Genomic DNA, 53,977 nt, shown 5'->3' on the forward strand with positions numbered 1-53,977 from the left:
CGCCTTCACACAACACCGAACCGGAAACGCCAGTGGAAACGCCTCCCAACGTCGTGCCGTTCCGTCCAGCCGGCGATGCCAGATCACCCGGTGATCTGAGATCGCCGACGCTGACACCGGTCGAGAACAGCGCCTTCAACGAGCTCGCCCGGCAATTGTCCGAGCGGCTCGAACGCGAGCGCGGGACGATCGCCTCTGTTACGGACGAGCCGCCGGCGATGGAGAGCGCGCCCGAACCGCCGACGCCGGAGCCCGAAGCGCCGCACGCCCCGGCCGAATGGCTGACAGAGCCCGCGCCGCCCGCACACGGCCACAGCGCGCGCGACCGCGCGCTGCTCGACCTCGTGCCGACGGGCATGTTGATCTATCGCCTCGACCGCCTGCTCTACGCCAACCCCGCTTTCCTCGCGCGCATGGGCTATGCCAGCCTCGGCGCGTTGGAGGATGCCGGCGGGCTCGATGCGCTCTATGTCGAGCCGGGCGTGTCGTCAGCCAGCAGCACCTCGCAGGCCGGCACGCCGGTGACGATCAGTGCGACGCTTGCCAATGGCGAAGCGCCGCTGCCGACGACCGAGGCGCATCTGCACACGATCGACTGGGACGGCGAGAGCGCGCATGCGCTGATCTGCGCGCTGCCGCAAGCGGCACCTGTTGTGGCGGCACCTGTCATTGCCGCGCCGCCCGTGGTCGTCGAGCCCGTGGTCCCGGAGTCCTTCCCGTTCGCGCCTGAGCTCGAGCTCGAATCCCAGGCCGGCGATGCGGACGCGGAGGATCTCGCCGCGATCCTCGACACCACGGCCGAGGGCATCGTGATGTTCGATGCCGAAGGCAACATCCACGCCTGCAACCGCAGCGCCGAAGCGCTGTTCGGTTACGACGGCGAAGCGCTGATGCAGCAGAATCTGGTGACGCTGTTCGCGCCGGAGAGCCAGCATGTCGTCGTCGACTATCTGGAAAACCTCAAGAGCCAGGACATTGCGAGCCTGCTCGACCATGGCCGCGAGGTGCTGGGGCGCGAGAAGAAGGGCGGCGTCATTCCGCTCGCGATGATCATGGGCCGCACACGGCCCGACGGCCCGAACTTCTTCGCCGTGTTCCGCGATCTCTCCCAGAGCAAGAAGGGCGAGAGCGAGCTGAAGAGCGCACGACGTCTCGCCGACGGCGCGGCCAACGCCAAGGCCGACATGCTGGCGCGGATCAGCCACGAGATCCGCACGCCGCTCAACGCCATCATCGGTTTTGCCGAGGTGATGATCTCCGAACGCTTCGGCACGCTCGGCAACGAGCGCTACGGCGAATACATGAAGGACATCCGCGCCTCCGGCGAGCGCGTCATCGCCATCATCGACGATCTGCTGGAGCTGTCGCGGATCGAGACCGGCAAGCTCGACCTCAACTTCGCCAACCTCAACCTCAACGATCTGGTCGAGGCCTGCGTCGTGGTGATGCAGCCGCAGGCCAACCGCGAGCGCATCATCATCCGCACCTCGCTCGCCCATGCGCTGCCGCAGGTGACGGTGGACGCGCGCGCGATGCGGCAGATCACCATGAATCTGATCTCGAACTCGATCCGGCTGGCCAGCGCCGGCGGCCAGGTCATCGTCTCGACCGCGCTGTCCGACCGCGGCGAGATTGCGCTGCGCATCCGCGACACCGGCCATGGCCTCAGCGAACGCGAGGTCGCCGCGGCGATGGAGCCGTTCCGCACCCCGCCGCCCGGCGACGCCTCGGACAATTCGGCGCTCAGCCTGTCGCTGACCAAAGCCCTGGTCGAAGCCAACCGCGCGCGGTTCAACATCAAGAGCGCAGCGAATTCCGGCACGTTGATCGAAGTGGTGTTCGCACCGATGGTGGCGGGGGCATGAGGCGGCGCGAACGATCCTCCGTCATTGCGAGCGAAGCGAAGCAATCCAGACTGCCGCCGCGGTGAGACTCTGGATTGCTTCGCTTCGCTCGCAATGACGATGTGATGCAGCTCGAACAAAAAGGGCACGGCTCGCGCCGTGCCCTTTCGCATTCATGGTGCGTGATCTCAGCTGTAGATCTCGAACAGGCCGGCGCCGCCCTGGCCGCCGCCGATGCACATCGTCACCACGCCCCACTTGGCCTTGCGGCGCGCGCCTTCCTGGAGCAGGTGGCCGGTGAGACGGGCGCCGGTCATGCCGAAGGGATGGCCGATCGCGATCGAGCCGCCGTTGACGTTGTACTTGGCGGGATCGATGCCGAGCTTGTCGCGCGAATAGAGGCACTGGCTGGCGAAGGCCTCGTTGAGCTCCCACAGATCGATATCGTCGATCTTGAGGCCGGTGCGCTTCAAGAGCTTCGGGATCGCGAACACCGGACCGATGCCCATCTCGTCGGGCTCGCAGCCGGCGGTCGCCCAGGCGACGAAACGGCCGAGCGGCTTGAGGCCGCGCTTCTCGGCGTCCTTGGCTTCCATCAGCACCACGGCGGCGGCGCCGTCGGAGAGCTGGCTGGCATTGCCGGCGGTGACGAACTTGCCGGGGCCCTTCACCGGCTCGAGTTTTGCCAACCCTTCCAGCGTGGTCTCGGGACGGTTGCACTCGTCGCGGTCGACGACGTAGTCGACGATCGACTCGGCCTTGGTCGCCTTGTCGACGACCTTCATCTTCGTCTTCATCGGGACGATCTCGTCCTTGTACTTGCCCGCCTGCTGCGACGCCGCCATGCGGCGCTGCGATTCCAGCGAGAACTCGTCCTGGTATTCGCGGCTGAGCTTGTAGCGCTCGGCGACGATGTCGGCGGTGTCGATCATCGCCATGAAGATGTCGGGCGCGACCTTGAGCAGCTCAGGATCGATCGATTCCTTCGGCGTGCCGCCGCCCGGCATGGAGATGCTCTCGACGCCGCCGGCGACGATGCAGTCGGCACCGTCGGAGCGGATCGAGTTGGCGGCCATCGCGATGGTCTGGAGCCCCGAGGAGCAGAAGCGGTTCACCGAGACGCCCGCCGTGGTCTTCGGCAGGCCCGCGAGCAGCGCAGCCTGACGGCCGATGTTCGGCGCGCCATGGGCGCAATTGCCGAGATAGCAGTCCTCGACATAGTCCTTCTCGACGCCGGAGCGCTCGACCGCGTGCTTGATCGCGTGCGCGGCCAGCGACATCGGCGGGGTGATGTTGAATCCACCGCGGCCGGACTTGGCCAGGCCCGTGCGCGCATAGGAAACGATGACGGCTTCACGCATTGTTTTCTCCCTTTCGAACATTGGTACAGATGCGTCTGTCGAGGTCTTCTCGGCGCCATTGGTACACAAAGTTGGCAGCGCGCGGGAGAAATAAAAACGCCGCCTCCGGTGATGGAGGCGGCGTAGTTCCGCGGGTCGGAATATGGAATATGATGAGCGTCATTCCGGGGCGGCTCGCAGAGCCGAACCCGGGATCTCGAGATTCCGGGTTCTCGCTTCGCGAGCCCCGGAATGACGGTGTACTAGAACGTCAGGGCCTTGACCTGCTTGACCTGCGGCAGGGCCTGCACCTTGGCGAGCAGATCCGCCGGCACCGCGCCGTCGACCTCGATCAGCGCGATGGCATCGGAGCCCGGTGCGACGCGGCCGAGATGGAAGGTGGCGATGTTGATCTTGGCGTCGCCGAGCAGGCTGGCGAACTTGCCGATGAAGCCCGGCTTGTCCTCGTTGGTCACGTAGATCATCGACTTGCCGAACTCGGCATCGACGCGGATGCCCTTGATGTCGACGAGGCGCGGCTTGCCGTCGGCATAGACCGTGCCCGAGACCGACCGCTCCTGCCGCTCGGTGGTGACGGTGACGGTGATCAGGCTCTCATAGTCGCTCTGGGCGGCGCGCACGATCTCGTCCACCACCATGCCGCGCTCCTTGGCGACGACGGGCGCGGACACCACGTTGACCTCGCCGAGCATCGGCCGCAGCAGGCCCGACAGCACCGCGGAGGTGATCGCCTTGATCTTCATCTCGGCGACATGTCCCTCATAGGTGATCTCGACCTTGAGGATCCCGCTTTCCGTGAGCTGGCCGGCGAACGAGCCGAGCTTCTCGGCGAGCGCGATGAAGGGCTTGAGCTTCGGCGCTTCTTCGGCCGTGATCGAAGGGAAGTTGACCGCGTTCGAGATCGCGCCGGTGAGGAGGTAATCCGACATTTGTTCTGCGACCTGAAGCGCGACGTTCTCCTGCGCTTCCGTGGTGGAGGCACCGAGATGCGGCGTGCAGATCACGTTGGGATGGCCGAACAGCACGTTCGAAGTGGCGGGCTCCTCGACGAAAACGTCGAAGGCGGCGCCCGCGATGTGCTTGGCGTTGAGCGCATCGACCACCGCCTGCTCGTCGACGAGACCACCGCGGGCGCAATTGATCAGGCGCACGCCCTTCTTCATCTTGGCGATCGCGGCCGCGTCGATGATGTTCCTGGTCTTCTCGGTGAGCGGGGTGTGCAGCGTGATGAAATCGGCGCGCTTGAGCAGATCATCGAGATCGACCTTCTCGACGCCGATATCCCTGGCGCGCTCCGGCGACAGGAACGGATCGAACGCGACCACCTTCATGCGCAGGCCAAGCGCGCGGTCGGCGACGATCGAGCCGATATTGCCGCAGCCGACGACGCCAAGCACCTTGCCGGTGATCTCGACACCCATGAAGCGGTTCTTCTCCCACTTGCCGGCCTGGGTCGAGGCGTCGGCCTGCGGGATCTCGCGGGCCAGCGCCAGCATCAGGGTGATGGCGTGCTCGGCGGTCGTGATCGAATTGCCGAACGGCGTGTTCATCACGATGATGCCCTTGGCCGTGGCGGCGGGGATCTCGACATTGTCGACGCCGATGCCGGCGCGGCCGATCACCTTGAGGTTGGTCGCCTTCTCCAGGATCTTTGCGGTCGCCTTGGTCGCGGAGCGGATCGCAAGCCCGTCGTAATTGCCGATGATCTCGGCAAGCTTGTCCTTGTCCTTGCCGAGGTTCGGCTGGAAGTCGACCTCGACGCCGCGGTCCTTGAAGATCTGCACGGCGGCGGGAGAGAGCGCGTCGGAAATGAGAACTTTGGGCTTGGTCATGGATGTGTCCTTCACCGTCCCTAAAGGGAGATCGGCCCGAGGGCCGGAATGGGTAATTGCTCGGAAGCTCTTTGCTCTCTCCCCGTTCTTACGGGGAGAGAGGCAGCCACAGGCAAAGTGCTCGTGGAGAGAGTCCCTCACCCGGATCGCTGCGCGACCCGGCCTCTCCCCGTAAGAACGGGGAGAGGCGAAGAAAAGAACTAGGCCGCCTTGGCCAGCGTGGCCTTGGTCTCGGCAAAAGCCCAGTCGATCCACTGCGTCAGCAGCTCGACGTCCTTGGCCTCGACAGTCGCACCGCACCAGATGCGCAGGCCGGCCGGAGCGTCGCGGTAATACGCGAAGTCGTAGCCGGCGCCTTCCTTCTCGACCAGCGCGACCAGCTTCTTGGAGAAGTCGGCTTGCGCGTCGTCAGAGAGCGAGGTGAGCGCGGGATCGGTGAACTTCAGGCACACCGAGGTGTTGGAGCGGATCGAAGCGTCCTTGGCCAGGAAATCGATCCAGGGCGTCTTCGCCTTCCAGTCGGCCAGCACCTTGGTGTTGGCATCGGCGCGCGCGATCAGCGCCTTGAGGCCGCCGATCGACTTGGCCCAGTTCAGCGCATCGAGATAGTCCTCGACGCACAGCATCGACGGCGTGTTGATGGTCTCGCCGACGAAGATGCCTTCGTTGATCTTGCCGCCCTTGGTCATGCGGAAGATCTTCGGCAGCGGCCAGGCCGGCTTGTAGGTCTCGAGCCGCTCCACTGCGCGAGGGCTGAGGATCAGCATGCCGTGCGCGGCTTCGCCGCCGAGCGCCTTCTGCCAGGAGAAGGTGACGACGTCGAGCTTGGCCCAGTCGAGGGCTTGCGCGAACGCTGCGGACGTCGCGTCGCAAATGGTCAGGCCTTCGCGGGTAGCGCTGATCCAGTCGGCGTTCGGCACGCGCACGCCTGAGGTGGTGCCGTTCCAGGTGAAGACGACGTCGCTCTTGGGATCGACCTTGGAGAGGTCGGGGATCTCACCATAGGCTGCGTTGAGCTTGGTGACGTCCTTGAGCTTCAATTCCTTGACGATGTCACTGACCCAGCCCTCGCCGAAGGATTCCCAGGCGAGCGTGGTGACGGGCCGCGCACCGAGCAGCGACCACAGCGCCATCTCGACCGCACCGGTATCCGACGCCGGCACGATGCCGATGCGATAATCGGCGGGCACTTCAAGCACTTCGCGCGTCAGATCGATCGCGAGCTTGAGCTTGGTCTTGCCGACCTTCGCGCGATGCGAACGGCCGAGCGCTGCGTCCTTGAGATTTTGGGCGTTCCAGCCGGGGCGCTTGGCGCAGGGGCCGGAGGAGAAATGCGGCACGTTGGGCCGCGAAGCGGGCTTCGCTACAGTCATATTCTACCCTTCCAGATAGTAAGCCTCCCGTTGGGGGGAGGTGTCCCGCCGCGGCTGATACGGGAAACGGGTAGAGTCGTCAAGGAAGTTCCGGGGCCTCACGCGCGAGTGATGGCGCCTCCGGCGCGACATCGGGGGATTCGACCACGGCAAGCGCGTTCAGCAAGTCCGTGGCATCGCTGATCAATTGCGCCGCACGACGGCGGCTGCCGACTTTCAAAATGCATTTGTCATTGGCCTGCACAACGTAATCGTTGCCGACCTTGATCATCGAATAGCTTTTCATCGAAATCCCCGAACCGACCGAGCCCGGTTTCAGACGCCTGCGTAGCACCGTTCGTTCCTGGTTCCACGTGAACGACGGAGGGGTAGTTTACCCACTCTTAATATGAACGAACGCGCGATCCGATTTCGCTGATGACGCAACGCGCGCGAGATGCTGCATCAAAAGCGGACAGTCATACCGACGTGACTCGCTGTGAATCCGAGTCGCTTGTAGAAGCGTTGCGCATCGACGCGCGTCTGATGCGTCAGCAATTCGACCAGATTGCAGCCGCGCGCTTTCGCTTCCGTCATCGCCCATTGCACCAATTGCTCGCCGATGCCGCGGCTGCGACAATCGGAAGCAACGCGCACGTCTTCAAGCAGGCCGCGGATGCCGCCTTGCGAGCTGATGCCTGACAGCACTGCCAGTTGCAGGCAGCCGACCACCCTGCCCTCGCTCTCGGCAACGACGAGCGTGAGATTCGGATCGCGCTCGACCCGCGCGAATGCCTCGTAATAGGACGCAGGCAACGGATCCTCCACACGTTCGCGGGCACGCCCGAGATGATCGTCGGCGAGCATTGCGATCATCGCAGGGACGTCCTCGCGGCGCGCGGGACGAATGAAGACGGATTTGGCATTCATGGAAGAAACTCCGGGCTCAGCGCGCCGGCGGCAGGCCGAGACAGGCCTCGGCCTCGCCGATCCAGCGGCGAATGGCCGCGTAACGGCCGAGATCGAAGCCACCTTCATGCGCCACACGCGTATAGGCAAGCAGCGAGACGTCGGCGAGCGAAACCGCATCGCCCGCGAAAAAGCGGCTGGCCGCCAGATGCTGCTCCATGCGGTCGAGCGCCGCATAGCCGCGCTTGACCTTTTCGGGGTCGAGCTCGGATGCGTCCTTGCCGAGATAGACCAGCTGGAAGCGGCACACCGCGACATAAGGCTCGTGGCTGTACTGCTCCCAGAACAGCCATTCGTCCATCTTGGCCGCGGCAAACGCGTCGTGCGGAATCAGCGCGCTGTCGCGGGCGAGATAGCGGATGATGGCATTGGACTGCGCCAGCGTGCGGCCGTCGTCGAAGGCGACGGTCGGCACCTGTCCCGCGCCGTTCATCGCGAGAAATTGCGGCGTGCGCGTCTCGCCCTTGCGGGGGTCGATCTCGATCCAGTGATAGGGCAACGCGAGCTTGTCGCAGACCCACTTCACCTTGAGACAATTTCCGGAATTGGTGTCGCCGTAGATCTTCATCGCTGCCGCCCCGCATTCGGGCGACAGAGCATCAGGACGACGAGAACCTGTCAACAGGCAGCGAGGCGCGGCGGCGTCAGAACTTGTAGCCGAGGCCGAGGCGCGCGTTGTTCAGCGTCACCTGCGTGTTCATGACCGGAGAGAACCGCACATACTCGTATTCCACGCGCGCGAACAGGCCGCCCCACAGGCAATATTCCAGTCCGATGCCGGCGGTCCAGCCGACCACGAAATTGTTGGTTCGGTGCTGGGTCTGCGTCTGCGACTGCGCCGGCACCGCCACCGGCGTTCCGGTGATGGTGATGACGTTGCCGAGTGCGTCCGTCACGGTCGCATCCTGGCGCAGCTTCACATCGCTGGTCACCGTGCGCGAGACGTCCATGCGGCCGATGGCGGCGCCGGCGAACATGTAAGGCATGAAATCGCCGCCGTCCCAACCGACGCGCCCGCGGAGCGAGACCATGTCCTTGACCGTCGCCGCGGCGGTGCCGGTCAAGGTCGTGAGATAATGGTTGGTCACGCCGGCGGGCTGGACGTCTCCGGGCGGGTTGACGATGTCGAGCGAGTTGGAGCCTGATGTCGACGTGGAAATCTTGTTGAAATAATTGTAGGTGCCCTCGAGGCCGAGAACGGCATCGTACCACTGCCAGTTGCGGCCGACGAAGCCGCCGAAATTCACGCCTTGCGTGGTGGTCTTGTTCATCAGCGACCAGGTCGAGGTCGGCTCCTGAAGCACACTGTCGCGGAAGATGTAATTGGTCAGGCCGACGACGCTCTGGCTGAAGTCGACCGCTGCGGTGGAATATCCGGCGGAGCCACCGGCATAGAAGCCGTCCCAGTTGTGAGACGTCTTGGACAGGCCGTCGGTGATGCCGCCGCGCAGGATGGGCAGATCCGGCATGTCGGCCGCTTGCGCGGCAGACACCGTCCCCAACATCGCCGCCGCCAACAAAAGCCTACGCATCGCAACGCTCCATCGAACTCGAACTTTCGCTGGTGATCATGGCTCGTTAACCTTAACCAATGGTTGCGCCGGAGCCTTTCGTCGCCGCTCGCCATGAAAAATACGCAATGCAAAACGGCGCGGGATGATCCCGCGCCGTTAAGGTATCTTAAGCGATGAGGCTGACGATCAGCCCTTGGTGACGAGCGGCGGCATGTAGGCCGGCTGCGGGCTGTTGAGCTCCCAGCGCACGCCGAGCTTCAGGTCGTGCGAGGTGAGATCCTTGATCTTGATCGAGGTCGGGCCGGAAGAGCTGTTGTCGAACGCACGGAAGTTGCCGGGCGCGGCGTCGCCGAGGTTCATGTAGCTGTAGGCCAATTCGACGGTGAAGCCGGGATTGACCTTGTAGGCGAGACCGGCGTGTGCGGCCCAGGCGAAGTTCCACTTTCCATTGTCGGCGAAGTAAGTGACGCTGTTGCTCGGGACCCCGGCCGGCACCCCCGCTGCGCCGTATATCACACCATCGTCGCGGAAGCCGCTGATCTTGTTGTAGGAGCCGCCGACGCCGGCGCCGACGAACGGGGTGATGCACCACCAGGTGCCGAGATCGACATAGGCATTGGCCATGACGACCCACTCGGACTTGCTGCCGGTATAGTTGTTGGTCTCAGCGTAACCGGGCAGAACGAGATTGTTTGCGCCGTGCAGATTAGCCCTGCCACGGTACTGGCCGATCACGTCCGCACGGAACCAGTTGTTGAAGCGATAGCCGACGCCAAGGTCAAACAGCGCCGACGAGTCGAAACCAAGGCCTTCGGTCGTGAACGGCAGTGCAGCCGCCGGCGCGCTTTCGATGCTCTTGGCGCGCTGATTGGTCATGCCGACGTCGCCGCGGAGATACCAGCCGCCGAAATCGGCGGGCGGGGCCGGCGGCGCGTACATGGGAGGGGGCGCCGCGATCGGCATATCGGCGGCAAACGCCATCGACGAGATCAGGGTTGCCGCACCCGCGGCAAGGAGAGACTTAACGCTACGCATTGGCTTCGTCCTTTTGGCCGGTGAGGCAAATACACAGGCCCCACGTTCTGGAAACTCACGGCCGGACGATCGCACCAAATGTTTAAGCGCCACTTAACCCTAATTTTTAAGGTTGATTTTTTCTCACCCCACACGCGGATGCGGCACAAGCGTTGCAAAAATGCGGCAGGCGCGCGCCGCAATTGCTAACGATGTATGAAGCTGCAATGCAGCGAAGGGAGATTTGTTAACGCGTGTGCCGCGGCAGTTTTGGCAGGAACACCGCAAGCAGCCCGATCGCCGGCAGATAGGCGCAGACCTGATAGACGAACTCGATCGAGGTGTGGTCGGCGAGCTTGCCAAGCACGGCCGCGCCGAGGCCCCCGATGCCGAAGGCGACGCCGAAGAACACACCGGAGATCATGCCGAAGCGATGCGGCACCAGTTCCTGCGCGAAAACGATGATCGACGACGTCGTCGAGGAGATGATCAGGCCGATGATGACCGACAGAACCGCGCTCGCATAGAGCCCGGCATAAGGCAGCGCCAGCGTGAACGGCAGCGCGCCCAGGATCGAGATCCAGATCACGATCTTGCGGCCGAAGCGATCCCCGAGCGGTCCGCCGAGAAACGCGCCGACCGCGTTCGCCGCAAGGAAGATGAAGAGGTACATCTGCGCGGTCTGCGTCGACACGCCGAAACGGTCGATCAGATAGAAGATGTAATAGCTCGACAGGCTCGAGACGTAGAGCTGCTTCGAGAACAGCAGCGCCACCAGCACGAGGAGTGCAACGGCAACGCGGCGCGAGCTCGGCGCGTCAGGATAAGCCTGGACAGCTGCCGCCTTCTTCGCCCTGATCTGCGGCTCGTACCAGCGGCCGATGCGCCAGAGGATGAGAATCGCGAGGAACGCGATCGACGAGAACCAGGCGATGCTGCCCTGCCCGAACGGCACCACGATCAGCGCCGCGAGCACCGGCCCCATCGAGGTGCCGAAACTGCCGCCGAGCTGGAACACCGATTGCGCAAAGCCGTAGCGACCGCCGGAAGCGAGCCGCGCGATGCGCGCGGACTCCGGATGGAACACCGCCGAGCCAAGACCGACCAGCGCGGCCGCGACGAGGATGATCAGATATTGGTGCGCGACGCTGAGCAGCAGCAGCCCGAAGAAGGTCGAGGCCATGCCGATCGACAGCGAGTAGGGCTGCGCCTTCTTGTCGGTGTAGTGCCCGACCACCGGCTGGAGCAGCGAGGCCGTGAACTGGAAGGCCAGTGTGATCATGCCGATCTGCGCGAAGTCGAGCGCGTAGGTGTCCTTCAGGATCGGATACACCGAAGCGATCAGCGACTGCATGGTGTCGTTGAGGAAGTGCGAGAAGCTGATGCCCGCGAGCACGATATAGGCCGGCCCCGCGGCCTTGGCGGCAGCAGGCGCCACGTCGCTGACGACGACGGGCTCGGTCAGCGTTTCCTCTGAGACGACGACTGGCTTGTTCAATGGAGCGATCCCGCAGGCGCGGCGAACCGCCGCATCTGCCTACCTACGATGTGGGGGGCGGCGGAACCACTCCCAATCGTCGATAGCTGGAATGCGCGGGTGCTCTCTTCCAGGGACTTCGTAGCCCGGATGGAGCGAAGCGTAATCCGGGGCCTTTATCGCCTGCTGCACGAATCCCGGATTTCGCTGCGCTCCATCCGGGCTACGATCGCACTTGCTTACGCCGCGGCCTGGCCCAGCGCGGAGACAATCGTGTCGACGACGTCCTCGACCAGGATGCGGTCCTCGCCCTCGCCCATGACGCGGATCACGGGCTCGGTGCCGGAGGAGCGGATCAGCAGGCGGCCGTGGCCGTTGAGGCGCTTCTCGCCGTCGGAGATCGCCGACTTGACGTCGGAATCGTCGAGCGGCTTGCCACCCTTGTGGCGGACGTTCTTGAGGATCTGCGGCAGCGGATCGAACCGATGGCAGACTTCCGACACCGGCCGGCGCGACTTCTGCACCACGGCCAGCACCTGCAACGCGGCCACGAAGCCGTCGCCCGTGGTGGCGTAGTCGGACAGGATGATGTGGCCGGACTGCTCGCCGCCGAGATTGTAGCCGCCGCTCAGCATCTGCTCGAGCACGTAGCGATCGCCGACCGGCGTGCGCACGAGATCGAGCCCCTGCCCTTTCAGGAAACGTTCGAGGCCGAGATTGGACATCACGGTGGCGACGATGCCCGGCCGCGACAGCCGGCCGTCTTCCTTCCAGCTCTGCGCGATCACCGCCAGCAACTGGTCGCCATCGACGACGTGGCCGCGCTCGTCGACCAGGATGACGCGGTCGGCGTCGCCGTCGAGGGCGATGCCGATATCGGCACGCATTTCCCGGACCTTTCTCGACAATGCTTCCGGCGAGGTCGAGCCGCAATCCTTGTTGATGTTGAAGCCGTCGGGCTCGACGCCGATCGGCACGACGTCGGCACCCAGTTCCCACAGCGCTTCCGGCACCACCTTGTAGGCCGCGCCATTGGCGCAATCGATCACGACGCGCAGGCCGTCGAGCGAGAGATCGCGCGGCAGCGTGCGCTTGGCGAATTCGATGTAGCGGTCATGCACGCCGTCGATGCGGCGGGCACGGCCCAGGCTTGCGCTCTGTGCAAGGCGCTTGTCGATGGGCTCGTCGAGCAGCTGCTCGATCTGCTTCTCGACGTCGTCGGAGAGCTTGAAGCCCTGCGGACCGAACAGCTTGATGCCGTTGTCCTCGAACAGATTGTGCGAGGCCGAGATCATCACGCCGAGATCGGCGCGCATCGACTTGGTCAGCATCGCGACCGCCGGCGTCGGCATCGGGCCGACCAGCAGCACGTCCATACCGACGGAGGTGAAGCCCGCGACCATCGCGTATTCGATCATGTAGCCGGACAAGCGGGTGTCCTTGCCGATCACGACCCGGTGGCGGTGGTCACCGCGCTGAAACGCAAGGCCTGCGGCCTGGCCGACCTTGAGCGCGAGCTCCGGCGTGATCAGTCCGTTGGCGCGGCCCCGAATCCCGTCCGTCCCGAAATATTTGCGGCTCATATCGTCCCCCACGCAACAACCAGGAATCCCCAACACAACCTGCGGCTGCCCCGACGGGCCCCGCATCCCTGATTTGCTGAGGTCTTATAAAGCCTGTGCGGCTAACTTGGCTTCAAAAAATATGATGAATCATTACGGAACCGGGGCCGCCATCGCCCCAGCAACTTATTGTTAACATTATATTTCCGGCTCGGACGCCGGAATGAAGCGGAACCGCCGCTAGTTCGAGCGCTTCACATGGCCGTCGCCGCGGCTCGGCGCCGGCTGGGTGACGTTGACCGGATCGGAGCCCGGAAAGGTCTCTTCCAGGCCCTCCTCCAGCGCGTCCTCGAGGTCCTGCTTCTCCTTGATCTCTTCCGGCGTCGGCTGTCCGTGCGGTTTGCTCATGGCACCCTTCTCTCAAACGATTTGGCTGTGCATCCAACCATGCTAGATGACCCCTCAATCTTCCGATGCAAGACTCTTGTCCGACGAGCTTCTTGCAAGACTTCCGAGACAAGACGGGCCGGGGAACGTTCATGAAGCACATCACCTGTATCGACGATCTTCGCGCGCTGCATCAGCGCCGCGTGCCGAAGGCGTTCTTCGACTATTGCGACCGCGGCTCCTATGCCGAGGAAACGCTGCGCGCCAACCGCGACGACATGCAGAACATCAAGTTCCGCCAGCGCATCCTGGTCGACGTCTCCAAGCGCGACACCTCCACCACGATCCTGGGCGAGCCCTCGACCATGCCGCTGATGCTGGCACCGGTGGGACTCCTCGGCATGCAGCATGGCGACGGCGAGATCCACGCCTGCCGCGCCGCGCAGGCCGCCGGCATCCCGTTCACGCAATCGACGATGTCGATCTGCTCGATCGAGGACATCGCCGCCAATGTCGAGAAGCCGTTCTGGTTCCAGCTCTACGTCATGAAGGACCGCGGCTTCATCAAGGAATTGATCCAGCGCGCGATGGCGGCCAAGTGCAGCGCGCTCGTGCTCACCGTGGATCTCCAGGTGATCGGACAGCGACACCAGGACATCAAGAACGGCATGACGGTGCCACCGGAATGGTCGCTGTCGAAGCTGATCGATTTCGCCACCAAGCCGGCCTGGGTGTCGGGCGTGCTGCAAGGCAAGCGCCGCACCTTCGGCAATCTCGCCGGTCATCTGAAGGTCAGCGACGACATCACCTCGCTGTCGACCTGGATCAACTCGCAGTTCGACACCTCGCTGAACTGGAACGACATCGACTGGATCCGCAGCATCTGGCCGGGCAAGCTGATCCTCAAGGGCATTCTCGACGTCGAGGACGCCGAGCTCGCCGCAAAGACCGGTGCGCAGGCAATCGTGGTCTCCAACCATGGCGGCCGTCAGCTCGACGGCGCACCGTCCTCGATCGAGGTGCTGCCCGAGATCGTCGACGCCATCGGCGGCAGAATGGAGATCATGTTCGACGGCGGCATCCGCTCCGGCCAGGACGTGATGCGCGCGCTCGCGCTCGGCGCAAAGTCCTGCATGATCGGCCGCGCTTATGCCTATGGCCTGGGTGCCGGCGGCCAGGCCGGCGTCGCCAAGGCGATCGACATCATCCAGAAGGAGCTGCTCACCACCATGGGCCTGTGCGGCGTCAACAGGATCGACGAGATCGACGATCAGATCATCGCGGTGTGAGGTGGTTCCCAACCTCTCCCCACTCTTCTGCGGGGAGAGGTCGGATCGCGAAGCGATCCGGGTGAGGGGCGAGGCACACTGCCGGCGCAAACAGAGATCCATCCGACTCGCGTGACGGGTCACGATGCAAATCGAACTCGCGGAGAGAACTCCTCACCCCACCCTCTCCCCGTAAGAACGGGGCGAGGGAGCGAGAGAGCGGTACGTCCCTTACAGGCCCCTCACATCGGCGGCGTGATGCCATCGCGGCCGACATTGACGCGGTTGGCCTCCAGCGAGCCGTCTTCCTTCTTCGCCGCACCGAAAATGATCAGCTTGGCGCCCGGCTTGATCTCGGACTTGTCGCTGGCGACGAAGGTGACGATCGGCGTGTCCGGCGGCACCACGACTTTCTTCTCGCCGTCCTTGTATTTCACCGTGATGTTCTGGCCGTCGGTGCCCTTCACCGTCTGCGCCACGGTGGCGTTGGTCATGGTCGAATTGGCGCGGGCATCCCAGGGTCGAAAGCCTTCGGCGGCGCCGCGCTGGTTCTCGGGGAAAATATGCACGGCGATCGCCTTCTGCGTGCCGTCGGGCTCGGGCATGCCGGTGACGCCGATATAGGAGCCGTCCTTGATCTCCGACAGCGAGGTCTTGACCACGGCGAACACCGCGACATTGTCAGTCATGTTCACCTTCACGTCGGTGCCCTCGCGGGTCTTGATGGCGAGCGTGTTGCCGTCGACGCTCTCGATGGTGCCGCGGATGCGGACCGTCGGCGCCTGCTGCGCCGAGGCGATCGAAGCAAGGGCGACGGCGAACAGCGCCGCAAGCAAAGGCGATTTCGACATTGTGTTTCTCCGGGGAAGTTGGCTGCGCAGGAACAAACACCGAGCCTGACCGCGTATTCCGGCAGTCCGTGGCCCGGATGGAGCGCAGCGCAATCCGGGAAGGTACCGCGCAAAAAGCCCCCCGGATTTCGCTGCGCTCCATCCGGGCTACGAAGTATGATCACATCGGCGGCGTGAGGCCATCCCGGCCGACGCTGACGCGGTTGGTCTCGAACGAGCCGTCCGGCAGCTGCTTCATGAAGGCGATGACCTTGGCGCCGGCCTTCAGGTCGGTCTTATCGCCGGGCACGTAGGTGACGACCGGCGTATCGGCAGAGACGAACACCTTCTTCTCGCCGTCCTTGTACTTGACCAGCAGCGTATGGCCGTCATTGCCGACCACGCTCTCCGACACGGTGGCATTGGTCATGCTGGAGTTCGGCTTGAGGTCATAGGGCCGCGAGCCCTCGCCGGTGCCGCGCATGTTTTCCGGAAACACATGGACCTCGACGGCGTTGTCGCCGCCGTCAGGTCCCGGCACGGTGGTGGCGCCGACGAAAGAGCCGACCTTGATGTCGGCGAGTGAAATTTTGGTAATGCCGGCGACCCGCACGTCGGACGCGATGTGCAGTTTGACGTCCTCGCCGCTGCGCGACTTGACCTGCATGGTGTCGCCGTCGATGCTCTCGATCGTGCCGCGCACCCGCGTCGGCACCGGCGCCTTTTGCGCGACGGCATAGAGGGTGGAAGCGGCCACCATCGCGACAGCGATGAGCGGGCGTGTGAAAGTTACGCGTTGAATGGTCATGACGGTCTCCGATTGTCCCACGGAGATAGAACTCCGCAAACCGCGCACTATTCGCTCAAGTCTTTGTGAGATCGGCCTCGACCAGCGCGCGCAGCTCGGCCGTGACCTCGGGTCTGCGACCGAACCACAGCTCGAAGCCGCGCACCGCCTGGTGCAGCAGCATGCCGAGCCCGTCGGCGGTCTTCAGGCCGCGCGCGGTTGCTGCCGCAAGCAGCGGCGTCACCAGGGGGACGTAGACGAGATCGGCGACGACGGCCGCCTCTGGCAGGCGCGCAACGTCAACCTCGAGCGGAGGCTGGCCGTGCATGCCGAGCGAGGTCGTGTTCACGAGAAGTTTTGCGCGCGGCAGGACGTCGTCGATCCCGTCCCAGGGAAGCGGATGCACGTTCGGCCCGAACTGCTTCGCCAGCGTCTCGGCCCGCGCGATGGTGCGATTGGCGAGATGGATGCGCTTGATGCCGCGCTCGCGCAGGCCGAACACGACCGCGCGCGAGGAGCCGCCGGCGCCGAGCACCAGCGCCTCTTCCGCCTTGTCCCAACCGGGCGCGCTGGCGTCGAGATTGCCGACAAAACCCTCGACGTCGGTATTGGTCGAGCGCAGCTCGCCATCTTCGAACCACAGCGTGTTGGCGGCGCCGACGGCCTTGGCGCGCGCATCGGGCGTCGACAGCGCCAGCACACCCTCCTTGTGCGGAATGGTGACGTTGGCGCCGACGAAGCCGCGCAGCGACAGCCGCAGCACGAAATCGCGCAAATCATCAGGCGGGACCGCCTCGATGAGGTAGCCGCCCTCGATGCCGAGCGTGCGCAGCCAGTAATGATGGATCAGCGGCGAGCGCGAATGCGCGGCCGGCCATCCGATCAGACAGGCTGCGGGAGCCTTGGTCACGGTCATCGTCTCCTTGGGTTTTATCGGAGGCGATCCATTTCGCGTCCCGCCGGCTCTGTCAAGCGTGCGGGCGCCGCATCATTGCTGTGACGATTGCGGCCATTGCCAGCGCTGCGCCGGCGGCGAACCAGATCGCGGCAAGGTTGATCCAGGCATAGGCGAGCGCGCCGGTTGCCGAGCCCGCAACCAGCGCCGCCCACAGCAGGAGGTTCGGCGCCCAGCCCCAGCGCGGCCCGCCGGTGAGGCCGACGGCGAGGAGCTGGCCGACCTTGACGAGCGCGCCGGTGACATAGGTGAGGCCGAGGCCCGCGCCGCCGTCGATCTGGAACACGGCGTTCTCCAGCCCCATCGCGAGCACGATCGCGGCGATGGCGAGGTTCGGCAGGCCGTAGGCATGGCAGAGCGCGGCAACGGCGAGCAGCGCGGCTTCGATCAGCAGCAGCCAAGGCTGCCGCTCGGCACCACCGCCCAGCACGACAAGGCTGCCCGCCGCAGCACCGGCGACGAACAGCGCGATCAGGCCGAGGGCGCCGGCGGCCTGCCACCATTGGGCCTCAGCAAGGCTGACGCCGAGGCGGGTGGAATTGCCGCTCATGAAGGAGACGAACAGGCCGCCGAGATGCAGGAAACCGATGCCGTCGACATAGCCCGCGAGCATGCTGAGCGCGCAGGCCAGCGCAATATTACGCCTCGAATTCAGCATTCCAATCCGATCCACCACCGCCGTGATGCGGCAGTGTCGGTCAAATCCGCCGGCTTGAGAAGTGCGTGCCCTTAGGTCGCGGCCATGTCGTCGGCCGCAGGCTTTGCTGCGCCACCCTTGATGTCGGCGACCGCGCGCTCGATCGTCTCGCGATAGCGGGCGCGCGGCGGCGTCACGCCGTGAGTCAGCAGCGCACGGCGGACGGCGGGCGATGCGCCGGTGATGAACAGCCTTATGCCCTGGCGGTGCGCCTTGGCGGCGACGCGGCCGAGCACGTTCGCCGCGGTCGAATCCAGGAACGGCACCGCGGCAAAATCGACGACGAAGCCTTTGCGCTTGTCGGCGATACCATCGAGCACGCTTCCAATTGCGGAGGCGGCGCCGAAGAAGAACGCGCCGGTGATGCGATAGACCAGCACGTCGCGATCGACCGCGAGCGCGGGATCGTAAGGCACCCGCTCGCCATTGCCGTCATCGGGGCGGTCGGCCGCCACCAGCGGCGTACGCTCCTCGATACCCGTCATCTCCGACATGCGGTGGATGAACAGCACCGCGCCGAGCGCGAAGCCGACCAGGATGCCCTCGGTCAGATCGCGGAAGATCGTGAGCAGGAAGGTTGCAAGCAGCACGACGGCATCGCCCCATGACGAGCGCAGCAGCGTTGCGAATTCGTGCTTCTCCGCCATGGTCCAGGCCACCACGACGAGCACCGCGGCGAGCGCGGCGAGCGGAATGTAGCTCGCGAGCGGCGCCGCGATCAGCATGAACAGCAGCAGAAAGACCGAATGCAGCATGCCCGCGAGCGGGCCGCGCGCGCCGGCGCGGATGTTGGTCGCAGTGCGCGCGATCAGACCGGTGACGCAGATGCCGCCGAACAGCGCCGAGCCGACATTGGCCGCGCCTTGCGCCACCAGTTCGCAATTGGAGCGGTGTCGGCGCCCGGTCATGCCGTCGGCCACCACCGCGGACAGCAGAGATTCGATCGCGGCGAGCAGCGCGAACGAGATCGCGTCCGGCAGCACCGCCTGCGCCTTCGCCAGCGAGAACGAGGGGAGCGCCGGCGAGGGCAATTCGCGCGGGATGCCGCCGAAGCGCGAGCCGATGGTTTCCACCGGTAGCGCGAACACCGCACACACGACGGCCGCGAGCACGACCGCGATCAGGATGCCGGGCCAGGACGGCCGCCAACGCCGCAACGCGCCGATGATGGCAATGCTGACGATCGCAACCGCAAGCGCTGCCGGATTGACGGAGTGCAGGCCTCCGGCCAGCGCTGCGAGTTTCGGGACGAATTCGCTGGGCTCCTTGCCTGCCAGCGTGATGCCTGAGAGATCGCGCAACTGGCTTGCGAAGATGATCACAGCGATGCCGGCGGTGAAGCCGACCGTGACCGGATAGGGAATGAACTTGATGTAGGTCCCGACACGCAGGAATCCGGCGGCGATCAGGAAAAGTCCCGCCATCAGGGTGGCGAGGATGACGCCGTCAACGCCATGACGATCGGCCGTCGCCGCAACCAGCACAATGAAGGCGCCGGCGGGACCGCCGATCTGGAACCGGCTGCCGCCGAGCAGCGACGCGATGAAGCCGCCGACGACCGCGGTGTAAAGCCCGCGGTCCGGCGTCACGCCCGAGGCGATCGCGATCGCCATCGACAGCGGCAGCGCGACGATCGCGACCGTGAGGCCCGCGAACACGTCGGCGCGGAAATCGGCAAGGCCATAACCCTCGCGCCAGACGGTGACGAGCTTCGGCAGATAGAGTTCGGCAAAGGTCGGCTGACGAAGCTGGTGCAGCTTGCCTGCGTGTTCGCCCGTGATGCTCATTTCAGCAAACTGCTCCGCTGCCCACAACGCTCCGATGCATCGTGCGGCCGCGTGCTTCGGCGCGACGGTGCGTTAATTCAACCTGCTCCGAGCATGATCATCGCGGGATCACGCTCCCACCCGGCGCGGTGGCCCCGGCTCTTTCAGCCGAACACCGCGTCCGCCGCTGTCGCTGCGCGCCTGTTCGCCGATCAGCTCGACGCCGGCCCGCTCGAACGCCTCGACCACCCTCATCAGGGTTTCGACCACGCCACGAACATTGCCGGTGGAGGCCTCCATCCGCTGGATGGTCGGCAGCGAAACGCCGGCGAGCTCGGCCAGGGTTCTCTGGTCAATGCCGAGCAGCGCACGGGCTGCCCGCATCTGGAATGACGTGATCACCTTGGCCTCACGTATCAGAGCTTATAAATGATATCTGATGCATATACAATGATGTAAAATACATCATCGCGAGGCGAACGCAAGCGCTGAATGGGTTGGCCTTGAAGCGAGTCTGCATCCCCGGTCATTGCGAGCGCAGCGAAGCAATCCTGACTGTCTCTGTGGAAACAGTCTGGATTGCTTCGTCGCTTCGCGCCTCGCAATGACGGTGGGGAGGAAGCTGCGTGCGTCCAACTCTCGCCGTGCGCCGGGGATCCAGCCCCTCACTCCCTCTCCCGTAAGAACGGGGAGAGGGAGTGAGAGAGCGATGCGCCCGTTACCGCGCGAAGCCGATCACGCCGCGTGCTGATGCGCGGCGATGATCTGGTCGGCGGCGCGGCCGGTGACTTCGGCCATGTGGTCGAACGTGCGGGTGAAGCTGCCGGCGCCGGCCGTGGCCGAGCGCAGCTCGACGATCAGCTCGCCGATCTCGGCTTCCGGCATCATGGCACGGACGCAGTCCCAGCCGCTCCAGCCGTCGCGGGTGTCGAAGCCGAGGATCTGGCCGCGCCGCGCCGACAGGATCGCGTTGATCTTGGCGGTGGCATCGGTCGGACAGACGATCTCGACCACGTGGATCGGCTCCAGCAACACCGACTGGCATTGCGGCAGGCCTTCGTTGAGTCCGACCCGCGCCGCCGTGCGGAAGGCGAGGTCGGAGGAATCGACGCTGTGGTAGGAGCCGTCGGTCAGCGTCACCTGCAAATCGGTGACGGGGAAGCCGAGCGGGCCGCGCGCCAATCCGTCGACGACGCCCTCTTCCACCGCGCCGATGTAGTTGCGCGGCACAGCGCCGCCGACCACCTTTTCGGCGAACTTGAACCCCTCGCCGCGCGGCAGCGGCTTGATGTCGAGCACGACGTCGCCGAACTGGCCGTGGCCACCGGACTGCTTCTTGTGGCGGCCGCGCTGGACGATCGGCTTGCGGATGGTCTCCTGGTAGCCGATCGCGGGTGGGTGCGAGGCGATCTTGACACCGAAGCGGTCGCGCAGCCGCTCGCTTGCGACGCGCAAGTGCATCTCGCCCTGCCCCCACAGCACGGTGTCGTGGGTCTGGGCGTTCATCACGATGACGAGGGAGGGATCCTCTTCGTGCAGCCGCGTCAGCGCCTGGCCGAGCTTGACGTCGTCCTTGCGGTCGGTGGCCGCAACCGAGATCGCGAGCACCGGCGGCGTGGGTTCTGCGGCAGCCAGCGCGGCCGGCTGGGTCTTGCCGTTCGAGACCGTGTCGCCGGTCTTGACCGAATCGAGCTTGGCCAGCGCCACCGTGTCGCCGGCCTCCGCCGCGGCACGCTTGGTGTCGTAGGCGCCGGTGACGGCGAGGATGCCGGAGATGCGGCTGATCCCGCCGGAGGAGGATTGCAGCGTGGCACCGTCATCAAGATGGCCCGTCAGCAGCCGCGTCAGCGACAGTTTTCCGCCGTGCTGCGAATGCAGCGTCTTGAAGACGAAGCCGAGCGCGTCCTTGCTCTCGGGAACGCCAAGACGTTTGGCGGTCTCCGCAACACCGGGCGCCTCGTGACGCAGCGCCTTCATCAAACGCAGGACGCCGTTTTCGCGCGCGGCCGCGCCCAGCAGCACCGGGCAGATCTGTCCTTCGCGCAATTCGCGGGCGAGGTCGTCGAACACGGCGTCACGCGGCGGCTGGATGTCTTCGAGCAGTTGTTCCATCAGCGCGTCGTCGTGGTCGGCGAGCTTCTCCAGCATCGAGAAACGCGCCTCCTTCTCACGATCGAGATTGCCGCCTTCGAGCGTGATCACTTCGGAGGCCTTGTGCTCGCGATAGATGAAGGCGCGCTCCAGCGCGAGATCGACAAAGCCCTCGATCATCTCGTCCTTCCAGATCGGGATCTGGCGCAGCACCAGCGGCACGCGCGAGGCGGGCTGGAGCGTTGCGAGCGTCTCGCGGATGCGCTTGTTGGCACGGTCGATCTTGTTGAGGAACAGGAAGCGCGGGATCTTCAGCTCCTCCAGCTCGCGCAGGATGATCTGAAGCTGCGGCAGCTTCTTCTCGTCGGCCTCGCAGACCACGATTGCGGCGTCGACCGCAGGAAGTGCGGCGCGCATGTCGTGGGCGAACTCGACGGAACCCGGACAATCCAGGAAAGTGTAGCTGTCGCCCATGAAACTCGTGGTGGCGGCAGTCAGGCCGACGGTCATCTTGTGATGACGGGCCTCGGCACTGGCGTCTCCGACGGACGTGCCGGCGTCGACGCTGCCGGCGCGGGGGATTGCGCCCGTGCGCGCCAGTATTGCCTCGAGAAGTGTGGTTTTACCGCTTTGGAATGGGCCCACCAGCGCAATGCACCGTGGACCTCGGGGACTTCTGACGTCTTGTCCCATTCGCCGCCTCCTTGGTGTGGAGCTCGGCCCATGATTGGGTCGGCAAACGCAGATGCTCTGCCCGTCCCCGAGATTTGGCAAGCGTCAAACGTCGCTGCGGTGCGTCGTTGTGATCGCGCCGGCGGAACGGCGCGATCACACCCGCAATCGTTAACGACCCGGACGAAGTTCCAGGCTTTCGAGGCCGGCGGCGACGTTGAGGCCGACCTGGCCCTGCACGCTGAGCGGCTGGAGCGCGATCGAATTGTTGGAGCCACCGACCAGCGCGTTGCCGCCGACACCGACGCCGATCGAGGCGCTGCCCTGCGCGCCCGCGTAGTTGCCCGAGAGATCGCCGGGGCCGAGCCGGTCGACCGGCGCGAACACGCCCCAGGCCAGCGTGGTCTCCTGGGTGATGCCGATGTCGAGGCCCACTTTACGGATGGTCGCGACGTAGCGATCCTCCGGCAAACCGTCGGCGCGCAGGACGCAGCCGAGATTGGTCACCGATCCCACGATAAAGCCGACGCTGGCGCCGCCGCGGCATTCAAGCACGCCGACCCGCACCATCCGCTGCTGCTGCGCGCTGCTGTCGGCGACGGAAACAACGAGGCTGGCCGCGGCGAGCCCGGCGAAGATGAACGAACGGCGCATGAATGTCTCCGGCGATGAATGTGATGCGAGCAGAGAAGGCAGCCTGCAAGCGGCGCGATGGTCTATGCCACAAGAGTGATGACGGTGCCAGATCCTCCGTCATTGCGAGCGTAGCGAAGCAATCCAGAGTCTTTCCGCGGAGGGATTCTGGATTGCTTCGCTACGCTCGCAATGACGGGGATAGAGCAGTGCGCCTCTTGCCCTGGACAAATCTTCACCTACCAGAGCAAAAAAGGCCCGCACGAAGCGGGCCCTTTCAATTCGCGCTGCCGCGACAGGCTTACCGGAGATTACCGCAGAAGCGCTGGATGCGCTTGCAGGCGTCTTCGAGGTCCGAGGTCTTGGTCGCGTAGGAGATGCGGAAGGCAGGTCCAAGGCCGAAGGCCGAACCCTGCACCACGGCGACGCCTTCGGTCTCCAGCAGCTCGGTGACGAAGGTCTCGTCATTGTCGATCACCTTGCCCGACGGCGCGGTCTTGCCGATCGTGCCGGCGCAAGACGGATAGACGTAGAACGCACCTTCCGGACGCGGGCACTCGATGCCCTTGGCCTGGTTGAGCATGGAGACGACGAGGTCGCGGCGCTCCTTGAACACCTTGTTGTTGGCGGGGATGAAGTCCTGCGGACCGTTCAGCGCTTCCACCGCCGCCCATTGCGCAATCGACGACGGGTTCGAGGTCGACTGCGACTGGATCGTCGACATCGCCTTGATGAGTTGAACCGGGCCGCCGGCGTAACCGATGCGCCAGCCGGTCATGCAATAGGCTTTCGACACGCCGTTCACGGTGAGCGTGCGATCGTAGAGTTTCGGCTCGACCTGCGCGACCGTGGTGAACTGGAAGTCGTCATAGACGAGGTGCTCGTACATGTCGTCGGTCATCACCCACACATGCGGATGCTTGACCAGCACATCGGTGAGCGCCTTCAGCTCGGCCCTGGTGTAGGCCGCACCGGTCGGGTTCGACGGCGAGCACAGGATGACCCATTTGGTCTTCGGCGTGATCGCGCGCTCGAGCGCCTCGGGCTGGAGCTTGAAGCCGGCCGCGGCGGTGCAGACCACCGGCACCGGCTCGCCGCCGGCGAGCGCCACCATCTCGGGATAGCTCACCCAATAGGGCGCGGGGATGATCACCTCATCGCCCGGATTGATGGTCGCCATCAGCGCGTTGTAGAGCACCTGCTTGCCGCCGGTGCCGACGATGATCTGGTTCGGCTTGTAGACGACGCCGTTCTCGCGCTGAAACTTGCCGATGATGGCTTCCTTCAACTCGGGAATGCCGTCGACCGCGGTGTACTTGGTCTTGCCGGCTTCGATGGCGTGGATCGCCGCCAGCTTGATGTTGGCGGGCGTGTCGAAGTCGGGCTCGCCGGCACCGAGGCCGATGACGTTGCGGCCCGCCGCTTTCAGCGCGCGTGCTTTATCCGTGACCGCGATGGTCGCGGACGGCTTCACACGGTCGAGCGCAGCAGCAAGGAAGGCCATCGTCATCTCCTGACAAGCGTCGTGAACCCTGTGGCCTCACGACTCCGATTGTGGGAATGCAGCCACCCTAAAACGTGTGCCGCTGCACCGCAAGAAACTTCGGCCCGATCTCGAGAAAGTTTACGAATTTCGGCGTTTCGAGCCGCGTTTTCCCGCAATTTTCTGTAACTTTGTCGCGCAAACCCCTCATATCCGGCAAGGCTTGTCCTCGGAGCAATTTTGAACCGTTCGAAGGCCCCGAACCGACCACGAGACTGACGCCAGGCTGACGCGCGAGAGGATGCACGAGACCCCGCCGCTGGTCGTCAGCGCCAGGCGTGACCACCACCGTTCAATGATCTCACACCAATGCGCGGCGCGATGCGGCCACGTTGACGCAAGCGTGAACTGAGTTGCATGGCCGCACCGAAATGATCTTCTGCCGCATTGCAATGCGGTAGGGTTTTCGAGTTTTTCTATTGGCTGGCCCTTGCGGCGGATTCGCATCGGCATCATTCTTTATCCGCGCTGCGGGGCAACATGTGCCGCGCTTCCCGTCCTCGGTTTAGAACTCCCGGAATGTACAAGCTCTATTCGATGCAACGCTCGGGCAATAGCTACAAGGTCCGCCTTGCGCTGGCGCTGTTGAACTTGCCTTACGAAGCGGTCGAGGTGGACATTCTGCGCGGCGAAAGCCGCACGCCGGATTTTCTGTCGAAGAATCCTTCCGGCCAGGTGCCGCTGCTCGAGGTCGGCGACAACCGCTTCCTCGCCGAGTCCAACGCCATCCTCTGGTACGTCGCCGTCGGCACGCCGCTCGCGCCGGAGAACCGCATCGATCGCGCCGAAGCGCTGCAATGGATGTTCTTCGAGCAGCACGCGCTCGAGCCAAACATCGGCGCCGCCTATTTCTGGCTGTCGCTGGTCAAGGGCGGCCGCGATCTCCAGACTCATGCGCTGGAGGACTGGATGGAGCGCGGCTATGGCGCGCTCCAAGTGATGGAGAACCATCTCAAGACCAATTCCTATTTCGCCGCCCGCCAGCTCACGGTCGCCGACATCGCACTGTACGGCTATACCCATCTCGCCGACCGCTGCGACTTCGACCTGGCGCCCTTCCCGGCGATCCGGGACTGGCTAAAGCGCGTGGAGGCCGCGCCCGGCTTCGTGGCGATGGACTGGCGTCCGGCCGACGTCGACGACCCCGCCAGCATCGCCGCGGGCGCCTGATGGCGCCGGCGCGCTCTGGCGAATAGCGGGCATAAGGGTCGCTTCTGCCGTATTCTCGCCATTTTGGGCGCGGCCACCGCCCCAATATTGCCGGTTAAAACATTGAAATTGTTCGACGTCGCGGGTGATTCGCCCGCGCGTTGAAGGATTTAGACCCATGATTCGGGCGTCCGGCACGGCAGGCTTTCAGGGCCAACCCGATACCGTTTCGTCTTCCCGGCTGACCAACGCGGTCGCGGCTTCGCTCGCCGTCGCGGCGCTGTCGCTGTGCCTGATCGTCACCCTCACGGTGCTGTCGACCAAAGCGACCATGGCGATGGGCCTGCCGGTCTGACTCCCGTTTCATCCTGGATCAGCCGTCAAGGCGCCGCGTGGCCCGCGTCGACCGATATCGCAACAGGATTTCGATGAAATCACCTGTGGTCGTCGTTGCAATTACCCTGACTGCGGCCATCCTGGTCGCGGCGTCGCTGTTGATTTTCACCGGCGTGCGCAAGAGCTCGGGGACCTCGACGTTGAATGCGCCCGCGTTCCAGCAACGCCTCAGGCACGTGCACGTGGTGTAGATTCTTGTTTTGACGCGTTTTCTCTCCGCGAACCGGTACCCCACTTCGCTCGAAAACGCTCTAAATCATCCGAAAGCTTTGCGCGCCGTCGCAAGCCGCCCTTAAGCGCTCTGCACGATTTCGCACTGCGTCATCGCAACAATCAGTCAGTGTTGCGGCCTTACCTCGTTCAGGGAGGAACGAGACAGGCCCATGCGGTTCGGATGGCGTGCGATCTCCGGTCCCGTGCTGACGGTAGCGATGACGCTGCTGGCGATCATGCTTGATCGCGCCGTTCACATTCCTTCGCCTGCGCCCCTGTTCGTCTGCGTCGTCGCGCTTGCCGGTGCGCTGTCGGGTTTCGCCTCCGCCATGACCAGCGCGGCCCTCGCCGTCCTTGGCGCGGCGCTGTTCTTCGCCGGCCATCGCACCCTCCATGCCAGTGCTGATCTGATCGGCCTGCTCGCGGTGACCGCGTTCGGCACCGCAGGCATCACCGGCCTGATGCGCGAGCGGCTGCTCGCCGCCTTTGCCACTGAGCGCCAGAGCCACGCCATCGCCGCGCGGCTGTCAGCCGCGCTCAACCAGGTCGATATCGGCATCGTGCTGCTCGATACCGAGACGCGTGCCGAATTCATCAACCGCGCTTTCCGCGATTATTTTGCGCTGCCGGACGAAATGGCCGACGGCAAGCCGCCTTTCATCGCGCTGATGTATCACGGCCGCGACACCGGCGCGTTCGAGCTGCCCGAGGACGAGCTCGGCACCTTCATCGCGCAGCGCATGGAGATGGTGCGGATCGGCGATGCCACGCCGATCAACATCAACTTGCGCAGTGGCGAGGTGCTGCGCTTCGTCTGCGCCGCGCTGCCCGACGGCGGGCGCATGCTGAGCTATACGCCGGTCACCGATCTCGTGCGCCACACCGATACGCCCTCACGCGCCGACTACTACCGCTCGCTGCGCGATCCCGCGAACCGCAAGCTGATCCGGTATCTGCGCGTCGCGGAGTGATGCAACGCCGCGATTGATCGCCATGCCCTTCATCACGTATGAAGGGCACTTCATCGCTCGCGGAATTCCAAGATGTCACTCACCATTCGCCCCGTCACGCGGCAGGACTACGATCAATGGCTGCCGCTGTGGGACGGCTACAACGCCTTCTACGGCCGCTCCGGCCCGACCGCGCTCGCGCCGGAAATCACGGCCGTGACGTGGCGGCGTTTCTTCGACGCCTATGAGCCGGTGCACGGCCTGGTCGCCGAGAGCGACGGCAAGCTGCTCGGCATGACGAACTATCTGTTCCATCGCAGCACCACCGCGATCGAGCCGTCCTGCTATTTGCAGGATCTGTTCACGCTGGAGGCCGCGCGCGGCAAGGGTGTCGCCTCGGCGCTGATCCATGGCGTGTACGAGCGGGCGAAACTGGCGGGATCGCCGCGGGTCTACTGGCAGACGCACGAGACCAACGTCACGGCGCAGCGCCTGTACGACAAGGTCGCGGAACGCTCCGGATTCATCGTCTATCGCAAGCTGTTCTGATCCGCGGACGCTGCCTGTGGATAAGTTCGCCTGTCACCCGCGCGTAACATAGCGGGACTAGGCTCCCGCTTGCGTCTGATCAGGCCCCCCGTCACCGATCAAGCGCTCCAAAGCGGTCCCCGTCAGTCGCCGCGTCTGACTGGGGCCGCATTTTTTTGCCCTCAGTTCCCGGCAGCATGGCAGCAACGCAAGGCGGCGCCTTGCCGCTGGCGGGCACCGCGGCCACAATGGCCTGCTTTCTCCTGACAGGACCTCCCATGGAAATTCGTAATCTCGGCGCCTCCGGCCTTCGCGTGTCTGCGGTCGGGCTCGGCTGCAACAATTTTGGCCAGCGGATCGACCTCGAGGCCTCGCGCAAGGTGATCCATCGCGCGCTCGACCTCGGCATCACGCTGTTCGACACCGCCGACATCTATTCGGCCATGGGCGGCTCGGAAACCGTGCTCGGCGCCGTGCTGGGCGATCGCCGCAAGGACATCGTGCTGGCGACGAAATACTCCAAGCCGATGGCTGAGGACGGCACCAAGCAGGGCGCCTCGCGCCGCTACATCGTGGCTGCCGTGGAAGCGAGCCTGAAGCGGCTGAAGACCGATTACATCGATCTCTACCAGCAGCACGACTACGACCCGCTGACGCCGATCGAGGAGAGTCTTCGCGCACTGGACGACCTCGTCCGCCAGGGCAAGGTCCGCTACATCGGCAATTCGAACTTTCCGGCCTGGCGCATCGCCGAAGCGGAGTACGTCGCACGCGCGATGAATGTCACGCGCTTCGTTTCGTGCCAGGACGAATATTCGCTGGTGGTGCGCGACATCGAGAAGGACCTGCTGCCAGCGGCGCAGGAATACAAGCTCGGCCTGTTGCCGTTCTTCCCGCTCGCCAGCGGACTTCTGACCGGCAAGTACAAAAAGGGCGAGGCCGCGCCCGGCGACACCCGCTTCGGCCAAACTCCGCGGTTGCGCGACCGCTATGTCACGCCGCGCAACGAGGCCATCGTCGAGAAACTACAGGCTTTCGCGACGGCGCGTGGGCACTCGATGCTCGAGCTCGCCTTCTCCTGGCTCGCCGCGCGCCCGCAGGTCTCGAGCGTGATCGCCGGCGCGACCCGCGCCGAGCAGATCGAGCAGAACGTGAAGGCGATCGCGTGGAAGCTCAGCGCCGAGGAGATGGCGGAGATCGACAAGATCACGCAGGGCTGACATTTCCAGCGCGGCGCTATTTGGCGCCGCGCCCGACCGTCTGCATCACCTCGAAACCCTCGAACTGGGGATGACCGAGATAGGTCGGCTTGGTGTCGCCGGCCCGCGCATGCGCTGCGCGAAATGCTTCCGACTTGGTCCAGGCCTCGAACGCGGCGTGGTTCGCCCAGATCGTATGCGAAGCGTAGAGCGTGTGGTCCTCGGCTTCCGGCCCGCGCAGCAGATGAAATTCGACGAAGCCCGGCACTTTGTCCAGATGCGTGTCGCGCGTGAGCCAGACCTGCTCGAAAGCGGCCTCGGAGCCCTTGGCGACGCGGAAGCGGTTCATGGCGATGTACATGGGTGGTCTCCTGTTGTTCAGGCAATCATGTCGTCATTCCGGGATGCGCCGCAAGGCGCAGGCCCGGAATCCATAACCCCCATCGGGCGTATGGATTCCGGGCTCGCGCTACGCGCGCCCCGGAATGACGGCGTTTGTGGATTAGGCAATCAATCCCTTCATGGGTCGTGCTCCCGCGCTGTCCGGAAACACCGTCTCGGCCAGCACGCGGTCCGACAGGCCGAACTGGCCTTGCAGCACGCCCTTGATCACGGAACGTAGATCGGTCGTCGGCTTGAGGTCGCGCCCCTCATAGAGGTTGGCGAGCTTGAGGCCGGGCCAGTCGGAGATGACGCGGCCGCCCTTCACGGCGCCGCCGGCAAGCAGCGCGATCGTTCCAGTGCCGTGATCGGTGCCGTCGGTGCCATTGATGCGCGCGGTGCGGCCGAATTCGGTGGCGACGACGACGACGGTGTCGCGCCAGCGCCCACCGAGCCCGCTTTCGAATTCGGCGAGCGCGCCGTCGAGACCGCCGAGCAGGAAGGCGAGGCGCCCGACCGGGCCGCCTTCATTGGCGTGCGTGTCCCAGCCGTCGAAGGCGAGCGCGGCAATGCGCGGGCCGTCGTCGGCCGCCATCAGCTTTGCCGCGCCACGCGCCACCTGTCGCATCTGCGCGACCTGGTTGCCACCCTTCGGCTTCATGTCGTCGCCGCTCGCGACCTTGTCGAGCTGGAGGCCTTGCGACAAGGCCATCGCCAGCGCGGGATCGCGGTGACGGTAGAGATCGACGAGCCGCATCGCGGTGTCGTCGTCGGCCTGCGGCAGCGCGACCGGCGCCCAGCCGACGGTCGGCGCATTGCCGCGCAGCACCAGCGGCGTGGTCGGGCCGACGGCAAGCCCGCTCGACACGCGCTCGCCGCGCGGCAGCGCTTCCAGCGCACGATTGAGCCAGCCCGATTGCACCCGGCCCGGACCGGCATAGCCGCTTTCGAGCACGTCCTGGCCGTCGAAATGCGAGCGGTCGCGATAGGGCGTCGCGACTGCGTGGATCACCGCGGCATGCATGTCGCGATACATGCGCGCGAATTCCGGCATCGCCGGATGCAGCGCGAAGAACGTGTCGAGCATGATCGCGGGATGCGCACCGTCCGACGTCAGCGCGATCGAGCCGTGCAGGCCGGCATAATCGGGATCGCCAACCGGCGCGACGGTCGAGAGCCCATCGAGCGCGCCGCGCAGGATCACGACGATCAGCCTGGGATCGCGCCCGTCGGCCGCGCGGGCGAATTTCGGCAAATAGGCCCAGGCAGCAAAGGACGCACCGCCGAGCAGCAGGCCGCGGCGCGAGGTGAGAAGGCGGTTCTCGACGCAGTCGATCATCATCATCTCCTCTGCAATTCCGGCGACATCAGCAACAGCGCCAGCGCCTGCTGACGCGATTCCGCCCGCTCGATGGTTTTGCGCGTTTCGATCGACGCCGCATCCGCGGCAGCGAATTCCAGCAGATCGAGCGGGTCGATGTTGGGCCCGAGCCGCGCGCCCATTTGCGCGGCGATGTCGAGCCGCAGCTTCATGCCTTCGGGCGCGGCCCATGCGGCGCTGGTGTCCGGGAAACCGTTGGGACCGGCCGGCGACCACAGCGGCTGTCCCAGCAGGTTCAGATTGTTGATATAGCCGCCGGGATCCTCCGGCACGCGCGCGAGCAGCCGGCCGCTCGCGACCACGAAATCGTAAGGGCTGCGCATCTTGGTCAGCGGCGCCTTCCAGGCTTCGTCGGAATCGACCAGCGCTGTCGCCATTGCCTTGAGATCACCATCGGTCTTGACGAAGACGTCGCGCAACCGCGCAACGAGGGACGGCGGCGGATCGTCGGCGATGAAATGACGGACCAGCTTGGTCGCGATGAAATTCGCCGTCGACGGATGCCGGGCGATGTCGGCGAGCGCGGCCTCGCCCTGCGCAAGGCCGGTCGGCTCGTAGGTCTTGCTGAGCAGCATTTGCGGGCCCGGCTGGTGCGCATTGGCGTTGAACACGAAGGAACCGGGCGCACCTAACCCGCCTTGCCGGCCTGCAAAGGTCCAGCCGGTGATGATGCGCGCGAGCGAGGTGACGTCTTCCTGCGTGTAGCCGCCGCCGACACCGAGCGTATGCAGCTCCATGATTTCGCGCGCGAGATTCTCGTTCAGCCCGCGCTTGCGGTTTTGCCCCGCGCGCGAATCCGGTCCGAGCGATTGCTGGTTGTCGAGAAAGAACAGCATGGCCGGATGCTGCTCGACCGCCTTGAGCATGTCCGCGAACCGCCCGAGCACGTGCGGACGGATCGCCTCGCGCTCGAACGCGCCGGCCCAGATCCGCGCCAGCTCGCCCTTGGTCGCGGAGATGCAGAAATGGTTGGACCAGAACACGACGAGGCGCTCGGTGAAGCCGCACTCGACCAACGTCGCGCGCTGCAAACGCGCCAGCGCCTCGGCGCGAAAGGTTTTCTGGATCACGTTGAGCGGCTGCGGCGCAGGTTTTGCGGCGGGCGGCGCCGCCATGCTGGGCTGCATGGTCTCGGGCTTCGCCGCGCCGTCGGCCGGCTTCGCCTCGGCCATCTGGCCGGCGATCTCGGTCGCCACCATGTTCAGCGAGAGATTGCGGCGCGGCCCGGGCTTCTGGTCGGCCGGCGCCTGCGGCGGCGGCGCTTCGGGCGGCGTCCCGGCCTTCGCAGTTTCCTTGGCGGCCGCCTCGCGCGCCTGCTTGACCTCGTCCTGATAGGCGAACACGGCCTGGCCGAGTTGCGGCGTCGATTGCAGACCCGGCGCCTCCAGCAGCACGCCATTGGGGCGGGCGAGTTCCGCCTTCACGAAACCTCTGGGATCGGAGGCTGCATTGATGAGATCGCCGGAGGCCCCGCCGCGGGCCCCGAAGCCGAAACGGTTGAGCGCAACGAGGGCGGCTTGCGAATCGCGGGCCATCGATTTGTCCTCCGCGCCTTGCCAACCGCTTTCCTGATCCGTGCGCGGCGCCTAATATACCGCAGCGGGAGATGAACCCGACATGAAAATGACGGCACAGCTTTTGCGCAAATCATGACAAATCCGAAAGAATTCGCGCGGCAGGAACTACGCCGCCTCAGCTGTTCCCGCTGCGGCACCGAGTTCGGCTGCGATCTCTCCGGCAAATGCTGGTGCGCGGAGGAAACGGCAAAGCTGCCGATGCCGGTGAAGGGCGAGGATTGTTTGTGTCGGGCGTGTTTGAGGAAGGCGGCTGCGGAAGCGCGTAGCCCGGATGGAGCGCAAGCGTAATCCGGGAATCGTTCCGCGAGCGCCAGCCCCGGATTTCGCTTCGCTCCATCCGGGCTACGAAGAAAGCTACACCGCGTGCCCCGGCGATTTGCGCGCCATGCCATCGAACGCATCGAGCAGCTTTTCGCGCCACGCATAGACCGGATCATCTGCCTCCAGCAGCTTGAACGGGCTCGTCACGCGCGCCCATTGGAAGCCGCCGAACACGATGTAGTCGGCATAGTTCGGTGCGCTGCCGCCGATGAAGGGCTGCTTCTTCAAGGTTTGCCGCATCACTTCGAGCGATTTGCGGAACGCGACCACGCCGGTGTCGCGGCTCGCCATGATCTCTTCCAGGCTCTTGCCGCCAAAGCGCGCCTCGCGCGACTGGCGGAAATAGCTGGCATCGACCTCGGCGAGGTTTTTGGGGATGTCGGCGATGATGAGCGGAAAGATGCCGCCGACGATGGCGATGTCGCCCCAGGCGTTGATCATGCGCGCCATGGCGCGGCCGCCCTCGCCACCGAACAGCGACGGGCCATTCGGAAAATTGTCCTCGAGATAGGTCGCGATCGCCCAGGAATCGACCACGGGCTTGTCGTGATGCAGCAGCACGGGAACCTTCTCCGAGCCGTGCGGCGCGATCGCGCTCTTCTCGGTGAAGCGCCAGGGCAGCGATTCCGCCGAGAGCCCCTTATGCGCCAGCGCCATCCGCGTGCGCCAGCAAAACGGACTGAACGGGCGCGCAGCGTCGGTGCCGACGAGTTCGTAGAGTTTGAGTGACATGGCTGGCGTTCCGTCATTGCGAGGAGCGTAGCGACGAAGCAATCCAGACTGCCGCTGCGGGGACATTCTGGATTGCTTCGCTGGCGCTCGCAATGACGATGTGGAGGCGGACGTGCGTATCACCGCCCGTTCATGCGCAGCAGCCGTTCACCGTCCTGTGTCACCGCGATGACCAGCCCGACGCCCGCCAGCGTCTCACGCGCGACGTAGCCGCGATCGGCGGCGTCTTCCCAGATGGTGAGGCGCGGGCATGAGGTCTTCCAGGTCGCGATCACCTCAGCATAGGCGCGGGGCTCGCGTGCGACCCATTCGACGAAGTCCAGCACCAGCGGATCGGCATTACAGCTCATTGCAAACCTCCCTTGTCGAAGGCCGCCAGCACCGGAGTTCGAACCAGCAGCCAGCCTCCATAGGCAACGTAGTAGCAGGCGATGGTGGTAATCAGCTTGTTCGACCAGGCCACGAATTGCTGGTCGGTCATGGCCTCGAGGATGCGCCGCGCCAGCGTGGTGCCGAGCATCGAGGCGAGAATTGCGACGCCGGCGAGCACGGGATCGAGGCTCGCCGCCTGGTCGATGATGCCGCCGAAATAGACCAGCTTGGTAAAATGGCTGACGAGCTGGCACATCGCTTTGGTCGCAACCTTCTCGCGCCGGCCGAAATCGCCGCCGAGGAAGAAGGTGTCGAGCAGCGGGCCCGACACGCCGGTCATCAGCATCAGCCCCATGCAGATCGTTCCGTAGACGGTGCCCTGCCAGAGACGGTCGGGATCGGGCTTGATATTCGCAGGCAGCAGCCGCGCCATGAACGGCGTGATGCCAAGCAGCAGCAGCGCCATCGGCTTGTCAGGTACGTAGCGGGTGAGCGACCAGGCCGCGAGCGCGACGGCGGCGCCGACCATATAGTTCGCGACCGGCCGCCAGCGGATATGCGCCCGCCACAGCAACGCGCGCCAGCCGTTCGAGGCCATCTGCGTGATCGCGTGCAGCACCATCGCCGTCGGCAGCGGCATCAGGGCCAGCAGCACGCCGATCAGGATCAGCCCGCCCGCCATGCCGAACAGCCCCGACAGAAACGCGGTGCCGACCATCAGCAATCCAAGGGCAGCGATCATGATTGATGTCACGAGGGGATTCTCCAGTGGGCGAAGTAAGGGACGCAAACTGCCTGCACTCCCTCGCCCCGCTTGCGGGGAGAGGGTGGGGTGAGGGGGAGTCTCCACAAGGGAGCTAGCAGTGAGACTCGCGGAGAGTCCCCCTCACCCGGAATCCAAGCTTTGCTTGGATTCCGGCCTCTCCCCGCAGGCGGGGAGAGGCGAAGGGCACCGTCTCCGCTTCAGCAAATCAGCACGAATTACGCCGATATTTCTGCCTCGCTTGCCCTGCCTTCGCAAACTGAGTTATCTTAGCCTTGCATCAGCTTTCCTGAGGGTGGGTCATTTGCGGCGGCTGCTGTTTCTCAACGGCATCAAGGCATTCGAGGCGGCGGCGCGGACCGGCAGCTTTGCCGCGGCCGGGCTCGAGCTGAACGTGTCGGCGGCCGCCGTCAGCCGCATGGTGCATCTGCTGGAAGAGCGGCTCGGCGTCGCGCTGTTCGAGCGCAAGGCCAACAAGCTGGTGCTGACGCAGGCCGGCCGCGCCTATCAGAGCGGGCTGACGCCGATCTTCGATGCGCTGGCGAGCCTCACCGCGCAGGTGACGGCGCCCTCCAGCGTGCGCGTGCTCACCATCGGCGTTGGCCATACCTTTGCGATGCGCTGGCTGATCCCGCGGCTGTCGGAGTTTCGCAGCGAGGAGCCCGACATCGAGGTGCGCTTCACCACCGGCGGCGCCGAGGTCCCATTCGGCGAGGACTGGAGCTGCGGCATCAAGCTCGGCACCGGCGATTGGCCGGGTTTGGTGGCCGAGCCACTGTTCGCAGGCGACCTGACGCCGGTCTGCGTGCCCCGGCTCGCCAGCGGCCTGAAGCGGCCCGCCGACCTCAAAGGACCCGGCCTGATCCGCGTCACGCATTCGCCCGAGGACTGGCCGATCTGGCTGAAGGCCGCCGGCCTGTCGCGCATCAGCGCGCGCGGACCGGAGTTCCAGTTCTACGGCCAGGCGCTCCAGGCCGCCGCCGACGGGCTCGGCATCGGCATGGGCATCCGGCCCTATATCGACGACGACCTCGCCGCCGGCCGGCTGGTGGCGCCATTCGACCTCTCGGTGCCCAAGGGCATGCGCTGGTACCTGCTCTATCGCAGTTTTCAGACCGAGCAGCGCGACTTTGCCGCGTTCCGCCGCTGGATCATGCGCGCGGCCTCCGAGCCCGCGGCCCGCCCCGTCCGGCGGGCCGGCCGCACTGCCGCACGGAACTGAAATCCAGCGGTTCCGCGGGCAAAAAAGCCCGCCCCTTGTGAACCGCTTCACATCCCAAAATCCGCAAATGTGGTCCCCTGACCCTCCAACACGGCGTTCGAGCAAGACACTCGACCACGACACGCAAAACACACTCTGGGGACTACCAATGACGACCCTTTACGACGGCTTTGACATCGAATCCTTCGAAGCTGGCAAGGGGCTGTGGCATGCCCGTATCCGGCGCGCCGATCTCAGCCTGGTTGCCATCGACGGCGTGCTGTTTCCGGCCATGGAGGTCGGCTTTGCCTGGCCCGATCGCGACGCTGCAATCCGCGATGCCAAGCACCACATCGATCGCTTCCGCCGGCGCGCGGATGACAGCGACGACGAATAATCGAGCAGGGACGGCACGCAACAGGGGGAACCGGTCTTGTCAGTCATCGAATTCGAAGACGCATTACGGCCTCGGATTTACGACCGTACGGTGCTGTCGCAATGCCCGGAATGCGACGGCGATCTCACGGTGCTCCGCGTGATCGGCGGCCGTGCTGGATGTGAGTACTGGACCATGCGCTGCACCGATTGCGGCGGGATCCATCTCGACATTCTCAAGCCGCACCTCGCGGCTGAGGACGACGACGAACCGCCGCCGGCGGCGTAAGGCGGGCGAGCGAGCAAGCGCAGGAGGCATGACAATGATCAAGGCTCTGCTGCTTGACCTCGGCGACACGCTCTACGACACCGCCGCCAAAAAGCCGTACCCCGGGGTTGAAGACGCGCTCGCCAAGCTCAAGGCCTTGAAAGCGGCGGACCACAAGCCGCTGGTCATGTGCCTGGTCTCCGACTACACGATGCCGGAACCAAGAACCCCCGAGGCCATCGCGGCGACGTTCGCCGAATATCTCGGGGTGCTGGACGGGACCCATCTGCGGGGCTTGTTCGAGCCGGTCGACGAACGCGTGACGCTGTCGACCCATGCCGGGGTGAGGAAGCCCGCAGCCAAGGTCTTCAAGACCGCACTCGAACGCGCCAAGATCCACGGCACCCTGCGTGACACACTCTTCATCACGGAGAACGCCGAGCATATCAGGGTGTGCCGGGACGAGCTTCACATGAAGACCCTGCAATTCGGCGTCGACTTCACCTCCTGGTCGGACGCACCCAAGCTGATCTCGAAAAAGCTCGGGGCAGCCGGCCACTAGCGGCCGAACGAGCCGCCACCCGCGGCGTGATCCTGCCCTGCTGCCAACCTGCTGTCAGCAGCGTGAGCACGGACGTACCTTCGCCCTTTTCTGAGGGGCGGACTCGCCCCATATTCGGGGCATGGCGAAGAAACCTGCATCCTCCGAAAAATCCGGCAAATCTTCCAAAACCAAGGCCCCGAACTCGAAGGCGCACAGGCCTGACGTGCAGCCGATCGGGCCGGCGCTGGCCGAGCTGCTCAATCCCGCAATCAATCGCGGCGATGCCGGGCTTGGATCGGGCACCGGGCTGCAACCGCCGCCGGACAATTCGCGCGACCGCCGCGCCGGGGGCGAGGCCGCCGCGCATCGGGCGCGGGCTTCGACGCCGAAGGACTTCCCCAGTGACCGCCCGGCGGGACTGGACGAGGCGCCGCAGGCCAATTACGGCACCGCCGCCACGATTCCGACGCTCGATCCGGAACTGGCGCGGCAGCTCGGTTTTCCCACCGAGGAGGACGACGCCGAGGCGCTGGCGCGTCCCCCGCGCAACAAGATGGAGGCGCTCGGCGTCAAGGCGACCGCCGACGCGCTGGAATCGTTGATCCGCGAGGGCCGTCCCGAGTTCCGCAAGGACGACGGCTCCACCAAGGTGTGGACCCCGCACCGGCCGCCGCGCCCCGAAAAGTCCGAAGGCGGCGTGCGCTTCGAGATCAAGTCGGCCTACGAGCCGCGCGGCGATCAGCCGACCGCAATCGCCGAGCTGGTCGAGGGCATCAACCGCAACGACCGCAGCCAGGTGCTGCTCGGTGTCACCGGTTCCGGCAAGACCTACACCATGGCCAAGGTGATCGAGGCAACGCAGCGGCCGGCCATCATCCTGGCGCCGAACAAGACGCTCGCCGCCCAGCTCTATGGCGAGTTCAAGAGCTTTTTTCCGGACAACGCCGTCGAATATTTCGTCAGCTATTACGACTATTATCAGCCGGAAGCCTACGTTCCGCGCACCGACACCTATATCGAGAAGGACTCGTCCATCAACGAGCAGATCGACCGCATGCGCCATTCGGCAACGCGTGCGCTGCTCGAACGCGACGACGTCATCATCGTCGCCTCGGTGTCCTGCATCTACGGTATCGGCTCGGTCGAGACCTACACCGCGATGACGTTCGCGCTGAAGAAGGGCGAGCGCATCGACCAGCGCCAGCTCATCGCCGACCTCGTCGCGCTCCAGTACAAGCGGACGCAAGCCGATTTCACCCGCGGCACTTTCCGGGTCAGAGGCGACGTCATCGACATCTTCCCGGCGCACTATGAAGACCGCGCCTGGCGCGTGAATCTGTTCGGCGACACCATCGAGACCATCGAGGAATTCGATCCGCTCACCGGCCACAAGCAGGACGAGCTCGAATTCATCAAGATGTACGCCAACTCGCACTATGTGACACCGCGCCCGACGCTGGTGCAGGCGATCAAGTCGATCAAATCCGAATTGAAGATGCGGCTCGACCAGCTCCACAACCAGGGACGCCTGCTGGAAGCGCAGCGGCTGGAGCAGCGCACCACCTTCGATCTCGAGATGATGGAGGCGACGGGAAGCTGCGCCGGCATCGAGAACTATTCGCGCTATCTCACCGGGCGCCTGCCCGGCGAGCCACCGCCGACGCTGTTCGAATACGTCCCCGACAACGCGCTGGTGTTCGCCGACGAAAGCCACGTCACCGTCCCGCAAATCGGCGCCATGTTCAAAGGCGACTTCCGCCGCAAGGCGACGCTTGCCGAATACGGCTTCCGCCTGCCCTCCTGCATGGACAACCGCCCCTTGCGCTTCGAGGAGTGGGACATGATGCGGCCGCAGACGGTCGCGGTGTCGGCGACGCCGAGCGGCTGGGAGCTGAGCGAGAGCGGCGGCGTGTTCGTCGAGCAGGTCATCCGCCCCACGGGCCTGATCGACCCGCCCGTCAACATCCGCCCTGCCCGCACGCAGGTCGACGATCTCGTCGGCGAGGTCCGCGCCACAGCCCAAGCCGGCTATCGCTCGCTGATCACGGTGCTGACCAAGCGGATGGCGGAGGACCTGACCGAATATCTGCATGAGCAGGGCATTCGCGTGCGCTACATGCACAGCGATATCGACACCATCGAGCGCATCGAGATCATCCGCGACCTCCGCCTCGGTGCCTTCGACGCGCTGGTCGGCATCAATCTCTTGCGCGAAGGCCTCGACATTCCCGAATGCGCGCTGGTCGCGATTTTGGATGCCGACAAGGAAGGCTTTTTGCGCAGTGAAACGTCCTTGATTCAGACCATCGGCCGCGCCGCGCGTAACGTCGACGGCAAGGTGATCCTCTATGCCGACCAGATGACGGGCTCGATGGAGCGCGCCATCGCCGAGACCAACCGCCGCCGCGAAAAGCAGGTCGAGTACAACACCGCCAACGGCATCACCCCGGAGAGCGTGAAGAAGCAGATCGGCGACATCCTCAACTCCGTCTACGAGCGCGACCACGTGCTGGTCGAGGTCGGCGGCCACGACATGACCGACGACGTCATCTCGATCGGCCACAATTTCGAAGCCGTGCTCGCCGATCTGGAAACGCGGATGCGCGAGGCCGCCGCCGATCTGAACTTCGAGGAGGCCGCCCGCCTCCGCGACGAAGTCAAGCGCCTGCGCGCCACCGAGCTCGCGGTGGTCGATGACCCCACCGCAAAACAGCGCACCGTGCAGGGCAAGGCCGGCGCCTACGCCGGAGCGAAGAAGTACGGCGATGCCGCGAACCTGCCGGTCAGCGCCATGAAGAAGAAAACCGTGAGCTCCGCGCTGAAGGCCAGCGGCGGCGGCAGTGGATCGAAAGTCCACAAGCCGCATCTCGACGAGATGCACGGGCCGGAATCGCTGCCCTACCGCGAGAAGCAAACGCTGCCCGCAAAGCCGTTCGGCAGCACGAGCCGGATCATCCAGCCGACGGATTCAAGGCAATCGGGACCGGAGTTCGGGCCGGCGCCGAAGTCGACGGGTGGGATGCCGGGGCGGCGGGGTGGGTGGAAGAAGAGGTAGGGAGCTTAGGCGTTCAAACAGAGAACAAGATAGTTTGCCATCCAATCCCACATCGCCCGCAAATGGTCGGGCGACGGCGCGAAGTTTGGAGAATGGACATACCGATTGAGTGTGTCGGCTGAGAGAAGCTGATCACGTTGTGGGAATTTGCTAAGTAGCTCTAAGTACTTGTCGTCAATTTTCCCGTGAAATTTCAAATCCTGCGCAACTTTCAACACTCGTTTTGCAATGCTATCATTGTGAGCAATCGTCGCTAACTTGGTTTGCTCGATGTAGTTTTCAGTTGCGAGTTCGACCAGTACGCGAAATAGCACCGAAATCGCATTGGGGTGATCACTTAAGTTCAAATGAAACTGCAGCTCCTCCCATATTGCTCTATGTCTCTGAATTCTTCCGGCCCAAGCGATAGCGTAGGTTGTATTTGGTATTAGAGTTCTTCTGGTCTGCGGTTTGGTAAGACGCGCGGGACGGGCCAGTGCTGGCTTTGCAGAAGACGGAGGCTCCTGCTTCAATGCCAGCGAATTTGCCGCCGTTGGCAAGATCCCCTCTTGCTCCAATTGGTCCAAGTATGCCCGCTTCCCATCAATGTCCCAAATGTCTCCCAGCACTTTATTTCGACTTGCGAAATCCTCCGCTATGCGCCGGAGCGCTCGAAGCACTATTGGCTCGTCATGCGTAAATTCAAATCTACCCTTCGCACTGGTGAATCCCACTCGGTTGCGGAATGCTTCTCCGGAAAGTAGTCTGTTTAGGTTCGACCTCGGAATCTTTTTGCGGGGCAGCATGCCGGCCTCAGAGAGCCGCTTTTCAACTTCGTCGGCTATATTCAAGCCTCCGCCCATACCGGTACGATTTATGAAGTTCGACTTCATCCGATCGTCCCACGTAGATTGACCTACGCCGGACTGGCTCCCCGTATGACGACGGAAAAGAATGTCATCAATTCGATCCCGGTCGGTTTCGATTTGGCATTCGATTGCAGAGGGAAATTCACTTTGCCACTTGGATCGCTGCGTTTCGAAAAACTCTTGCAGTTCGGTCGTTGGCGCTCTTCTCGGTTTCTCCAATAACTTCAAGCAAGTCATTCGACGGTTGCCGTCGAATAAAATGAATTGCCCTCTGTCATCAGGAAAAACTAACGGCGGCTCAAAGACCTGACCATTGACAACTATGTCCTTCGTCAGATTTCGCATATGTTGCTCAAAGTTATTGAACAACCACGCTATGGCGGCAGTCTCATTCTCAAGCTCGCCGTGGCGATCGTTGGCTCGATTTATCACAAGCGAATCGAGCGACAGAGTTTTGTAGCTCATTGTCCAGCCTCCCCTTAGGAAGCATAGACCGGAACCCTCTGATAGTTGTAGCTTTTCGTGCATCCACCTTAGGTATTAGGCTGTCGACCGTTCGTCACTTGCTGCATTGCAACGCCTTGGGTGATTGGAGGATTTGAAATGGTTCACCAGCCGGATATTTGGACAGGAGACGTGCGGCGTGTTTTGTATCGGCGACTAGTCCAACTGTTTGGGACCAGCGAAACGTGGGAGAAGACCTCCTCACCAGGAAAAGGAATGGACAGTAAGTTCACTCTCTTTTGCGAGGATTTTGCGAAAGCTGTTGGCGCGAAATCTGGCGGCGCTGTGAAACAGCAAATACGGTTTGCTTTACCCGAAACTAGCCGCGGAAGTAATTGGGACAGGCACGCACAAACGGCCATCTTGAACAAGGCGGCTGCGCTTGAAATGGGCTTCATCGAAGATAGACAATTACCGGATCTACGGGCCCTCGGTCGATCTTAGTAGCGCCGGAGGGCAAGTTTTGCGACGTCGTTACCTCTCAAGTGCGTGTTTGATAGTTGTCGATCAACCTCAGCTCACTCATCCCGCGATCGTCGCCAGCAGCGACAGCAGCAGCACGGACGCCATGAGTTGCACCGACGTCGCGGGCTTGGCACGCCAGCGGGCGATCTTTTCGGAGAGGGACAGGTTCGCGTCGAAGAACTGGGCTTCGTAGCCGCTCTTGAGTCTCGGAAATGCCGTGCCGACCGAGACGACGAAGACGCTGTAGAAGATCGACGCCAGCGCGATGGTGAGCACGTGGCTGCTTCCGGGGGAGTCGCTCAGCAGCTTCACCATCAGCGAGGCCGCGGCGAAGATCGGGAAGCCTTGAAGGATTGCGGTCAGCGCAAAACCTTCGAGCCAGTTGAGCGGGCCGGGTTTCGACGCGGTGATGAAGGGCATGATGCAATCACCCCACGCTCGCCGTCACCACCGCCATCACCGACAGCAGCAGCACGATGGTCACGAGCTGGAGCGAGGCGACCGGCTGGGTGCGCCAGGCGGTGACCTTGTCGGCGAGCGACAGATGGGCCTCGAAGAACTTTGGCTCGTAGACGGTCTTGAACAAATGCGGGAAGCTCGGCCCGAAGGTCACAGCCAACATCGCGTGGGCGAGCGAGGCGATGGCGACGAAGATGGCGACACCGGGATCGCCGGCGAGGTCGTGGTTGCCCGCGAGCTTGAGCAGAAAGGCGGCGGCGGCGAAAGTCGGGAAGCTCTGCAGCGTCGCGGTCAGCGCGAGGCCTTCGATCGCGTTGTGCAGGCGGGACTTTCTTGCGGCGGCGATGGCGGCCATGGCACGTCTCCCTGATGACATGCCGGTGACGTTAGCCGCGATGCCGGAGGGGTGATGTGAGATGGGTCACGCGGTGCCCTTCACCTCGCCCCGCCTGCGGGGAGAGGTCGAAATTCGCGCTGAAAGCGGGAATTTCGGGTGAGGGGGACTCTCCGCGAATCCGACTGCTACCGTCCCCGGGGAGACTCCCCCTCACCCCAACCCTCTCAGCGCGAGCGAAGCTCGTCGCGCCCCCGCATCCGCCTTCGCCAAGGCTACGGCGGACAAGAGCGGGGCGAGGGAGCGGACCGCCGATGCGGCAGCGGGATCGCACTATTCGGAGCGACGGCTACAACTTCCCCTGCCCGTTCACCTGGCTCTGCTGTTGCTGCTGCTTTTCCTGCTCCTTGGCGTGATGTCGGCCGTAGAGACAGCCGGCGGCGGCGCCGAGGACGCCGTGATGGCCGGCATAGTGACCGGCGACGCCGCCGACGACGGCGCCCTTGATGCAGCCCTTGGCGTTGGCGGCGGAGGCTGCGCCGAGCATGAGAAGCGCGGCAGCGACAGTGAGAAGCGGGGATTTCATGGGTCGATGTCTCCGGATGCGATGTCCTGATATCAACGAGCGCAGGCGGGTCCGGGTTCCCTGCGCCAGACACGGCAAGACGCGCCGGCCAACAGGCACGCGGCATCATTGCACGACGCGACGACCGCTCGAATTCTTGCATGCGAACCGACGCGCAACCCGGACTTGCATCCCATGAACCAGACATTGCATTCGGGCGTCATACCCTCACCCTGTGTTTTTGCGGATTGATGGACCCGCGAACCGCACGATAGCGTTTGCAATCCGCGGCCAACGAGGGCGGGAGCAGCATGACGGTTGAATCGCTGAACAGGCAACGCGTGCTGCATCTGCTCGACGCCTTTGCGCGCGGCGACATCGAGGCCGCGCTGTCGTGCTGCACCGACGACGTCGACTTCCTCACCCATGCGCCGATCGACGTGCTGCCGCACATGGTGCCGCGGCATGGCAAGCAAGAGCTGCGCGAGCTCTGGCAGACGGTGTGGTCGCGCTATTCTGAAGTCCGCTACAAGGCGCCGCACATCCTCGCCGACGGCGACGAGGTCGCGACCTACCTGCACACCCATTTCAAGAAGCGCAGCAACGACCGCGTCGTGCAATTCGACATCGCCGTGTTCTACAGCTTTCGCGGCGGGCTGGTGGCACAGATCCGCGAGATCATCGATTCCTACGACCTGGTGCAACAGGTGCTGGAGCGCGAGATCGGGCCGCTGATTGTGGGGGCAGGGGTGGACGGGGTGTAGGGGAACCGGAACCGCCGGTCCGGGACCGGGAGATTACGGGGTTCTATTGTAAATCTCACAAAGCGCGGTCAATTGTGCATTGCGAAAACGTGAATTGCGTTTTGGCCGAAATCCGGTATTTGTTCGTATACTAATGAATTGGCAACCCGTTGCGCGTACTGTGCGTGGGGTTGTTTTTCGTTTTTTGCAAGCCAGCGTCAGGACTGCCCAAAATGACAGAGCACAGCCTCTGGCGTTTCTCGCGCGCATTGCACCGCGCGATCAACGACCGGCATTTCGAGGACATCGAGGCCCTGATCGACGAGGACGTCGAATGGGCGCTCTACGGCCCGATCGACATGTTTCCGTTCCTCGGCGCGCGCCAGGGCAAGGATGCCGTGCTCGACGTCATCCATCAGCTCGCCGACAATTTTAGGGTTCGCCGCTTCGACCGCGAGAGCATCATGCTGGGCGTCGATTCCGCCGCCTCGATGCTGCGCTATTCGCTGACGGCGCTGGATTCCAACAAGCCGATTTCCCTGCGGGTCGCCCAGTTCGCCCAGTTCAGGGCGGGCAAGCTGATCAGCATGCGCGTGCTGATCGACAGCTTCGACCTGGTCGAGCAGGCACTCGGCCGCGCCATTCATCTGCCAAAGATGACCAGCGTCGGCTGAGGGGGACACCAACGGGCCCCGCTTTCGGGACCGATGACGATGCGTGGCGCGACGTCCTGGCCTCCAGCCCCGCCGGATGCCGTCGTGCCGGAAGCCCGTCATCGGGCGCGCGCCTTTCGCGCGGCCCGTTGGTTCGCTGCTCTTGATCTCATCGGGGTTCGGAGCGAGCCGCCACAATTTCGCAACGATAGATCACCATGTATTGAGCGGACCGAATGGCGCATGGTCATCACCAAAAGCCGCTTTATATTGGCGGCTCGGATGCGTCAGGGCTCGCGGGCAAGGGCAATGGAATTCACGACAGGTTTTGGCTGGACCAGGCTGCCGGTGCTGGCGGCGGCGTTCATTCTGGGCTCGGTTCTGACGGTTTCAGCGCAGATCATTCCGCCCTTTTCCCCCGGCCCGTCCGCAGCGCCCGACGACGAGGAGGCCGAGACGGCAGAGGCCCCCAACGTCAACGACCCCGATGTGATGAAGGGCATCGACGTCGACAAGCTCGACTGGAGCCAGCTCGCCATCGACGCCGGCACGCTCAACGACATCATCGCCGCCAAGAAGCGGGCGCAGGCCGCGGCCAATGACGGAATGAACTGGTCGTCGAATACCAACACCAACGGCTCCTCGGCGGTGACGGTGAAGCAGTCGGTGTCCTCGTTCTGGGACGCCCGGATCGGCGCCGACATGACGGTGGCAAGCGAGCCGCGGACGATGTCCGAGCTGCTGGCGCAGAAGGCCACCAATGGCGGCAGCCTGCCGCAATCCTCCGGCAGCGCCTGGGCCGCCGCAACCGCGCCGGGCGCGGGGGTGATCTGGGACAAGACCGCGGTCGAAGCCCGCGTCGATCCCGGCGCCGAGCAGAGCAAGCTCGGGGCGTCGCTGACCAAGTCGGTGCCGCTGTCGGGCGACACGTCGCTGACGCTCCAGAACGGCTACAGCGTCAACCAGCAGGGCACCACCGCCGTCCCCGGCGTCGGCGGTCACGTCACGCGCAATTACGAGACCGACCAGTCCGCCAAGGTCACCCTCACCGACACCGGCACCAGCATCACCGCCGGCCAGACCATGTCGACCACCGACGACAAATGGCTGCGCAAGTTCGGCGCCGAGCAGAAGCTGTTCGACAACGTCACCGTCTCCGGCTCGGTCGGCGAGACCTCGCAGGGCGCGGTCAACAAGAGCGTGACGGCGGGATTCAAGAAGAGCTGGTGAGTTCTTCGCCTCTCCCCGCTTGCGGGGAGAGGCCGGAATTTGCGACAGCAAATTCCGGGTGAGGGGGAGCCTCCGCGAATCCAACTGTCACCGTCCCCGCGGAGACTCCCCCTCACCCCACCCTCTCCCCGCAAGCGGGGCGAGGGAGTCGAGCACCGGCAGAGCCGCACGTTCGCTTCATCTCAACGGCGTTCACACTCTCCTAACCACGCCATGGCAAAGCCCCCGAATGGTCCGCCCTTGCCGCATCTCGGCCAAGTTGCGGTCAAAATCGGACGTCCAGATGCTACGGCCTTACAGATGTCGTCGTGCGGGGGACACTCGCGCTGCGCTCAACGCGAACAGGGGAACACCGATGAACGCCATGCGTCCGGAAAAGATCGAAGCCACCGAGACCGAGACGGTCGACACCAACCTCGCCGCGGTCACCGAGGTCGAAGCCGGCATCCGTGACTTCGTCCGCAACGACATCGCCTATCTGCGCCGCCCGGCGGCAACCACCACCGACGCGCCGCCGCTCGACCCGAGCGCGGAAGCCACCGTCAACAACGTCAACTCGCTGATCCAGCGCGTCGCCGGCACCTCGCTCGCCGAGATCGAGAATCTGATCTCCGAGCTCGAGAGCCTGCGCGACCTGCTTCATGCCGAAGGCCAGCGCGTCCAGCGCGAGATCTCCGGCTACGCCCAGCTCAGCCAGGCTGCGATGAAGTCGACCCGCATGATCTCCGACAACGTCGCCCAGTGGAAGCGCGCCGCCGACGGCCTGCGCAACAGCTGATCGCTCGTACCAAGCATCACCGAACCGCCGCGTTCCGAAAGGGGCGCGGCGGTTTTGATTCGTGGGTGTTATGGAGGCACACACGCGCCTCACGACAGCTGTCATCACCCGCGAAGGCGGGTGATCCAGTATTCCAGAGACAGCAATGATCGAGCCGAGAGGCCGCGGCGCACTGGATGCCCCGCCTGCGGGGCATGACAGCGGAACATGTGGCGCGATGGGTCCTGGCTCAGCGCAGCAGCGCTAAGGCGCTGCAGCGCGTCCGGGATACGAGAGTATCCCTTTGAACCCTCCGCCCATCCCCGGCGACCAATGCCAAGCGCCCGTCGGTGTTACGCGGGCTCAGGGGACATTTCAGATGGAAAGCATTCGGCCCGACACCACGGACCCGATACCGATGCGGCCGGCGCCGAACCAGTTCGGCACGATCATGCTGCGCTTTGTCGGATTGCTGGCGGTTGCGATCGCGGTGCTGGCGTTCGTCTATAGCCGCTGAGGGCGGAGGCCGCTTCGCAGCCCCGCAGAGTTAACGAACCGTTACCGGGCCGCGTCGATGCTCGAGGCTTCCAAGGTGTAGGCACCGTCGGCATAGCCCTTCACCACCATACCGGCGACCAGCATGACGGCCAGCGTCGCGGTAGCGAAGATAAATCCAACCAGCTTGAGTGCGCCGCGGTCTGCCATGGTCCTCGTCCCCTGTACTCTGCCCAATTCGTTTCAATTAGACAGCGACAGGTTCATAATTGGTTAGCAACTCGATGGTTCCGCCAATTGCTTCGCGGATAACCATGCTGAGCAGGCTTATGGCAGCCACCCGGAATCGCGTCCATAGCGCGCGGGCAACACTCGCGCGTCTTTTCAGCCGTTCATCTTGGAACAGATCTAACCCTTCGCGCGCGTCGGCACGAAGGCTGAGGCGGTGATGGAGTACACCTCCTCACCGCGCTGGTTGGTGCCGGTGGTGCGGGCCGTCAAAATGCCCCAGCCGGGGCGCGAGGCGGAGGTGCGCTTGTCGATGACTTCGTTGACATAGGCGACAGTATCGCCGGCGAGCACCGGCCTGATCCAGCGCAGATCGCGGAAGCCCGGCGACGGCCCCCACACCGCGACCTCCTCGCCGCGCGCTGCGGCCTCACGCGCCAGACGCTGGCCGTCGGCGACAAGCAGGCTCATGCAGGCCGAGCCGACATGCCAGCCCGAGGCCGCGAGGCCGCCGAACAGCGAGTTCTTGCCCTCCTCCTCGTCGAGGTGAAAGCGCTGCGGATCGAATTTTTGGGCGAATGTCTTGATCGACTCCGCCGTGAACTTATAGGCGCCGATCTCGCGGCGATGGCCGATCGCGATGTCCTCGAAGAACCGCATCAGACCGCCCCCTCGCGCCGCTTGATCAGGATCGGCGAGGTCATCTCGCACAGCGCCTGTCCCGTCGCGTTGCGCACGGTGCATTTGAACTTGACGATGCCGAGCTCAGGCCGGCTCTTCGAGGCGCGCGCCTCCAGCACATCGACATCGAGCATGAGGTCGTCACCCGGCCTGAGCGGCGACAACCAGCGCACCTCGTCGACGCCGGGAGACCCCAGCGACGCGGCGCGGATAATGAAACCGTCGGCCATCATCCGCATCATCAGCGAGCAGAGGTGCCAGCCCGAGCCGGACAGGCCGCGCAGCATGCTCTTCGCTGCCGCCTCCTCGTCGAGGTGCATCGGTTGCGGATCGAACTCGGCGGCAAAGGCCAAAATCTCGTCGCGGGTGACATGGCGCGGGCCGAACGTTCCGAACCGGCCGGGCGGGAAATCTTCGAAGGTCAGGGTCATCTTTGATTTGCTTGCGGAAATGAACAGATTGTGGCCGCACTTTGCGGCAATCTCAACCCGCCGGCCCGCATGGCTCGTGCTACATTCGACGCGGCTTTGGTTTGAGTCGGGCTAACCGAGGACCGAAGCCGGATTTGCCCTGGGGAGAGCAATGTTTTCATTCAGCGACCTGTTCCAGTGGGACCGCTTCATCACGCCGACGATCATCAAGACCTTCTACTGGCTGGTGATCGCGCTGATCTGCCTGTTCGGCCTCTCCGGCATCTTCTCAGGTCTGGCTGCGATGGCGATCAGCCCGTTCGGCGGCTTCCTGGTGCTGCTGTCGTCGATCGCCAGCGTCGTGGTCGGCATCGTGTTCTCGCGTATCGTCGCGGAACTGATCCTGATCATCTTCCGCATCAACGAGCATCTCGGCGCGATCCGGGATCAGGGCGGCGGGATGCGGTAGCTCTCGTGTCCCGGACGCGGTGCGGCACGCAGTGACGCGCCGCAGAGCCGGGACCCATGCATCCGCAAACAAGACTCCTGGGCCCCGGCTCTGCAGCGCACCGCAAGAGCGCTGCGCTGCGTCCGGGGCACGAGCTTCAGCTTACGTATTAAACCGGAAATGCATCACGTCGCCGTCGGCGACGACGTATTCCTTGCCTTCGAGGCGGAGCTTGCCGGCATCGCGGGCGCCGGCTTCGCCGTTCAGCGCGACGTAATCCTCATACGCAATGGTCTCAGCGCGGATGAAGCCTTTCTCGAAATCGGTGTGGATCACACCGGCCGCGCCCGGCGCCTTGGTGCCGCGATAGATGGTCCAGGCGCGCGCTTCCTTCGGGCCCACCGTGAAATAGGTGATGAGATCGAGCAGCGTGTAGCCGGCGCGGATCAGGCGATCGAGGCCGGCTTCTTCGAGACCCAGCGTCTCCAGGAAGTCGGCACGCTCCTCGCGTGAAATGGTCGCGATCTCTGATTCGATCTTGGCGGAGATGACGACGGCGACAGCGCCTTCCTTGGCAGCCTGCTCCTGCACCGCCTTGGAAAACGAATTGCCCGTGGCGGCCGAGCCTTCCTCGACGTTGCAGACATAGAGCACGGGCTTCGACGACAACAGGCCGAGCATGCCAAAGGCGCGCTCTTCTTCCGCCTTGCGTTCGACGAGGCGCGCGGGCTTGCCTTCGCGCAGCAGCACCAGCGTGCGGTTGACAAGGTCGAGCTGCTCCTTGGCGTCCTTGTCGTTGCCCTTGGCCTTCTTGGTGAGGTTGTCGACGCGCTTCTCGAGGCTGTCGAGGTCGGCGAGCATCAGCTCGGTCTCGATGGTCTCGATGTCGGCGAGCGGGGCGATCTTGCCCTCGACATGGGTGATGTCGGAATCTTCAAAGCAGCGTACGACATGCGCGATGGCGTCGACCTCGCGGATGTTGGCGAGGAACTGGTTGCCGAGGCCTTCGCCCTTGGAGGCGCCACGCACGAGGCCGGCGATGTCGACGAAGGTCAGCCGGGTCGGAATGATCTGGCCCGATTTGGCGATCGCCGCAAGCTTGTCGAGCCGCGGATCCGGGACCGCCACCTCGCCGACGTTCGGCTCGATGGTACAGAACGGATAGTTCGCGGCCTGCGCCGCGGCCGTCTCGGTCAGCGCATTGAACAAGGTCGACTTGCCGACATTGGGCAATCCGACAATCCCGCATTTGAATCCCACGAGCGCTATTCCTTGCCGTTGTCGTCCTTGGTCAAAAATCCCTTCGCCTGCATGGCGAGATGCACCCTGTTGGCGAAGGTCGCGTCCGTGCCCTTGGCAACCAATGCCGCGTGCTCGGCAACGGCCTCGCACAGCGTCGCCACCCAGTCGTTGTCGGCCTTGGCGAAGTCCGACAGCACGTGGCCGTGCACCAGTTCCTTGACGCCGGGATGACCGATGCCGAGCCTGACACGGCGGTAGTCGTTGCCGATATGCGCCGAGATCGAGCGCAGACCGTTGTGGCCGGCGATGCCGCCGCCGATCTTCACCCGCACCTTGCCCGGCGGTAGCTCAAGCTCGTCGTGGAACACCGTGGTGTCGCCCGGGGCGATCTTGAAGAAGCTTGCGGCTTCCTGAACGCTGCGGCCGGACTCGTTCATGTAGGTCGTGGGCTTGAGCAGGATCACGCGCTCGGTGCCGAGCGTGCCTTCCGAGGTCTCGCCCTGAAAACGACGGCGCCATGGTGCGAAACCATGACGCCGCGCAATCTCGTCGACGGCCATGAAGCCGATATTGTGCCGGTTACGTGCATATTTCGCGCCGGGATTGCCGAGCCCAACAAAGAGTCGCATGACGCGGCGCGCCCCTCGCTCGGCGCGCGATCAGAGACCGCGCGCCAGCCTTGAGAGATTACTTCTTCTTGTCGCCACCGGCGGGAGCCTTGGCAGCCGCGGCAGGTGCAGCAGCACCTGCAGCCGGAGCCGCAGCACCAGCTGCCGGAGCAGCCGCAGCAGCGCCCGGAGCAGCCGCCGCAGCCGCGGCCTTCTGCTCTTCAGCGTAGCCGGACGGCGGCACGATGGTGACGAGGGTCGCGTCCTCGCGGGTCAGCGCCTTCACGCCGGCCGGCAGCTTGATGTCGGCCAGATGCAGGGAGTGACCGATTTCGAGCGAGCCGACGTCGGCCTCGATGAATTGCGGGATGCTCTCGACGCCGCATTCGAGCTCGATCGCGTGCGCGACGATGTTAACGGCGCCGCCGCGCTTCACGCCCGGAGAGGCTTCCGACTTCACGACGTGCAAGGGAACGCTGATGCGGATGGTGGCGCCTTCGCCGAGCCGCATGAAGTCGACGTGGATCGGGAAGTCCTTGACCGGATCGAGGTGGTAGTCGCGCGGAATCACGCGGTGCTTCTTGCCATCGAGGTCGATGTCGACCAGCGTGGTCAGGAACCGGCCGGCGAGGATGCGCTGGCGCAGTTCGCGATCATCAACCGAGATCGGGAGCGGGGGCTGCTTGTTGCCATAGATCACTCCGGGCACTTTCCCGGCGCGACGCTCAGCCCGGGCGGCCCCCTTGCCGCTCTTCGGACGTGCGGTCGCCTTCAATTCCTTGACGGTCGTCGCCATAGTTTAAGTCCTTGTTTTTGCAAAAGTTAATGGGCCGCAGCGCGGCCCATGGCATAGTTCGCAGCAAGCCTCCAGGGGTGCGGGGGCCACGAACTTGGCGGGCTTTTACCCGGAAGACGCGGAAATGACAAGGAGAATGGGCTGGCCGGGAGGGCAAGTGCCCTACCCGCCGAGCTTGGCCTCCAGCGCCGCAATGCGCGCCTTCAGGGCCTCGTTCTCCTCGCGCGCCAGGCGGGCCATGTCCTTGACCGCCTCGAACTCCTCGCGCTTGACCAGGTCCATGTCGCGCAGGAATTTTTCTGCCTGGGTGCGCAGCACCGTATCGACCTCGCGCTTGACGCCCTGGGCGGCACCGGCGGCGTCGTTCATCAGGCGGCCGATCTCGTCGAAAAACCGGTTGTTGGTCTGGGTCATGTCGGTCTCCTGGCGGCCTTGCGATAAACTCTGCGCGAACGCGCAAAAAGACAATGGCAATCCGGACCGAACGGTTCAAGGGCTGAGCGGCGGTATCCTTGTCATGCCCCGGTTTCCTTGCAATCGTATTCAACGTCCCTGCATAAAAAGAATCACAAGGCGCACCAGATGATCGACCAGCAGATCGCGGTCCCGACCAAGGACGGCCACACCGCAACCTTCATCTCCTATCCCGAGCGTGGCGGGCCGTTTCCGGTCGTCCTGTTCTACATGGACGCACCTGCAATCCGCGAAGAGCTGCGCGATATGGCGCGCCGGCTCGCGACCTCGGGCTATTACGTGATGCTGCCGAACCTCTACTACCGTTCCGGCGTGATGGAGCTCGGCGCGCTGCCGGCCGATCCGAACGCGCCCGAGCGCAAGCGCATGTTCGCGCTGATGGGCTCGCTCACCATTCCCATGATCATGGACGACACGCGTGCGCTGCTCACCTATGCCGAGGGCCAGGCGGCTGCAAACACCAGGATTATCGGCACCGTCGGCTACTGCATGAGCGGCCGCTACGCCGTCAACGCCGCCACGCACTTCCCCGACCGCGTCAAGGCCGCCGCCTCGATCTACGGCACGCAGCTCGCGACCGACCAGGACGACAGCCCGCATCTCGCAGCAGCCAAGACCAAGGCCGAACTCTATTTCGCCTGCGCCGAGACCGACATCTACGCGCCCGCGGAGATCATCGAGAAGGTCAAGCAGGGCATGAGCGGCGCGAAGGCCGAGGTCGAGATCTATCCCGACACGCATCACGGCTTCGCCTTCCCCAAGCGCCCGGTCTACGACCGCGCCGCCGCCGAGCGGCATTGGGAGCGGCTGCTGGCGCTCTATCGCCGCAATCTCGTGTGAGCAGTATGGACCAACGCATCCGCGAACTCGGTGCACCTCTCCCGCTTGCGGGAGAGGTCGCGCTGAAGGCGCGGGTGAGGGCTTTCTCCTCTTGGGGGCTCTCGCCTGCGGAAGCACCCTCTCCCCACCGCTCCCCCGCAGGCGGGGGAGGGAGCGCACTTCCGGCGTGTCCGCGAACGACATTCACCACTAAGAAGGCCTGATGCTTTTCCTTCTCATCGACTTTCCCGCCTTCAAGCCGATCGCCATCGAGATCGGTCCGTTCGCGATCCGCTGGTATGCGCTCGCCTATATCAGCGGCATCGTGTTCGGCTGGCTCTATGCGCGCTCGCTCCTGAAGAAGGAGCGGCTGTGGGGCGGCCCTGCGCCGATGTCGCTGGTGCAGATCGACGACTTCATCCTGTGGGTGACGCTCGGCATCATCCTGGGTGGCCGCACCGGCTATGTGCTGTTCTACAATCTGCCCTTCTTCATCGATCATCCCAGCGCGATCTTCAAACTGTGGGAGGGCGGCATGTCCTTTCATGGCGGCTTCCTCGGCTGCGTGGTCGCGGTGATGTGGTTTGCCTATCGTAGCGGCATCTCGATCCTGTCGCTCGGCGACATCACCACCGCTGTCGCTCCCGTAGGGCTGCTGCTTGGGCGCATCGCCAATTTCATCAACGGCGAATTGTGGGGCCGCGCCACCGATCCGGAACTGCCCTGGGCGATGATCTTCCCCAATGACCTCACGCAGCTGCCGCGCCATCCGAGCCAGCTCTATGAGGCCGGCATGGAGGGCATCCTGCTGTTCACCGTGCTCGCGCTCATGATCCGCTTCGGCGCGCTGAAGCGGCCCGGTATGATCCTCGGCGCCTTCATCCTGATCTACGGCCTGACCCGCATCATCGGCGAGCATTTCCGCGAGCCGGACCCGCAACTCAAATTCCTCTGGGGCGACTGGTTAACCATGGGCATGCTGTTGTCGATCCCGATGCTTATTGTCGGCCTCATACTTATTGTATTGGCAGTCAGGCGCGGAGCGCCGAAGCCCGCAAAGGCCATTCGTTAATTCCTTTTGAGAAGACAGATCGTGACCGAACAGCCGCTACTCAACGAGATCAAGGCGCTGATCAAATCCTCGGGCCCCATGCCGGTCGGGCGGTACATGGAGCTGTGCCTGATGCATCCGCGCTACGGCTATTACGTCTCGCGCGATCCGCTCGGGCGTGAGGGCGACTTCACCACCGCGCCCGAGG

The 53,977-nt window shown here is 64.4% G+C and carries 61 protein-coding genes (2 of these 61 running past the window's edge); 24 read left to right on the top strand and 37 right to left on the bottom strand.

Features of this window, described 5'->3' with window-relative positions; translation table 11 throughout:
* Positions 1-1,865 carry the 3' portion of a PAS domain-containing sensor histidine kinase gene (locus tag AC1RR3_RS28860; protein WP_492827007.1) on the top strand. It extends 1,618 nt beyond the left edge of the window, so 1,865 of the gene's 3,483 nt are visible here — the last part of the coding sequence; the start codon falls outside the window, past its left edge; the stop codon is at positions 1,863-1,865.
* 167 nt (positions 1,866-2,032) lie between these two features.
* On the opposite strand, the gene AC1RR3_RS28865 is transcribed toward AC1RR3_RS28860, so the two are convergent.
* The 11 genes from AC1RR3_RS28865 to AC1RR3_RS28915 all read right to left on the bottom strand — a co-directional run bounded on the left by AC1RR3_RS28865 (position 2,033) and on the right by AC1RR3_RS28915 (position 13,333).
* Positions 2,033-3,205 (bottom strand): thiolase family protein, encoded by a 1,173-nt coding sequence (locus tag AC1RR3_RS28865; RefSeq protein ID WP_492827009.1) that lies wholly within the window; start codon positions 3,203-3,205, stop codon positions 2,033-2,035.
* A gap of 242 nt (positions 3,206-3,447) precedes the next feature.
* Complete coding sequence (gene serA, locus AC1RR3_RS28870; RefSeq protein WP_492827011.1) at positions 3,448-5,037, bottom strand: phosphoglycerate dehydrogenase; 1,590 nt, start codon at positions 5,035-5,037, stop codon at positions 3,448-3,450.
* Between the two features lie 200 nt (positions 5,038-5,237).
* Positions 5,238-6,410, bottom strand: coding sequence for a phosphoserine transaminase (locus tag AC1RR3_RS28875; protein ID WP_492827013.1), 1,173 nt, complete (start codon positions 6,408-6,410; stop codon positions 5,238-5,240).
* 79 nt (positions 6,411-6,489) lie between these two features.
* Entirely contained in the window at positions 6,490-6,696 is a 207-nt protein-coding gene (locus tag AC1RR3_RS28880; RefSeq protein WP_492827015.1) for a hypothetical protein, read from the bottom strand.
* Positions 6,697-6,854: 158 nt separating this feature from the next.
* Positions 6,855-7,319 (bottom strand): GNAT family N-acetyltransferase, encoded by a 465-nt coding sequence (locus AC1RR3_RS28885; protein WP_492827017.1) that lies wholly within the window; start codon positions 7,317-7,319, stop codon positions 6,855-6,857.
* Positions 7,320-7,335: 16 nt separating this feature from the next.
* Positions 7,336-7,926, bottom strand: a complete 591-nt coding sequence (locus AC1RR3_RS28890; protein ID WP_492827019.1) for a glutathione S-transferase family protein — start codon at positions 7,924-7,926, stop codon at positions 7,336-7,338.
* Between the two features lie 76 nt (positions 7,927-8,002).
* Positions 8,003-8,890, bottom strand: a complete 888-nt coding sequence (locus tag AC1RR3_RS28895; RefSeq protein ID WP_492827021.1) for an outer membrane protein — start codon at positions 8,888-8,890, stop codon at positions 8,003-8,005.
* A gap of 168 nt (positions 8,891-9,058) precedes the next feature.
* Entirely contained in the window at positions 9,059-9,907 is an 849-nt protein-coding gene (locus tag AC1RR3_RS28900) for an outer membrane protein (protein WP_492827023.1), read from the bottom strand.
* A 226-nt stretch (positions 9,908-10,133) separates the two neighbouring features.
* The gene (locus AC1RR3_RS28905; RefSeq protein ID WP_492827025.1) at positions 10,134-11,384 is read right to left on the bottom strand and encodes an MFS transporter; all 1,251 of its coding nucleotides are present in this window, start codon (positions 11,382-11,384) and stop codon (positions 10,134-10,136) included.
* Between the two features lie 218 nt (positions 11,385-11,602).
* Positions 11,603-12,946, bottom strand: coding sequence for a phosphoglucosamine mutase (glmM, locus tag AC1RR3_RS28910; protein ID WP_492827027.1), 1,344 nt, complete (start codon positions 12,944-12,946; stop codon positions 11,603-11,605).
* A 219-nt stretch (positions 12,947-13,165) separates the two neighbouring features.
* Positions 13,166-13,333, bottom strand: a complete 168-nt coding sequence (locus AC1RR3_RS28915) for a hypothetical protein (RefSeq protein ID WP_492827029.1) — start codon at positions 13,331-13,333, stop codon at positions 13,166-13,168.
* 131 nt (positions 13,334-13,464) lie between these two features.
* Here AC1RR3_RS28915 and AC1RR3_RS28920 point away from each other — a divergent pair, with 131 nt between their 5' ends.
* Positions 13,465-14,601, top strand: a complete 1,137-nt coding sequence (locus AC1RR3_RS28920; protein WP_492827030.1) for an alpha-hydroxy acid oxidase — start codon at positions 13,465-13,467, stop codon at positions 14,599-14,601.
* Positions 14,602-14,822: 221 nt separating this feature from the next.
* Here the strand turns inward: AC1RR3_RS28920 and AC1RR3_RS28925 are convergent, their stop codons facing one another.
* The 9 genes from AC1RR3_RS28925 to AC1RR3_RS28965 all read right to left on the bottom strand — a co-directional run bounded on the left by AC1RR3_RS28925 (position 14,823) and on the right by AC1RR3_RS28965 (position 24,515).
* Entirely contained in the window at positions 14,823-15,431 is a 609-nt protein-coding gene (locus AC1RR3_RS28925; protein WP_492827032.1) for a single stranded DNA-binding domain-containing protein, read from the bottom strand.
* Between the two features lie 160 nt (positions 15,432-15,591).
* Positions 15,592-16,218, bottom strand: coding sequence for a hypothetical protein (locus AC1RR3_RS28930; protein WP_492827034.1), 627 nt, complete (start codon positions 16,216-16,218; stop codon positions 15,592-15,594).
* Between the two features lie 55 nt (positions 16,219-16,273).
* Positions 16,274-17,113 carry a shikimate dehydrogenase gene (locus tag AC1RR3_RS28935; protein WP_492827036.1) on the bottom strand — a complete coding sequence of 280 codons (840 nt, stop codon included), beginning with the start codon at positions 17,111-17,113 and terminating at the stop codon, positions 16,274-16,276.
* Positions 17,114-17,165: 52 nt separating this feature from the next.
* Entirely contained in the window at positions 17,166-17,810 is a 645-nt protein-coding gene (locus tag AC1RR3_RS28940) for a YoaK family protein (protein WP_492827037.1), read from the bottom strand.
* 71 nt (positions 17,811-17,881) lie between these two features.
* On the bottom strand, positions 17,882-19,636 hold the full coding sequence (locus AC1RR3_RS28945; protein WP_492827038.1) for a SulP family inorganic anion transporter: 1,755 nt from the start codon (positions 19,634-19,636) through the stop codon (positions 17,882-17,884).
* A 108-nt stretch (positions 19,637-19,744) separates the two neighbouring features.
* On the bottom strand, positions 19,745-20,017 hold the full coding sequence (locus AC1RR3_RS28950) for a helix-turn-helix domain-containing protein (RefSeq protein ID WP_492827039.1): 273 nt from the start codon (positions 20,015-20,017) through the stop codon (positions 19,745-19,747).
* A gap of 333 nt (positions 20,018-20,350) precedes the next feature.
* The gene (locus AC1RR3_RS28955) at positions 20,351-22,399 is read right to left on the bottom strand and encodes an elongation factor G (protein ID WP_492827041.1); all 2,049 of its coding nucleotides are present in this window, start codon (positions 22,397-22,399) and stop codon (positions 20,351-20,353) included.
* A gap of 150 nt (positions 22,400-22,549) precedes the next feature.
* Entirely contained in the window at positions 22,550-23,032 is a 483-nt protein-coding gene (locus tag AC1RR3_RS28960; RefSeq protein ID WP_492827043.1) for a DUF992 domain-containing protein, read from the bottom strand.
* Between the two features lie 280 nt (positions 23,033-23,312).
* The gene (locus tag AC1RR3_RS28965) at positions 23,313-24,515 is read right to left on the bottom strand and encodes a pyridoxal phosphate-dependent aminotransferase (protein ID WP_492827045.1); all 1,203 of its coding nucleotides are present in this window, start codon (positions 24,513-24,515) and stop codon (positions 23,313-23,315) included.
* A 558-nt stretch (positions 24,516-25,073) separates the two neighbouring features.
* Between AC1RR3_RS28965 and AC1RR3_RS28970 the strand changes: the two genes are divergently transcribed.
* The 6 genes from AC1RR3_RS28970 (at position 25,074) to AC1RR3_RS28995 (ending at position 29,010) form a co-directional block, all read left to right on the top strand.
* Positions 25,074-25,724, top strand: coding sequence for a glutathione S-transferase family protein (locus AC1RR3_RS28970; protein WP_492827047.1), 651 nt, complete (start codon positions 25,074-25,076; stop codon positions 25,722-25,724).
* A 157-nt stretch (positions 25,725-25,881) separates the two neighbouring features.
* Positions 25,882-26,058, top strand: coding sequence for a hypothetical protein (locus AC1RR3_RS28975; protein WP_492827049.1), 177 nt, complete (start codon positions 25,882-25,884; stop codon positions 26,056-26,058).
* 73 nt (positions 26,059-26,131) lie between these two features.
* Positions 26,132-26,290, top strand: coding sequence for a hypothetical protein (locus tag AC1RR3_RS28980; protein WP_492827051.1), 159 nt, complete (start codon positions 26,132-26,134; stop codon positions 26,288-26,290).
* A gap of 192 nt (positions 26,291-26,482) precedes the next feature.
* A complete protein-coding gene (locus AC1RR3_RS28985) occupies positions 26,483-27,283 on the top strand; it encodes a PAS-domain containing protein (protein WP_492827053.1) in 801 nt (266 codons plus the stop codon).
* 72 nt (positions 27,284-27,355) lie between these two features.
* On the top strand, positions 27,356-27,811 hold the full coding sequence (locus tag AC1RR3_RS28990) for a GNAT family N-acetyltransferase (protein ID WP_492827055.1): 456 nt from the start codon (positions 27,356-27,358) through the stop codon (positions 27,809-27,811).
* 257 nt (positions 27,812-28,068) lie between these two features.
* The gene (locus tag AC1RR3_RS28995; protein WP_492827057.1) at positions 28,069-29,010 is read left to right on the top strand and encodes an aldo/keto reductase; all 942 of its coding nucleotides are present in this window, start codon (positions 28,069-28,071) and stop codon (positions 29,008-29,010) included.
* Positions 29,011-29,026: 16 nt separating this feature from the next.
* Here the strand turns inward: AC1RR3_RS28995 and hmuQ are convergent, their stop codons facing one another.
* The 3 genes from hmuQ to AC1RR3_RS29010 form a co-directional block, all read right to left on the bottom strand.
* Positions 29,027-29,350, bottom strand: coding sequence for a heme-degrading protein HmuQ (hmuQ, locus tag AC1RR3_RS29000; protein WP_492827059.1), 324 nt, complete (start codon positions 29,348-29,350; stop codon positions 29,027-29,029).
* Positions 29,351-29,491: 141 nt separating this feature from the next.
* Positions 29,492-30,709 (bottom strand): DUF1501 domain-containing protein, encoded by a 1,218-nt coding sequence (locus tag AC1RR3_RS29005; RefSeq protein WP_492827061.1) that lies wholly within the window; start codon positions 30,707-30,709, stop codon positions 29,492-29,494.
* A gap of 2 nt (positions 30,710-30,711) precedes the next feature.
* Positions 30,712-32,286 carry a DUF1800 domain-containing protein gene (locus AC1RR3_RS29010; RefSeq protein WP_492827063.1) on the bottom strand — a complete coding sequence of 525 codons (1,575 nt, stop codon included), beginning with the start codon at positions 32,284-32,286 and terminating at the stop codon, positions 30,712-30,714.
* Between the two features lie 114 nt (positions 32,287-32,400).
* Here AC1RR3_RS29010 and AC1RR3_RS29015 point away from each other — a divergent pair, with 114 nt between their 5' ends.
* The gene (locus AC1RR3_RS29015) at positions 32,401-32,616 is read left to right on the top strand and encodes a cysteine-rich CWC family protein (protein WP_492827065.1); all 216 of its coding nucleotides are present in this window, start codon (positions 32,401-32,403) and stop codon (positions 32,614-32,616) included.
* Positions 32,617-32,682: 66 nt separating this feature from the next.
* On the opposite strand, the gene AC1RR3_RS29020 is transcribed toward AC1RR3_RS29015, so the two are convergent.
* From AC1RR3_RS29020 to AC1RR3_RS29030, 3 genes are all read right to left on the bottom strand, one after another.
* On the bottom strand, positions 32,683-33,381 hold the full coding sequence (locus AC1RR3_RS29020) for a glutathione S-transferase family protein (protein ID WP_492827067.1): 699 nt from the start codon (positions 33,379-33,381) through the stop codon (positions 32,683-32,685).
* A 119-nt stretch (positions 33,382-33,500) separates the two neighbouring features.
* Positions 33,501-33,731, bottom strand: coding sequence for a hypothetical protein (locus tag AC1RR3_RS29025; protein ID WP_492827069.1), 231 nt, complete (start codon positions 33,729-33,731; stop codon positions 33,501-33,503).
* Positions 33,728-34,507 (bottom strand): TSUP family transporter, encoded by a 780-nt coding sequence (locus tag AC1RR3_RS29030; protein ID WP_492827071.1) that lies wholly within the window; start codon positions 34,505-34,507, stop codon positions 33,728-33,730. Before AC1RR3_RS29030 ends, AC1RR3_RS29025 begins: the two co-directional genes overlap by 4 nt.
* Before the next feature lie 313 nt (positions 34,508-34,820).
* Between AC1RR3_RS29030 and AC1RR3_RS29035 the strand changes: the two genes are divergently transcribed.
* The 5 genes from AC1RR3_RS29035 (at position 34,821) to uvrB (ending at position 39,959) form a co-directional block, all read left to right on the top strand.
* The gene (locus AC1RR3_RS29035) at positions 34,821-35,738 is read left to right on the top strand and encodes a LysR substrate-binding domain-containing protein (RefSeq protein ID WP_492827073.1); all 918 of its coding nucleotides are present in this window, start codon (positions 34,821-34,823) and stop codon (positions 35,736-35,738) included.
* A gap of 148 nt (positions 35,739-35,886) precedes the next feature.
* Entirely contained in the window at positions 35,887-36,114 is a 228-nt protein-coding gene (locus AC1RR3_RS29040; protein WP_008134447.1) for a hypothetical protein, read from the top strand.
* Between the two features lie 36 nt (positions 36,115-36,150).
* Positions 36,151-36,381 carry a hypothetical protein gene (locus AC1RR3_RS29045; RefSeq protein WP_492827076.1) on the top strand — a complete coding sequence of 77 codons (231 nt, stop codon included), beginning with the start codon at positions 36,151-36,153 and terminating at the stop codon, positions 36,379-36,381.
* Between the two features lie 34 nt (positions 36,382-36,415).
* Positions 36,416-36,922 carry an HAD family hydrolase gene (locus tag AC1RR3_RS29050; protein ID WP_492827078.1) on the top strand — a complete coding sequence of 169 codons (507 nt, stop codon included), beginning with the start codon at positions 36,416-36,418 and terminating at the stop codon, positions 36,920-36,922.
* Between the two features lie 121 nt (positions 36,923-37,043).
* Complete coding sequence (gene uvrB / locus AC1RR3_RS29055; protein ID WP_492827080.1) at positions 37,044-39,959, top strand: excinuclease ABC subunit UvrB; 2,916 nt, start codon at positions 37,044-37,046, stop codon at positions 39,957-39,959.
* Between the two features lie 5 nt (positions 39,960-39,964).
* Here uvrB and AC1RR3_RS29060 read toward each other — a convergent pair whose 3' ends face one another.
* The gene (locus tag AC1RR3_RS29060; protein WP_492827082.1) at positions 39,965-41,272 is read right to left on the bottom strand and encodes a hypothetical protein; all 1,308 of its coding nucleotides are present in this window, start codon (positions 41,270-41,272) and stop codon (positions 39,965-39,967) included.
* Positions 41,273-41,527: 255 nt separating this feature from the next.
* Here AC1RR3_RS29060 and AC1RR3_RS29065 point away from each other — a divergent pair, with 255 nt between their 5' ends.
* On the top strand, positions 41,528-41,755 hold the full coding sequence (locus tag AC1RR3_RS29065) for a hypothetical protein (protein ID WP_492827084.1): 228 nt from the start codon (positions 41,528-41,530) through the stop codon (positions 41,753-41,755).
* Between the two features lie 78 nt (positions 41,756-41,833).
* Here AC1RR3_RS29065 and AC1RR3_RS29070 read toward each other — a convergent pair whose 3' ends face one another.
* The 3 genes from AC1RR3_RS29070 to AC1RR3_RS29080 form a co-directional block, all read right to left on the bottom strand.
* Positions 41,834-42,196 carry a hypothetical protein gene (locus AC1RR3_RS29070; RefSeq protein WP_492827086.1) on the bottom strand — a complete coding sequence of 121 codons (363 nt, stop codon included), beginning with the start codon at positions 42,194-42,196 and terminating at the stop codon, positions 41,834-41,836.
* 7 nt (positions 42,197-42,203) lie between these two features.
* Entirely contained in the window at positions 42,204-42,590 is a 387-nt protein-coding gene (locus tag AC1RR3_RS29075) for a hypothetical protein (protein ID WP_492827088.1), read from the bottom strand.
* 328 nt (positions 42,591-42,918) lie between these two features.
* On the bottom strand, positions 42,919-43,155 hold the full coding sequence (locus AC1RR3_RS29080; protein ID WP_492827090.1) for a hypothetical protein: 237 nt from the start codon (positions 43,153-43,155) through the stop codon (positions 42,919-42,921).
* Between the two features lie 290 nt (positions 43,156-43,445).
* Here AC1RR3_RS29080 and AC1RR3_RS29085 point away from each other — a divergent pair, with 290 nt between their 5' ends.
* From AC1RR3_RS29085 to AC1RR3_RS29105, 5 genes are all read left to right on the top strand, one after another.
* A complete protein-coding gene (locus AC1RR3_RS29085) occupies positions 43,446-43,898 on the top strand; it encodes a nuclear transport factor 2 family protein (RefSeq protein WP_492827092.1) in 453 nt (150 codons plus the stop codon).
* A gap of 212 nt (positions 43,899-44,110) precedes the next feature.
* Positions 44,111-44,551 (top strand): nuclear transport factor 2 family protein, encoded by a 441-nt coding sequence (locus AC1RR3_RS29090; RefSeq protein WP_492827094.1) that lies wholly within the window; start codon positions 44,111-44,113, stop codon positions 44,549-44,551.
* A gap of 288 nt (positions 44,552-44,839) precedes the next feature.
* Entirely contained in the window at positions 44,840-45,760 is a 921-nt protein-coding gene (locus AC1RR3_RS29095) for a hypothetical protein (protein WP_492827096.1), read from the top strand.
* 355 nt (positions 45,761-46,115) lie between these two features.
* On the top strand, positions 46,116-46,538 hold the full coding sequence (locus tag AC1RR3_RS29100) for a hypothetical protein (RefSeq protein ID WP_492827098.1): 423 nt from the start codon (positions 46,116-46,118) through the stop codon (positions 46,536-46,538).
* Between the two features lie 358 nt (positions 46,539-46,896).
* Positions 46,897-47,034: a hypothetical protein gene (locus tag AC1RR3_RS29105; RefSeq protein ID WP_164987744.1), complete on the top strand. Its 138-nt coding sequence runs from the start codon at positions 46,897-46,899 to the stop codon at positions 47,032-47,034.
* A 41-nt stretch (positions 47,035-47,075) separates the two neighbouring features.
* Here the strand turns inward: AC1RR3_RS29105 and AC1RR3_RS29110 are convergent, their stop codons facing one another.
* The 3 genes from AC1RR3_RS29110 to AC1RR3_RS29120 all read right to left on the bottom strand — a co-directional run bounded on the left by AC1RR3_RS29110 (position 47,076) and on the right by AC1RR3_RS29120 (position 48,352).
* Entirely contained in the window at positions 47,076-47,222 is a 147-nt protein-coding gene (locus AC1RR3_RS29110; protein ID WP_458163310.1) for a hypothetical protein, read from the bottom strand.
* Positions 47,223-47,420: 198 nt separating this feature from the next.
* Positions 47,421-47,900, bottom strand: a complete 480-nt coding sequence (locus AC1RR3_RS29115; protein WP_492827101.1) for a MaoC family dehydratase — start codon at positions 47,898-47,900, stop codon at positions 47,421-47,423.
* Positions 47,900-48,352: a MaoC family dehydratase gene (locus tag AC1RR3_RS29120; protein WP_492827103.1), complete on the bottom strand. Its 453-nt coding sequence runs from the start codon at positions 48,350-48,352 to the stop codon at positions 47,900-47,902. The genes AC1RR3_RS29115 and AC1RR3_RS29120 overlap by 1 nt, the downstream gene beginning before the upstream one ends.
* A gap of 151 nt (positions 48,353-48,503) precedes the next feature.
* On the opposite strand from AC1RR3_RS29120, the gene AC1RR3_RS29125 reads away from it, so the two are divergent.
* Complete coding sequence (locus tag AC1RR3_RS29125; protein WP_008130310.1) at positions 48,504-48,800, top strand: DUF4282 domain-containing protein; 297 nt, start codon at positions 48,504-48,506, stop codon at positions 48,798-48,800.
* A gap of 141 nt (positions 48,801-48,941) precedes the next feature.
* On the opposite strand, the gene ychF is transcribed toward AC1RR3_RS29125, so the two are convergent.
* From ychF to AC1RR3_RS29145, 4 genes are all read right to left on the bottom strand, one after another.
* On the bottom strand, positions 48,942-50,039 hold the full coding sequence (gene ychF / locus AC1RR3_RS29130) for a redox-regulated ATPase YchF (RefSeq protein ID WP_492827105.1): 1,098 nt from the start codon (positions 50,037-50,039) through the stop codon (positions 48,942-48,944).
* A 5-nt stretch (positions 50,040-50,044) separates the two neighbouring features.
* Positions 50,045-50,650: an aminoacyl-tRNA hydrolase gene (pth, locus tag AC1RR3_RS29135; protein ID WP_492827107.1), complete on the bottom strand. Its 606-nt coding sequence runs from the start codon at positions 50,648-50,650 to the stop codon at positions 50,045-50,047.
* Positions 50,651-50,708: 58 nt separating this feature from the next.
* Positions 50,709-51,425, bottom strand: coding sequence for a 50S ribosomal protein L25/general stress protein Ctc (locus tag AC1RR3_RS29140; protein WP_492827109.1), 717 nt, complete (start codon positions 51,423-51,425; stop codon positions 50,709-50,711).
* A 162-nt stretch (positions 51,426-51,587) separates the two neighbouring features.
* The gene (locus AC1RR3_RS29145; RefSeq protein WP_129267743.1) at positions 51,588-51,839 is read right to left on the bottom strand and encodes an accessory factor UbiK family protein; all 252 of its coding nucleotides are present in this window, start codon (positions 51,837-51,839) and stop codon (positions 51,588-51,590) included.
* Between the two features lie 168 nt (positions 51,840-52,007).
* Here AC1RR3_RS29145 and AC1RR3_RS29150 point away from each other — a divergent pair, with 168 nt between their 5' ends.
* The 3 genes from AC1RR3_RS29150 to AC1RR3_RS29160 all read left to right on the top strand — a co-directional run.
* On the top strand, positions 52,008-52,739 hold the full coding sequence (locus AC1RR3_RS29150) for a dienelactone hydrolase family protein (RefSeq protein ID WP_492827112.1): 732 nt from the start codon (positions 52,008-52,010) through the stop codon (positions 52,737-52,739).
* Between the two features lie 202 nt (positions 52,740-52,941).
* Positions 52,942-53,790, top strand: a complete 849-nt coding sequence (gene lgt / locus AC1RR3_RS29155; protein ID WP_492827114.1) for a prolipoprotein diacylglyceryl transferase — start codon at positions 52,942-52,944, stop codon at positions 53,788-53,790.
* Between the two features lie 21 nt (positions 53,791-53,811).
* Positions 53,812-53,977 carry the 5' portion of a class I SAM-dependent methyltransferase gene (locus AC1RR3_RS29160; RefSeq protein ID WP_492827116.1) on the top strand. It continues 953 nt past the right edge of the window, so the window shows 166 of its 1,119 coding nt (coding positions 1-166); it begins with the start codon at positions 53,812-53,814; its stop codon lies off the right edge, out of view.

This window comes from Bradyrhizobium sp. GW821-FHT13H05 (assembly GCF_058804065.1).

Bases quoted from the DNA above. Each gene is read 5' to 3' on its own strand.
- AC1RR3_RS28865 (WP_492827009.1), bottom strand. From the start codon at position 3,205: ATGCGTGAAGCCGTCATCGTTTCCTATGCGCGCACGGGCCTGGCCAAG.
- serA (WP_492827011.1), bottom strand. From the start codon at position 5,037: ATGACCAAGCCCAAAGTTCTCATTTCCGACGCGCTCTCTCCCGCCGCC.
- AC1RR3_RS28875 (WP_492827013.1), bottom strand. From the start codon at position 6,410: ATGACTGTAGCGAAGCCCGCTTCGCGGCCCAACGTGCCGCATTTCTCC.
- AC1RR3_RS28880 (WP_492827015.1), bottom strand. From the start codon at position 6,696: ATGAAAAGCTATTCGATGATCAAGGTCGGCAACGATTACGTTGTGCAG.
- AC1RR3_RS28885 (WP_492827017.1), bottom strand. From the start codon at position 7,319: ATGAATGCCAAATCCGTCTTCATTCGTCCCGCGCGCCGCGAGGACGTC.
- AC1RR3_RS28890 (WP_492827019.1), bottom strand. From the start codon at position 7,926: ATGAAGATCTACGGCGACACCAATTCCGGAAATTGTCTCAAGGTGAAG.
- AC1RR3_RS28895 (WP_492827021.1), bottom strand. From the start codon at position 8,890: ATGCGTAGGCTTTTGTTGGCGGCGGCGATGTTGGGGACGGTGTCTGCC.
- AC1RR3_RS28900 (WP_492827023.1), bottom strand. From the start codon at position 9,907: ATGCGTAGCGTTAAGTCTCTCCTTGCCGCGGGTGCGGCAACCCTGATC.
- glmM (WP_492827027.1), bottom strand. From the start codon at position 12,946: ATGAGCCGCAAATATTTCGGGACGGACGGGATTCGGGGCCGCGCCAAC.
- AC1RR3_RS28915 (WP_492827029.1), bottom strand. From the start codon at position 13,333: ATGAGCAAACCGCACGGACAGCCGACGCCGGAAGAGATCAAGGAGAAG.
- AC1RR3_RS28920 (WP_492827030.1), top strand. From the start codon at position 13,465: ATGAAGCACATCACCTGTATCGACGATCTTCGCGCGCTGCATCAGCGC.
- AC1RR3_RS28925 (WP_492827032.1), bottom strand. From the start codon at position 15,431: ATGTCGAAATCGCCTTTGCTTGCGGCGCTGTTCGCCGTCGCCCTTGCT.
- AC1RR3_RS28930 (WP_492827034.1), bottom strand. From the start codon at position 16,218: ATGACCATTCAACGCGTAACTTTCACACGCCCGCTCATCGCTGTCGCG.
- AC1RR3_RS28935 (WP_492827036.1), bottom strand. From the start codon at position 17,113: ATGACCGTGACCAAGGCTCCCGCAGCCTGTCTGATCGGATGGCCGGCC.
- AC1RR3_RS28940 (WP_492827037.1), bottom strand. From the start codon at position 17,810: ATGCTGAATTCGAGGCGTAATATTGCGCTGGCCTGCGCGCTCAGCATG.
- AC1RR3_RS28945 (WP_492827038.1), bottom strand. From the start codon at position 19,636: ATGAGCATCACGGGCGAACACGCAGGCAAGCTGCACCAGCTTCGTCAG.
- AC1RR3_RS28955 (WP_492827041.1), bottom strand. From the start codon at position 22,399: ATGGGACAAGACGTCAGAAGTCCCCGAGGTCCACGGTGCATTGCGCTG.
- AC1RR3_RS28960 (WP_492827043.1), bottom strand. From the start codon at position 23,032: ATGCGCCGTTCGTTCATCTTCGCCGGGCTCGCCGCGGCCAGCCTCGTT.
- AC1RR3_RS28965 (WP_492827045.1), bottom strand. From the start codon at position 24,515: ATGGCCTTCCTTGCTGCTGCGCTCGACCGTGTGAAGCCGTCCGCGACC.
- AC1RR3_RS28970 (WP_492827047.1), top strand. From the start codon at position 25,074: ATGTACAAGCTCTATTCGATGCAACGCTCGGGCAATAGCTACAAGGTC.
- AC1RR3_RS28975 (WP_492827049.1), top strand. From the start codon at position 25,882: ATGATTCGGGCGTCCGGCACGGCAGGCTTTCAGGGCCAACCCGATACC.
- AC1RR3_RS28980 (WP_492827051.1), top strand. From the start codon at position 26,132: ATGAAATCACCTGTGGTCGTCGTTGCAATTACCCTGACTGCGGCCATC.
- AC1RR3_RS28985 (WP_492827053.1), top strand. From the start codon at position 26,483: ATGCGGTTCGGATGGCGTGCGATCTCCGGTCCCGTGCTGACGGTAGCG.
- AC1RR3_RS28990 (WP_492827055.1), top strand. From the start codon at position 27,356: ATGTCACTCACCATTCGCCCCGTCACGCGGCAGGACTACGATCAATGG.
- AC1RR3_RS28995 (WP_492827057.1), top strand. From the start codon at position 28,069: ATGGAAATTCGTAATCTCGGCGCCTCCGGCCTTCGCGTGTCTGCGGTC.
- hmuQ (WP_492827059.1), bottom strand. From the start codon at position 29,350: ATGTACATCGCCATGAACCGCTTCCGCGTCGCCAAGGGCTCCGAGGCC.
- AC1RR3_RS29005 (WP_492827061.1), bottom strand. From the start codon at position 30,709: ATGATCGACTGCGTCGAGAACCGCCTTCTCACCTCGCGCCGCGGCCTG.
- AC1RR3_RS29010 (WP_492827063.1), bottom strand. From the start codon at position 32,286: ATGGCCCGCGATTCGCAAGCCGCCCTCGTTGCGCTCAACCGTTTCGGC.
- AC1RR3_RS29015 (WP_492827065.1), top strand. From the start codon at position 32,401: ATGACAAATCCGAAAGAATTCGCGCGGCAGGAACTACGCCGCCTCAGC.
- AC1RR3_RS29020 (WP_492827067.1), bottom strand. From the start codon at position 33,381: ATGTCACTCAAACTCTACGAACTCGTCGGCACCGACGCTGCGCGCCCG.
- AC1RR3_RS29025 (WP_492827069.1), bottom strand. From the start codon at position 33,731: ATGAGCTGTAATGCCGATCCGCTGGTGCTGGACTTCGTCGAATGGGTC.
- AC1RR3_RS29040 (WP_008134447.1), top strand. From the start codon at position 35,887: ATGACGACCCTTTACGACGGCTTTGACATCGAATCCTTCGAAGCTGGC.
- AC1RR3_RS29050 (WP_492827078.1), top strand. From the start codon at position 36,416: ATGATCAAGGCTCTGCTGCTTGACCTCGGCGACACGCTCTACGACACC.
- uvrB (WP_492827080.1), top strand. From the start codon at position 37,044: ATGGCGAAGAAACCTGCATCCTCCGAAAAATCCGGCAAATCTTCCAAA.
- AC1RR3_RS29060 (WP_492827082.1), bottom strand. From the start codon at position 41,272: ATGAGCTACAAAACTCTGTCGCTCGATTCGCTTGTGATAAATCGAGCC.
- AC1RR3_RS29065 (WP_492827084.1), top strand. From the start codon at position 41,528: ATGGACAGTAAGTTCACTCTCTTTTGCGAGGATTTTGCGAAAGCTGTT.
- AC1RR3_RS29070 (WP_492827086.1), bottom strand. From the start codon at position 42,196: ATGCCCTTCATCACCGCGTCGAAACCCGGCCCGCTCAACTGGCTCGAA.
- AC1RR3_RS29075 (WP_492827088.1), bottom strand. From the start codon at position 42,590: ATGGCCGCCATCGCCGCCGCAAGAAAGTCCCGCCTGCACAACGCGATC.
- AC1RR3_RS29080 (WP_492827090.1), bottom strand. From the start codon at position 43,155: ATGAAATCCCCGCTTCTCACTGTCGCTGCCGCGCTTCTCATGCTCGGC.
- AC1RR3_RS29085 (WP_492827092.1), top strand. From the start codon at position 43,446: ATGACGGTTGAATCGCTGAACAGGCAACGCGTGCTGCATCTGCTCGAC.
- AC1RR3_RS29090 (WP_492827094.1), top strand. From the start codon at position 44,111: ATGACAGAGCACAGCCTCTGGCGTTTCTCGCGCGCATTGCACCGCGCG.
- AC1RR3_RS29095 (WP_492827096.1), top strand. From the start codon at position 44,840: ATGGAATTCACGACAGGTTTTGGCTGGACCAGGCTGCCGGTGCTGGCG.
- AC1RR3_RS29100 (WP_492827098.1), top strand. From the start codon at position 46,116: ATGAACGCCATGCGTCCGGAAAAGATCGAAGCCACCGAGACCGAGACG.
- AC1RR3_RS29105 (WP_164987744.1), top strand. From the start codon at position 46,897: ATGGAAAGCATTCGGCCCGACACCACGGACCCGATACCGATGCGGCCG.
- AC1RR3_RS29110 (WP_458163310.1), bottom strand. From the start codon at position 47,222: ATGGCAGACCGCGGCGCACTCAAGCTGGTTGGATTTATCTTCGCTACC.
- AC1RR3_RS29115 (WP_492827101.1), bottom strand. From the start codon at position 47,900: ATGCGGTTCTTCGAGGACATCGCGATCGGCCATCGCCGCGAGATCGGC.
- AC1RR3_RS29120 (WP_492827103.1), bottom strand. From the start codon at position 48,352: ATGACCCTGACCTTCGAAGATTTCCCGCCCGGCCGGTTCGGAACGTTC.
- AC1RR3_RS29125 (WP_008130310.1), top strand. From the start codon at position 48,504: ATGTTTTCATTCAGCGACCTGTTCCAGTGGGACCGCTTCATCACGCCG.
- pth (WP_492827107.1), bottom strand. From the start codon at position 50,650: ATGCGACTCTTTGTTGGGCTCGGCAATCCCGGCGCGAAATATGCACGT.
- AC1RR3_RS29140 (WP_492827109.1), bottom strand. From the start codon at position 51,425: ATGGCGACGACCGTCAAGGAATTGAAGGCGACCGCACGTCCGAAGAGC.
- AC1RR3_RS29145 (WP_129267743.1), bottom strand. From the start codon at position 51,839: ATGACCCAGACCAACAACCGGTTTTTCGACGAGATCGGCCGCCTGATG.
- AC1RR3_RS29150 (WP_492827112.1), top strand. From the start codon at position 52,008: ATGATCGACCAGCAGATCGCGGTCCCGACCAAGGACGGCCACACCGCA.
- lgt (WP_492827114.1), top strand. From the start codon at position 52,942: ATGCTTTTCCTTCTCATCGACTTTCCCGCCTTCAAGCCGATCGCCATC.